Origin of the sequence: Enterobacter sp. RHBSTW-00175 (assembly GCF_013927005.1) — a bacterium.
In the GTDB taxonomy this organism is placed as follows: Bacteria; Pseudomonadota; Gammaproteobacteria; order Enterobacterales; family Enterobacteriaceae; genus Enterobacter.
Map to the genome: position 1 here is coordinate 1,383,568 of NZ_CP055930.1, position 57,671 is coordinate 1,441,238.

Annotated in this window: 53 protein-coding genes and 1 pseudogene (2 of these 54 only partly in view); 30 read left to right on the forward strand and 24 right to left on the reverse strand. The window is 52.4% G+C overall.

Going from position 1 to position 57,671, the window contains the following annotated elements:
• The 3 genes from HV107_RS06470 to HV107_RS06480 all read right to left on the reverse strand — a co-directional run.
• A protein-coding gene (locus tag HV107_RS06470; RefSeq protein ID WP_182062529.1) for a YfjI family protein crosses the window boundary here: on the reverse strand, positions 1 to 1,069 show its 5' portion. It extends 347 nt beyond the left edge of the window; the window shows 1,069 of its 1,416 coding nt (coding positions 1-1,069); the start codon lies at positions 1,067 to 1,069; the stop codon falls past the left edge of the window.
• Positions 1,070 to 1,203: 134 nt separating this feature from the next.
• Positions 1,204 to 1,440 (reverse strand): AlpA family transcriptional regulator, encoded by a 237-nt coding sequence (locus tag HV107_RS06475; protein WP_182062530.1) that lies wholly within the window; start codon positions 1,438 to 1,440, stop codon positions 1,204 to 1,206.
• 191 nt (positions 1,441 to 1,631) lie between these two features.
• Entirely contained in the window at positions 1,632 to 2,495 is an 864-nt protein-coding gene (locus HV107_RS06480; RefSeq protein ID WP_182062531.1) for a hypothetical protein, read from the reverse strand.
• A 139-nt stretch (positions 2,496 to 2,634) separates the two neighbouring features.
• On the opposite strand from HV107_RS06480, the gene HV107_RS06485 reads away from it, so the two are divergent.
• Complete coding sequence (locus HV107_RS06485; protein ID WP_182062532.1) at positions 2,635 to 2,793, forward strand: hypothetical protein; 159 nt, start codon at positions 2,635 to 2,637, stop codon at positions 2,791 to 2,793.
• Here HV107_RS06485 and HV107_RS06490 read toward each other — a convergent pair.
• Positions 2,790 to 3,404, reverse strand: coding sequence for a Fic family protein (locus HV107_RS06490; protein WP_182062533.1), 615 nt, complete (start codon positions 3,402 to 3,404; stop codon positions 2,790 to 2,792). The genes HV107_RS06485 and HV107_RS06490 overlap by 4 nt on opposite strands.
• A 4-nt stretch (positions 3,405 to 3,408) precedes the next feature.
• Positions 3,409 to 4,725 (reverse strand): site-specific integrase, encoded by a 1,317-nt coding sequence (locus HV107_RS06495; RefSeq protein WP_182062534.1) that lies wholly within the window; start codon positions 4,723 to 4,725, stop codon positions 3,409 to 3,411.
• Positions 4,726 to 5,313: 588 nt separating this feature from the next.
• Here HV107_RS06495 and HV107_RS06500 point away from each other — a divergent pair.
• The gene (locus HV107_RS06500; RefSeq protein ID WP_182062535.1) at positions 5,314 to 6,483 is read left to right on the forward strand and encodes a DNA repair protein; all 1,170 of its coding nucleotides are present in this window, start codon (positions 5,314 to 5,316) and stop codon (positions 6,481 to 6,483) included.
• On the opposite strand, the gene HV107_RS06505 is transcribed toward HV107_RS06500, so the two are convergent.
• Complete coding sequence (locus HV107_RS06505; RefSeq protein WP_182062536.1) at positions 6,484 to 7,248, reverse strand: siderophore-interacting protein; 765 nt, start codon at positions 7,246 to 7,248, stop codon at positions 6,484 to 6,486.
• Positions 7,249 to 7,472: 224 nt separating this feature from the next.
• Between HV107_RS06505 and HV107_RS06510 the strand changes: the two genes are divergently transcribed.
• Positions 7,473 to 7,967: a PadR family transcriptional regulator gene (locus HV107_RS06510; RefSeq protein WP_166717986.1), complete on the forward strand. Its 495-nt coding sequence runs from the start codon at positions 7,473 to 7,475 to the stop codon at positions 7,965 to 7,967.
• Here the strand turns inward: HV107_RS06510 and HV107_RS06515 are convergent.
• Complete coding sequence (locus tag HV107_RS06515; RefSeq protein WP_182062537.1) at positions 7,964 to 9,523, reverse strand: methyl-accepting chemotaxis protein; 1,560 nt, start codon at positions 9,521 to 9,523, stop codon at positions 7,964 to 7,966. The genes HV107_RS06510 and HV107_RS06515 overlap by 4 nt on opposite strands.
• A 339-nt stretch (positions 9,524 to 9,862) precedes the next feature.
• Positions 9,863 to 11,383, reverse strand: a complete 1,521-nt coding sequence (locus HV107_RS06520; RefSeq protein ID WP_182062538.1) for a PAS domain-containing methyl-accepting chemotaxis protein — start codon at positions 11,381 to 11,383, stop codon at positions 9,863 to 9,865.
• A 435-nt stretch (positions 11,384 to 11,818) separates the two neighbouring features.
• Here HV107_RS06520 and ygjG point away from each other — a divergent pair, with 435 nt between their 5' ends.
• A complete protein-coding gene (ygjG, locus tag HV107_RS06525) occupies positions 11,819 to 13,198 on the forward strand; it encodes a putrescine aminotransferase (protein WP_182062539.1) in 1,380 nt (459 codons plus the stop codon).
• 78 nt (positions 13,199 to 13,276) lie between these two features.
• Here the strand turns inward: ygjG and lsrG are convergent, their stop codons facing one another.
• Genes lsrG through lsrA form a run of 6 tightly spaced genes read right to left on the reverse strand, consistent with a single transcriptional unit; the run spans position 13,277 to position 18,962 of the window.
• Complete coding sequence (gene lsrG / locus HV107_RS06530) at positions 13,277 to 13,570, reverse strand: (4S)-4-hydroxy-5-phosphonooxypentane-2,3-dione isomerase (RefSeq protein ID WP_166717989.1); 294 nt, start codon at positions 13,568 to 13,570, stop codon at positions 13,277 to 13,279.
• A complete protein-coding gene (lsrF, locus tag HV107_RS06535) occupies positions 13,567 to 14,454 on the reverse strand; it encodes a 3-hydroxy-5-phosphonooxypentane-2,4-dione thiolase (RefSeq protein ID WP_182062540.1) in 888 nt (295 codons plus the stop codon). The genes lsrG and lsrF overlap by 4 nt, the downstream gene beginning before the upstream one ends.
• An 11-nt stretch (positions 14,455 to 14,465) precedes the next feature.
• Positions 14,466 to 15,467, reverse strand: a complete 1,002-nt coding sequence (lsrB, locus tag HV107_RS06540; RefSeq protein ID WP_182062541.1) for an autoinducer 2 ABC transporter substrate-binding protein LsrB — start codon at positions 15,465 to 15,467, stop codon at positions 14,466 to 14,468.
• 1 nt (position 15,468) lies between these two features.
• Complete coding sequence (gene lsrD / locus HV107_RS06545) at positions 15,469 to 16,446, reverse strand: autoinducer 2 ABC transporter permease LsrD (protein ID WP_182062542.1); 978 nt, start codon at positions 16,444 to 16,446, stop codon at positions 15,469 to 15,471.
• A complete protein-coding gene (gene lsrC, locus HV107_RS06550; RefSeq protein WP_182062543.1) occupies positions 16,447 to 17,478 on the reverse strand; it encodes an autoinducer 2 ABC transporter permease LsrC in 1,032 nt (343 codons plus the stop codon).
• Positions 17,475 to 18,962: an autoinducer 2 ABC transporter ATP-binding protein LsrA gene (gene lsrA, locus HV107_RS06555; RefSeq protein WP_182063472.1), complete on the reverse strand. Its 1,488-nt coding sequence runs from the start codon at positions 18,960 to 18,962 to the stop codon at positions 17,475 to 17,477. The genes lsrC and lsrA overlap by 4 nt, the downstream gene beginning before the upstream one ends.
• Before the next feature lie 215 nt (positions 18,963 to 19,177).
• Between lsrA and lsrR the strand changes: the two genes are divergently transcribed.
• The 4 genes from lsrR to HV107_RS06575 all read left to right on the forward strand — a co-directional run bounded on the left by lsrR (position 19,178) and on the right by HV107_RS06575 (position 25,286).
• Positions 19,178 to 20,149, forward strand: a complete 972-nt coding sequence (gene lsrR, locus HV107_RS06560; protein WP_182062544.1) for a transcriptional regulator LsrR — start codon at positions 19,178 to 19,180, stop codon at positions 20,147 to 20,149.
• Between the two features lie 37 nt (positions 20,150 to 20,186).
• Positions 20,187 to 21,809, forward strand: coding sequence for an autoinducer-2 kinase (gene lsrK, locus HV107_RS06565; protein ID WP_182062545.1), 1,623 nt, complete (start codon positions 20,187 to 20,189; stop codon positions 21,807 to 21,809).
• Between the two features lie 111 nt (positions 21,810 to 21,920).
• Positions 21,921 to 23,075: an IS481 family transposase gene (locus HV107_RS06570; RefSeq protein WP_182059485.1), complete on the forward strand. Its 1,155-nt coding sequence runs from the start codon at positions 21,921 to 21,923 to the stop codon at positions 23,073 to 23,075.
• Positions 23,076 to 23,264: 189 nt separating this feature from the next.
• Complete coding sequence (locus HV107_RS06575; RefSeq protein ID WP_182062546.1) at positions 23,265 to 25,286, forward strand: NADPH-dependent 2,4-dienoyl-CoA reductase; 2,022 nt, start codon at positions 23,265 to 23,267, stop codon at positions 25,284 to 25,286.
• Positions 25,287 to 25,406: 120 nt separating this feature from the next.
• Here the strand turns inward: HV107_RS06575 and rlmG are convergent, their stop codons facing one another.
• Entirely contained in the window at positions 25,407 to 26,543 is a 1,137-nt protein-coding gene (gene rlmG / locus HV107_RS06580) for a 23S rRNA (guanine(1835)-N(2))-methyltransferase RlmG (RefSeq protein ID WP_182062547.1), read from the reverse strand.
• 83 nt (positions 26,544 to 26,626) lie between these two features.
• Here rlmG and HV107_RS06585 point away from each other — a divergent pair, with 83 nt between their 5' ends.
• The 4 genes from HV107_RS06585 (at position 26,627) to sstT (ending at position 30,880) form a co-directional block, all read left to right on the forward strand.
• Positions 26,627 to 27,130 (forward strand): YgjP-like metallopeptidase domain-containing protein, encoded by a 504-nt coding sequence (locus HV107_RS06585; protein ID WP_182062548.1) that lies wholly within the window; start codon positions 26,627 to 26,629, stop codon positions 27,128 to 27,130.
• Positions 27,131 to 27,200: 70 nt separating this feature from the next.
• A complete protein-coding gene (locus tag HV107_RS06590) occupies positions 27,201 to 28,199 on the forward strand; it encodes a Gfo/Idh/MocA family protein (RefSeq protein ID WP_182062549.1) in 999 nt (332 codons plus the stop codon).
• A gap of 263 nt (positions 28,200 to 28,462) precedes the next feature.
• The gene (locus HV107_RS06595; RefSeq protein ID WP_182062550.1) at positions 28,463 to 29,428 is read left to right on the forward strand and encodes a TerC family protein; all 966 of its coding nucleotides are present in this window, start codon (positions 28,463 to 28,465) and stop codon (positions 29,426 to 29,428) included.
• A gap of 210 nt (positions 29,429 to 29,638) precedes the next feature.
• Entirely contained in the window at positions 29,639 to 30,880 is a 1,242-nt protein-coding gene (gene sstT, locus HV107_RS06600) for a serine/threonine transporter SstT (protein ID WP_182062551.1), read from the forward strand.
• Positions 30,881 to 30,896: 16 nt separating this feature from the next.
• Here the strand turns inward: sstT and HV107_RS06605 are convergent, their stop codons facing one another.
• From HV107_RS06605 to uxaC, 3 genes are all read right to left on the reverse strand, one after another.
• Positions 30,897 to 31,451: a YgjV family protein gene (locus HV107_RS06605; RefSeq protein ID WP_182062552.1), complete on the reverse strand. Its 555-nt coding sequence runs from the start codon at positions 31,449 to 31,451 to the stop codon at positions 30,897 to 30,899.
• A 78-nt stretch (positions 31,452 to 31,529) separates the two neighbouring features.
• Entirely contained in the window at positions 31,530 to 33,017 is a 1,488-nt protein-coding gene (locus HV107_RS06610) for a UxaA family hydrolase (protein ID WP_182062553.1), read from the reverse strand.
• Between the two features lie 17 nt (positions 33,018 to 33,034).
• A complete protein-coding gene (gene uxaC, locus HV107_RS06615; RefSeq protein ID WP_182062554.1) occupies positions 33,035 to 34,447 on the reverse strand; it encodes a glucuronate isomerase in 1,413 nt (470 codons plus the stop codon).
• Between the two features lie 476 nt (positions 34,448 to 34,923).
• On the opposite strand from uxaC, the gene HV107_RS06620 reads away from it, so the two are divergent.
• From HV107_RS06620 to HV107_RS06675, 12 genes and pseudogenes are all read left to right on the forward strand, one after another.
• Positions 34,924 to 36,222: an MFS transporter gene (locus HV107_RS06620; RefSeq protein WP_182062555.1), complete on the forward strand. Its 1,299-nt coding sequence runs from the start codon at positions 34,924 to 34,926 to the stop codon at positions 36,220 to 36,222.
• Between the two features lie 160 nt (positions 36,223 to 36,382).
• Positions 36,383 to 37,740 (forward strand): annotated as a pseudogene (locus HV107_RS06625) (IS3 family transposase).
• 119 nt (positions 37,741 to 37,859) lie between these two features.
• Positions 37,860 to 38,636: a transcriptional regulator ExuR gene (gene exuR, locus HV107_RS06630; protein WP_182062556.1), complete on the forward strand. Its 777-nt coding sequence runs from the start codon at positions 37,860 to 37,862 to the stop codon at positions 38,634 to 38,636.
• Between the two features lie 343 nt (positions 38,637 to 38,979).
• Positions 38,980 to 39,642 (forward strand): DedA family general envelope maintenance protein YqjA, encoded by a 663-nt coding sequence (gene yqjA / locus HV107_RS06635; protein ID WP_182062557.1) that lies wholly within the window; start codon positions 38,980 to 38,982, stop codon positions 39,640 to 39,642.
• 2 nt (positions 39,643 to 39,644) lie between these two features.
• Positions 39,645 to 40,028 (forward strand): EnvZ/OmpR regulon moderator MzrA, encoded by a 384-nt coding sequence (mzrA, locus tag HV107_RS06640; RefSeq protein ID WP_182062558.1) that lies wholly within the window; start codon positions 39,645 to 39,647, stop codon positions 40,026 to 40,028.
• 153 nt (positions 40,029 to 40,181) lie between these two features.
• Positions 40,182 to 40,550, forward strand: coding sequence for a DUF1090 domain-containing protein (locus HV107_RS06645; RefSeq protein ID WP_182062559.1), 369 nt, complete (start codon positions 40,182 to 40,184; stop codon positions 40,548 to 40,550).
• Between the two features lie 28 nt (positions 40,551 to 40,578).
• A complete protein-coding gene (locus tag HV107_RS06650; RefSeq protein WP_014071847.1) occupies positions 40,579 to 40,884 on the forward strand; it encodes a YqjD family protein in 306 nt (101 codons plus the stop codon).
• 2 nt (positions 40,885 to 40,886) lie between these two features.
• Entirely contained in the window at positions 40,887 to 41,285 is a 399-nt protein-coding gene (locus HV107_RS06655) for a phage holin family protein (protein WP_182062560.1), read from the forward strand.
• Positions 41,282 to 41,578 (forward strand): YqjK-like family protein, encoded by a 297-nt coding sequence (locus tag HV107_RS06660; protein ID WP_166718003.1) that lies wholly within the window; start codon positions 41,282 to 41,284, stop codon positions 41,576 to 41,578. The genes HV107_RS06655 and HV107_RS06660 overlap by 4 nt, the downstream gene beginning before the upstream one ends.
• 200 nt (positions 41,579 to 41,778) lie before the next feature.
• Positions 41,779 to 42,171 carry a DoxX family protein gene (locus tag HV107_RS06665; RefSeq protein ID WP_182062561.1) on the forward strand — a complete coding sequence of 131 codons (393 nt, stop codon included), beginning with the start codon at positions 41,779 to 41,781 and terminating at the stop codon, positions 42,169 to 42,171.
• A gap of 71 nt (positions 42,172 to 42,242) precedes the next feature.
• A complete protein-coding gene (locus HV107_RS06670) occupies positions 42,243 to 43,229 on the forward strand; it encodes a glutathione S-transferase family protein (protein WP_182062562.1) in 987 nt (328 codons plus the stop codon).
• Between the two features lie 108 nt (positions 43,230 to 43,337).
• Positions 43,338 to 43,703 (forward strand): DUF805 domain-containing protein, encoded by a 366-nt coding sequence (locus HV107_RS06675; RefSeq protein ID WP_182062563.1) that lies wholly within the window; start codon positions 43,338 to 43,340, stop codon positions 43,701 to 43,703.
• A gap of 39 nt (positions 43,704 to 43,742) precedes the next feature.
• Here the strand turns inward: HV107_RS06675 and HV107_RS06680 are convergent, their stop codons facing one another.
• Entirely contained in the window at positions 43,743 to 44,645 is a 903-nt protein-coding gene (locus HV107_RS06680) for a LysR family transcriptional regulator (RefSeq protein ID WP_182062564.1), read from the reverse strand.
• Between the two features lie 105 nt (positions 44,646 to 44,750).
• Here HV107_RS06680 and HV107_RS06685 point away from each other — a divergent pair, with 105 nt between their 5' ends.
• Positions 44,751 to 45,452, forward strand: a complete 702-nt coding sequence (locus HV107_RS06685) for a pirin family protein (RefSeq protein ID WP_182062565.1) — start codon at positions 44,751 to 44,753, stop codon at positions 45,450 to 45,452.
• Between the two features lie 38 nt (positions 45,453 to 45,490).
• Here the strand turns inward: HV107_RS06685 and HV107_RS06690 are convergent, their stop codons facing one another.
• From HV107_RS06690 to HV107_RS06700, 3 genes are all read right to left on the reverse strand, one after another.
• Positions 45,491 to 46,792, reverse strand: coding sequence for a serine dehydratase subunit alpha family protein (locus HV107_RS06690; RefSeq protein ID WP_182062566.1), 1,302 nt, complete (start codon positions 46,790 to 46,792; stop codon positions 45,491 to 45,493).
• 21 nt (positions 46,793 to 46,813) lie between these two features.
• Entirely contained in the window at positions 46,814 to 48,145 is a 1,332-nt protein-coding gene (locus HV107_RS06695) for an amino acid permease (RefSeq protein WP_182062567.1), read from the reverse strand.
• A gap of 262 nt (positions 48,146 to 48,407) precedes the next feature.
• Positions 48,408 to 48,818, reverse strand: a complete 411-nt coding sequence (locus tag HV107_RS06700; protein WP_182062568.1) for a Spy/CpxP family protein refolding chaperone — start codon at positions 48,816 to 48,818, stop codon at positions 48,408 to 48,410.
• A 326-nt stretch (positions 48,819 to 49,144) separates the two neighbouring features.
• Here HV107_RS06700 and HV107_RS06705 point away from each other — a divergent pair, with 326 nt between their 5' ends.
• The 5 genes from HV107_RS06705 (at position 49,145) to HV107_RS06725 (ending at position 55,005) form a co-directional block, all read left to right on the forward strand.
• Positions 49,145 to 51,100, forward strand: a complete 1,956-nt coding sequence (locus HV107_RS06705) for a type VI secretion system Vgr family protein (protein ID WP_182062569.1) — start codon at positions 49,145 to 49,147, stop codon at positions 51,098 to 51,100.
• A complete protein-coding gene (locus tag HV107_RS06710) occupies positions 51,100 to 51,951 on the forward strand; it encodes a DUF4123 domain-containing protein (protein ID WP_182062570.1) in 852 nt (283 codons plus the stop codon). Before HV107_RS06705 ends, HV107_RS06710 begins: the two co-directional genes overlap by 1 nt.
• 3 nt (positions 51,952 to 51,954) lie before the next feature.
• A complete protein-coding gene (locus HV107_RS06715; RefSeq protein WP_259349685.1) occupies positions 51,955 to 53,583 on the forward strand; it encodes a hypothetical protein in 1,629 nt (542 codons plus the stop codon).
• 14 nt (positions 53,584 to 53,597) lie between these two features.
• A complete protein-coding gene (locus HV107_RS06720) occupies positions 53,598 to 54,611 on the forward strand; it encodes a hypothetical protein (protein ID WP_409050254.1) in 1,014 nt (337 codons plus the stop codon).
• A 109-nt stretch (positions 54,612 to 54,720) separates the two neighbouring features.
• Positions 54,721 to 55,005 (forward strand): type VI secretion system PAAR protein, encoded by a 285-nt coding sequence (locus tag HV107_RS06725; RefSeq protein ID WP_182062571.1) that lies wholly within the window; start codon positions 54,721 to 54,723, stop codon positions 55,003 to 55,005.
• A gap of 87 nt (positions 55,006 to 55,092) precedes the next feature.
• On the opposite strand, the gene pflB is transcribed toward HV107_RS06725, so the two are convergent.
• Entirely contained in the window at positions 55,093 to 57,387 is a 2,295-nt protein-coding gene (gene pflB / locus HV107_RS06730; protein ID WP_182062572.1) for a formate C-acetyltransferase, read from the reverse strand.
• A 15-nt stretch (positions 57,388 to 57,402) separates the two neighbouring features.
• Positions 57,403 to 57,671: the 3' portion of a propionate kinase gene (gene tdcD, locus HV107_RS06735; protein ID WP_182062573.1), read on the reverse strand. 940 nt of this gene lie beyond the right edge of the window; 269 of the gene's 1,209 nt are visible here — the last part of the coding sequence; its start codon lies off the right edge, out of view — the gene reads right to left on this strand; it ends in the stop codon at positions 57,403 to 57,405.

Sequence of the window (57,671 nt, forward strand, 5' to 3'; positions counted from 1 at the left end):
AATAATGCAGCAGAGAGGCCACTCTGGCCATATTTTCTGCGACCTTAGAGGCATAATCTTTACAATTTGATAAGGAGCCGAAAAATCCCATATCTGACTCGACCTTGTTATAAAATTCTATCCAGCGATTTTCTGCTTCTAGAGAGAATCGTAGGCAAAGACGATCATTTTTATTATCTAAGGTAATATTATCGTTAACTATTTCCATCAGACGTTGATGGAAAACTGGCAAATGTTCGCTTGAAACAACGGGGCTAGAAATTTTTCTGGAACCTTGCGTTGAATCAGGCTGACATATCAAACACCGAGCGAAGAATCCGATCCCTTTAGCTGCTTCACCTTTACGTTGCAGATAACCTTTAAACACATCAGGCTGAACCATCAATGCTAACGTTAGTCTGGCATTTCTGATTAATTTCTCCGGCTCGCTTTTCCTTTCCACGGAAAACGTTGCACCATCCCACATTTTGTTGATGAAGGGTAGTTCGTTAAGCGTATAACCGTTAAAAATAGCACCAGCTTCATCAGACATAATACCGACAGATCGCCAGTACCCACAGAGGTGATCTTTAATAGCTGCAGGCGTAGCATCATTAAATATCAATTTGAATCTCACCGGTGCTTTCGGTGGCGACTGTAGTAGATCTTTAAGCTTTTCATTTGTTGCAAAATAATCTTTGTTGCGTTGAATATCTGATTTAAGTTTTAACATCAGTGCTTTTTTTTCAATATTAAAAATTGCTTCATCATTTTTCCAAATGGTAAGATCATGAGTATATTTTTCAAATAAATTTTCCTCCAGTTGATATAATGGCTTCATTAGCAGTTTATCAACTGTGCTTTTCCGTTCGCCGGATTCTGCCAGTGTCAGCAAGAAAAGTGATACCGGGCTACGTAGATTATTCAATCGGCAAACATCAATACGGTTCTGACAGGCAAGAGAAATTACTCCTAGAACAGAAGCAGCAATCAAACCTTGTGGAGCCTGCGTATGCTGTTCAACTTCATAGATTGCGTTTCTTATAATTTTAGGAAACGCGTCTACAGGGAAAGGACGATCGTTAAACATACAACACCTCTAATAGAATTTATGTTAAAAAATTCCGCACAAGTTGCTATTCCGCTATTAATGGCAGAAATAGCAGAATGAACACGGGTCATTCAGGAAAAAACAAAACAATAAATGTAAAAAAACTCCCAATGCTAACGTTTACTGATCCAGCACAGAAGGTCGCTTAACAGCCAGCCACAGGACTTCAACCCAATAGACTTACGCAACGGAAATTGACCGACTTGCTCCAGTTTCCATGCTGTTGAACGAGATACCGATGTGATGTACTGACGCTCTTTTTCACGTACGAGGCGATCATGGGGTTCGCCATAGTTGCGCAAGACCTGTAAACGTTCTTGTGGTGTTGGATAGTTGAATGTTGTTTTCATGTTGCCTCCTTCGTTTCAGTGAAAGCAGCATGTCTCAGTTTCCGAGGATGTGAAAGGAACAGATACCTTATTAAGACCTTAATAAGGTATCGAGGACAACAGGAAAACAACACTCTCATCCTTTTAACACAGCATGTAGGATGAAGAGTTCGGACAAAGTGGACTGAGCTATATCAATTCAATACATTGAGTTATATTGGAATGTTTTTTAACCAACGGCGAATAGTCTCAGGTTTGAATATATATTCTCCACCATATTTCTCTTCATTCAGACTGGTTAAAACACCTGCCATTGTTGTGAAGTTAACACTACCATCATTATCCAAACAATACTCATTTAGCAAAATATATAAAGCCAAATGCTCTACCTTAGAATAACGATTTTCACTTTCTTTCTTTTTAATTTTCGATGAACCAGTCAATGCAAACTCTAACTTTTCAATGTCATCAACATTCATACACAGGTCATTTTTATTAATTTCAATTGCTTCTTTAAATATCAAAAAGTCCCCTTCATCATGTCCTATGACTTTCAATAAAGCTGAAACATCGTAATCCGACAACAAAGGATTTAAATTAGATATTTTATAATCACCCTTAATGAACCGTGTAGTTGGTCCAGGTTTAATCCGCCAATATCCATATGCGTAACCGTCGTAATAAAACTGATCATCCCCGATGGGAATATAGAAAATACCCGCCCCTTTTTTCATTCGAAACTGTCTTATCTTAGTTAGAGGGGATTTATCTTTTTGATATAAATCAAATTCGTTAATAATTTCAACCTTGCGGTCTTCAATAAGATATTTATGCTGTTCGATATTATCTAGTGAACTATTAGGCGAACCAATCTCAGTGGAAATATCGTTTAACTCCTCCTTTAAGTGAGACTCATCGTCTTTACGAATAGAACATGATAATTGACACGAATTTCCTTCAAGATGTATATAGAGAGGGATATTATTATCACACCAAAGCTCTATTATATTTTCTAACTTAATACTATATTTTATACAGATAGTTTCAATAGTAAGAAATTGAGATTTGTTTTCCATTATATTTGTTCCTCCTCAGAATAAAATCCTCACCGATTTTACGCTTTTGATTGTGCTTTAAAATACTAACCAATGAGATCTATTGTCCAATTGATTCAGTACAACTATAATCCAATTGAATACATCAAGGAACCGCCCCATGCGCAAGCAATCAACATCACCGCAAGTTACTAAAGCCCAGATTTACCGCTCCGTTGCCAGCTCAACAGCGATCGAAACGGGCGTTTCTGTGCAAAAAATTGAGCAACAACTCAAAAAAAATCAGGCACAGGCGAAAGCCGTTGGCCTCGCCCGTTAATCTGGCAATATATCGCTCACCAGTTGCATCATAGGACTGTAGTTCCCTGATACGCCTGCCTGTATTGCCTTGAAGTAAAACGCCTTGTGCTCATCCCACAGGCTGTAGTCCAGTAAGCCCTTCCCCGCCAGAACTGACAACACATCGCAAAGCAATCTCGACAGACGCCCATTACCTTCTCTGAATGGATGGATCAAAATAAACTCCACATGGCATTCAGCCAGATAGCTAACCAGCTCCGGACGAGCCATGGATTTCAGTTCACCAGACCTAGAGAGAAACTGCCTCTCGAAACCATCAAGAAGCAGCGGAATCCTGTCGGCAGCGGCAAACTGAAAACCGTCTTTAGTTAAGTTGGCATTACGCAACCTCCCTGCCCAGTCATACACATTCCCCAGCCATTGGCGATGCCACCCACTGATGTGCTCAAAAGCCAGCACCGCTGGCGGCTGGCCTTCGATAAATAGCTGTTCATAAAGCATCAGCAACAGGCCTGATTCCAGAGCCTCCATTTCCTCTTCATCAGTGATCCCTAACTTATTAGCCAGCACCAAATCCCCAGAACCCGGCTGATAACGCTCTTCTGCTGAATTAAGCTCATATTTTGCCAAGCTCTTACCTCCGCCCAAACAAGTTCACAACGTTGTTTTCTTGCTGCCTTTGATAGCTATTAACCCTATCTTCCCAGATCTCAAGCGCCCTGCGCTTTTCAGTCAGGTAATCATAACGGTCATAGTGTTTCGAGCTTACGTCATTCAAAGCGTGATTCTGAATACGGTCACGGATCTCTTTACTGATCCCGGCTTCCCCCATTAACGTTTTACAAGTTCGACGTAAATCTCGCGCCGTGAAAACTTTAAACTCAGGATTGAAGGCCCGGAAATACATGATGGAACGCGCAAGGCTATCGGTACGTACTGGGCGCTCACCGTTGGTCGATAGAGGAAAAATATAGGGGCTGTTACTTTCCTTAGTCAGCTCTTTCACTGAGGCTAATTCCTGTAATGCCGACTCAGTCATCGGGATCAGGTGCTCACGCTTGTTTTTCGATACATCGGCAATGACCAGTAACGTCTTTTGCTGCCAGTCAATCGCGCTCCACTGGCTGGCAATCATTTCGAACGGGCGCTGCCCACCAGCATAAACGCAGAAGCGGATTAAATGCTGCATCAGCGGCCCAACGTTGGTGGCCTCTGCGAACTGCTCCATGACAAAACGAAGCTCTTCCAGCGTTAACCATGTATCACCCACTTTTTCCGCCGAAGACTGCTTCGGTATGGCCGATACCGGATTAACTTCAAGCCCGAACGTAATGCCCACGCTGGTATTCATCGGATCGTTATCAGCTTTCAAACCGTAGTTGAATGCCGCCATCAGGTAAGAACGAACTCGGTTTGCATGGACAACGGCATCACGCTGGATAATGCCTGAGAGGATGGTTTTGATCTGCAGAGGTGTCACGTCCTTCGCTTTGGTATCACGAGGAATAACGGTATAGCACTCTCGCTCCATGCGCTTCAATACATCAGCCCACGTCCGCTTATTGTCGAGCTTCATCTTGTTAACGTAGCCATGCACCAGCTCTTCAAATGATCCCTGAGAACGATGGATCTGCATAATATGCTGCTCGGCCAGGCGTTGTTGTTCAAGCTCTTGCTGGGGATCTTTTCCTTCAACAAGCCAGGCTCCGTACTTTTTCGCCAGCTCATTGGCCGTCACCAGTTTCATCTCAGGCCAGATGCCCAACTGAATGAATTTCTCTTTCTTCCCTTTCTCAACGTAGTAACGGAAATAAAAAACCTTGCTGCCTGACGGTTGAACCTTAACGCCAAGTCTGCCTGTACCACGTTGAGCGCTGTTGCTCCACACGTAGTACGCCGTGCTTTTTGTCTTCAATCCACGTATAGCAGTCTCAGTAAGATTAGCGGCCATGAGTTTACCTTTCTAAGGATAAGCGTTACCTGACCCGATGCCCATTTCGGGTCAGGTAATGGGTCAGGTAAGGATAGTACAATGGGGAAATAAGAGAACCAATCAGAAACAAAAATAACTTCATAACCGATTGATTATAGACAATTAAAAATACAAATAGAGACAATGGCGAACAATTAAAAACATGCCAATTTTATGACTCATAATCGCTTGGTCGCTGGTTCAAGTCCAGCAGGGGCCACCAGATACAGCAAGGGCTGGAGAGAAATCTCCGGCCCTTTGTTTTTCTGGAGGTATTGCTCACAGGCAGCAACAGTGCTTTCCAAAGCGCCAGATGCGTTACGTTCGGATAAAGCGTTTATCTGCGGTTAGTTTTTGGTTATCAAACGGCTGGACAGCCCTATTGCTGATCCTACAAACAGTGTGCCCCGTACCAGAAAAACAACAAACCTCTCATTCACCATCAAAAACCCTAAAAACTAAAGAAATCCCCCATCGCGCCGATCATCATCCGTGTGTATTATTTCCTGTAGCGTTTACAACAACTAACCTTAACTCAAATACTTAAGCCCCAAAGCGAAAGGCATCATGAGCACACCGATCAAACGGCTAGAAATCATTAAAAATGCCATTGAACTGGAAGATGACGACATCATCTTTAGTCAGCTGGCACGCCTGAAAAATGAAGCGTTTGGCGATGAGCTACAGGCAATCGTCGTGGCGCTTGAGCAAAAGAATTACACCGCCGCCATCGCGGCTATCACCACCTGGTTACAAAACCAGCGGGCGATAACCCAGTGGCGCGATCCGCAAGTGGCGGCCAGCAAGCTGGAGCTAAAAGCACTGGAAGAACGTCTGCGTGATCTTATTGATCGTCGCAACGCGCGTGTGCAGCAACTTGATGAGTTCAACGATCTCTATTTCTCCCGCCTCGGGCCTTTGATGCAGCAGATCCTCGCCCTGCGTAAAACACTTGCCGAGTTGAATCTGCGTCGTCAACAGGCGGAGGCACGTCGCCGCGAAGAGGACTACCGCCGTTGCCAGCAGTATATGGCGCAGGCAGTAGAGGTGTTAGCAACACTGACTCAGCGCTGGCGCGATCTGCCTGCGGATTCCTTGCAGGCTGCGGAAGCACGCAAACATCTTCAGCAGCAAAGCAACCTGATTGCAAATCTGCTGGCCGAAGCACTGGAGCTGGAAAGCGGGTTAACGCGTGAAGAGGAGCCCGCACGTCAGGCGCGGGATAATGCCAATAACGAGTATGAAAAATACCGTGAACAACACCATGATGCCGAGGTACGTCTGCGGAAAGGGACAAACCTCTCCGAAGAAGATCAGAACGAGCTAAAACGGCTCTGGCGTCAGGCAAGCAAGCTGTGCCACCCGGATCTGGTGGCAGACGATCTGAAAGAAGAAGCCAACACCATGATGGTGCAGCTGAATCAGGCCAAACAACGTGGAGACGTGAAAGCCATTCGCTCTCTGGTTGCTCGCCTGCAACAGGGCTTTGAGCCGCTGATGGCAAGCGACCGTCTGAACGATCTGGAGCGTATCCGCAAAAAAATGGCGCAGGTACGCGAGCAAATCGACACCTTAGTGAACGAGTTGGCCGAGCTGGAAAAAGAAGAGTCCTGGCTGCTGGTCTCGTCCCTGAACAATATGGAAGCTTACTTTATCCAGCAGGAGAAAGCCCTGCATGATGTTCGCGCCTCGCTCGAACATCAGGTAAGCGAAGCGCAGCTGGATACCGCCGCGTAATTATTTGGCGTGCCAGTACGCGCTGGCACGCACTAATTGCTGATCAATCTCGTCATTTTCAAACTGGCGACTCAGGCTTTTCACCACCTTCCCTTCCCCGGTTAACCAGATAAAGTAATCCTCTGCGGGCACGTTAATCGCCGCCAGCTGGTCTGCCACCGCCTGCTCGCTATGCCCGACGACCCAGGTGATGTTGAACTCACTCAGATGCGCCAGATAATCCTTGTAAGACGCATCGCCAATGGTCACAACGGCATGAACGTCTGGGCGCACCGGCAGTCTGGCTATCGCTTCTAAACGGCGACGCAACGCAGGCATCCCGGATTCATCGCACACATACAACTGCCAGGCGTAATCCTCCGCGACCACCAGTGAACCGCGAGGGCCGCCAATAGTGAGTTTGTCGCCCACTTTCGCCTGTAGCGCCCAGTTGCTGGCAACCCCGCCATCATGGACAAAGAAATCGTAAACCAGTTCATGACGCGCTTCATCGTACAGCGGTGTGTAGTCACGCGCTTGCGGGCGCACGCCTTCGCCCCAGTCGATCCCTTCTTCGGTCACTACTGGTGGAACAAACGTCGCCCCTGGCTCCGGGAAAAAGACTTTGCTGTGGTCGTCGAAACCTCTGGAGCTAAAGCCCTCCAGGGCGTCTCCGCCTAAGACGATACGCTGGAAGCCAGCCGCGACACGCTCAACGCGGAGCACAGTCAGCTCGCGAAAGCGCAGGTCGTTACAGACGCGTTGTGGGTAGCGGGTAGATGCCATTTTTATGCCTTCCTGATGTGAATACGATATATCTAAATTAAACTGCAAATGATAATGATTGCTAACAATCAGGATTGCAAGATATTTTTTGATATAGTTAACACCAGACAAGAAGTACAATTAAAATTCCAACACAATCAATATATTAACAAACATTACGATGACGACATTGCTATTAAGATATACTTAGATATAAATTAGATATATCAATTTAAGGAGATACGATGCGACACGCACATGAAGGCGGTGGACGCCGCCAGCGATTTTTCGGCCACGGCGAACTGCGGTTGGTGATTCTGGATATTCTGACCCGCAATGCGAGCCACGGTTACGAGCTGATAAAAGAGATTGAGAACATGACTCAGGGGAACTATACCCCAAGTCCCGGCGTCATCTACCCGACCCTCGATTTCTTGCAGGATCAGACCTTTATCACCATTACGGAAGAAGAAACCGGGCGCAAAAAGATTGCCATTACCCTGGCCGGGCAACACTGGCTGGATGAAAATCTGGAACATCTGGAGAACATTCAGCTGCGGATCAAAGCCCGCTGCGTTGGCTTCCAGTTGCGAAAAAACCCGCAGATGAAGCGGGCTCTGGATAACTTCAAGGCCGTGCTGGACCTCAGGGTCAATCAGGGAGAACTCAGCGACGCGCAGCTTAAGCAGATCATCGGCGTTATCGACCGCGCGGCGCTGGAGATCTCCCAGTTGGATTAAGCCGGTGCGTACTCGTTCACGCGGAAGACTTTTACCAACTCTTTCAGTTGCGTCGCTTGCTCGTTAAGCGATGCAGCCGCCGCGACAGACTCCTCCACCAGCGCCGAGTTCTGCTGAGTGGTGGCGTCAATCAGGCCAATCGCGCTGTTAATCTGCGAAATTCCTTCAGTCTGCTCATGGCTTGCCTGACGGATCTCCCGCAGGATGACGTCCATCTCTTCCACGTTGCCGACCATGCCGTTGATAAGCCCACTGGCTTTCTCTACCAGGTTCATCCCGTCCTGCGTCTGGCTGGTTGAGCTTTCAATCAGCTGGCGGATCTCACTGGCAGAAGAGGCACTCTTCTGTGCCAGCTGGCGCACTTCACCGGCGACCACAGCAAAGCCACGACCGTGCTCACCCGCACGCGCTGCTTCCACTGCCGCATTCAGCGCCAGAATATTGGTCTGGAAGGCAATGGCGTCGATCAGGTCGATAATGTCGGACATCCGGTTCGACGTTTCGTTAATCAGGCGCATTTTGCTGGTCACCTGCTTCATCATCTCGCCGTTGTTTTTTACCACCATGGCCGCATCGGCAGAGAGGTTGGTCGCTTCCCCGGTATGTGATGCGGTATTTTTTACCGTTGCCGTGATTTGCTCCATCGATGCCGCAGTCTGTTCTACAGAGCTGGCCTGCTCTTCTGTTCGTGCGGCTAAATCCTGGTTACCGGCGACAATCTGCGCGGCAGCGCTGGAAATGTTTTCTGAGCCGGTCTGCACCTGCTGCACTATCTCCTGCAAGCGGGTTTTCATCTCCATCAGCGCATTGAGCAGATGGCCGGTTTCATCGTTACCGTGAGAGGTGATATTGCGCGTCAGGTCACCTTGTGCAATCGCTTCGGCAAATGCTACCGCGGTACCCAGTGGACGGGTAATCGAGCGGACAATGTACCAGCCAATCAGGCTGCCAGCGCCCACGCTGAACAGCGTGATAATAATCAGCCACAGACGGTTGCTTCTGAAATCACTATTCACCTGCGCGCCGGCGCTTTGCATCTGGCCGTTTTGAACGCTGATAAGCTCCTTCACTTTATCCTTGTAGGCCTTTTGCAGGTTGATGGTGTTGGTCATCATCTCCTGAATGGCACCTGCGCGATCGTTGTTCTGTACGGCCTGCAAAATGCGGTAGCGGGAGTCGAGATACTGCTGGCGCACCCCGCGAATATCGGCCAGAACCTGCTGAGATTTTCGATCGTGCAGTTCGTTATTCAGGTCGCCCAGGATAACAGTGATATGTTCACTGATCTCTTTCAGGCGCTGCTGGGACTGCGCGGTGTACTTGCCCTGCTCATCCAGCAACATGAGCTGCTGAGTGCTAATAAATTCCTGGAAGTTATCGATTAACTCGTTTGCTTTTACCGTGGTCGGATAATCATTGGTGATGATGGTGTGCATCCCGTTGTTGGCCCGGTTCAGGCTCAGCAGAGACAAGGTTGCACTTACCACCATCAACACAATAAAGAATCCAAACGCCAGAAATAATTTCGTGCCGATCTTTACGTCATGTAAGAACATATTTACTCCATCGATGTGATTATTTCTCAGACGTTCTCCGTTATCGGTAACTAATCACCTAACTTTATGACTTTGATCGTTTTTTTATTCAATAACCGACATGATGGATAGGCGTTAACTATTAATATTGGCGCATTGATCGTTATACAACCAACACAAGGACGATTTCTGAAACAGAATCGTGGAAAACTGACTTAGGCAGGGATAAATAGCTGAGATAATTTATTTAGTTATTTAATATATATTTAACATTAATTCGTAATAGTAATTACAAATAACGGAAATAATAAAGCCGTTTATCCCGGACGAAATAAACGGCTTTTCTGGAACATTACTGACTCAATGCAGCACAGTCACCGCGTCTTCCAGGCGCCCGGCACGGTGTTTAACCATGGCGGAGATCTGCGCGCTCTCTTCTACCAGGTCGGCATTTTTCTGGGTAATACTGTCCAGCTCTGCCACTGCGCGGGTCAGCTCCGATAACCCGGTTGCCTGCTCAGAGGTCGAATGGCTAATCTGCGCGATTAGCTGAGTCACGTTCTTCACCTGCTCCACGATGTCGTCCATCGTGCGGCCTGCGGCGTGAACCTGGTCGGAGCCCGACTGTACCTTGCTGGCGCTGGCATCAATAAGCTTACGAATATCGTTGGCCGCATTGGCGCTTCGGCTGGCCAGGTGGCGAACTTCGCCTGCCACCACCGCAAAGCCTTTACCCTGCTCGCCCGCTCTTGCTGCCTCTACCGCCGCGTTCAACGCCAGAATATTAGTCTGGAACGCAATGTCGTTGATAAGCGAGGTAATCGAGCCGATCCGCTGAGTGCTGTCAGCGATATCGTCCATGGTTTTCACCACAGTCTGCATCGCATTTCCGCCTTCGGTTGCCGCACTGCTGGCGGCCATGGAAAGCTTATCCACTTCGGCGGCCGTTTCAGAATTGCTTTGTACCGAGGCCGCCATCTGGTTCATTGTCGCCACGGTCTGCTGCACGTTGGTGACGGTCTGGCGCGTGCGGTCGTTGAGATCCTCATTGCCCTGCGCCAGCCTGTCGCTGCCATTGCGCACGCTGACCACCTGGCTTGATACGTCATTAATCAACCAGCGGCACATCAACCCAAGTTGCCCCACCGCCCGTAAAGTCAGCCCCAGCTCATCGCTGCGATTAAGGTGCTGCACGGTGTTGCGATCCCCGGTTGCGACCTTCAAAGCCTGACGCGCCACGTTTTCTACCGGGCGGACAATTTGCTGCTCAAACAGCAGGGTCCCCAGCAGCATTACGACAGCCGCCGCCACGAAGGATGCCCAGCCTGCGGATGTTGCCCAAAGTGTTGCCGCCATCACCGCAAACAGCGCCGCCATCACACTGCGTACCCGCCAGCGCAGCGGCATTGCAGGCAGTTTGCCAAGCCAGCTTTTGCGTACCACCAGCCCTTTGTGGATCCGCTTGTTGCAGCGCCCGTCATTCAGTGCCTGATATAAAGGCTCCACGGTGGCAATCTCTTCAGCCGTCGCTTTGGTGCGAATCGACATATACCCTGTGACCTGGCCGTGACGCACCATCGGCACCGCGTTTGCGCGCACCCAATAGTGGTCGCCATTTTTACGGCGGTTTTTGACAATCCCGCTCCACGGCTCACCCTTTTGTAGCGTGTACCACATATCGGCAAAGGCCGCTTTTGGCATGTCCGGGTGGCGCACCAGATTATGTGGCTGTGCCAGCAGTTCCTTGAGTGAATACCCACTCACCTGAACAAAGGTGTCGTTGGTATGGGTCATGTAGCTGTGCAGGTCGGTGGTCGACATTAAGGTGGTGTCATCGTCCAGAGGATATTCGTTCTGGGTGACATAGGATGGAGAGGACATTATGAGCATCCCTTGCAGGTTATTTGAATGTTAATTTTGTGGCTTAATCTTTTTTCGGCGGTAAACAGTTTATCTTTAGTTGTTAAATTTGATTGAGATCGCAAATCCCGGTTAAACCGCACTTTCTGTACGTTTTTCTAATTAATTGATTTAAAATACTTTCGTCAGGAAATTACTCCTGAAGCATGACCTGTTAATGCCCACTAAAGAAGCACGCCATGCACCACCCAGGTGCAATTGACAAAATAGGTCGCTAAAACATCGGCCTTCTCTCTGTCGCTTAATCCCGTCTCGCTTATTTCGGCATGATTAAATATTGCGCAACATAAATTTAACCTGGCGTTTATCCCGATTTTCGTTAAGTCAGCTGAAGTGGCGTAATCCCTGCAATACTTAACGCAGTATCATGTGATACGCGATCCCCGGGAGCACATTTTGAACAGGTTACCTTCCAGCGCCTCGGCTCTTGCCTGTACCGCGCACGCATTGAATCTCATTGAGAAGCGAACGCTTGATCATGAGGAGATGAAACAACTTAACCGAGAGGTCATCGATTACTTTAAAGAGCATGTAAATCCTGGTTTTTTGGAGTATCGCAAATCTGTTACCGCCGGCGGGGATTACGGAGCCGTAGAGTGGCAAGCGGGAAGTCTGAACACGCTTGTCGACACCCAGGGACAGGAATTTATAGATTGCCTGGGTGGTTTTGGCATTTTCAACGTGGGGCACCGTAATCCAGTTGTGGTTTCCGCCGTACAGAATCAACTCGCGAAACAACCTCTTCATAGCCAGGAACTGCTCGACCCACTTCGCGCCATGCTGGCGAAAACGCTGGCGGCCTTAACGCCCGGCAAACTGAAATACAGCTTCTTTAGTAATAGCGGCACGGAATCGGTCGAAGCGGCGCTGAAACTCGCCAAAGCGTACCAGTCGCCGCGCGGCAAATTCACCTTTATTGCCACCAGTGGCGCATTCCACGGTAAGTCGTTAGGCTCGCTGTCCGCGACCGCGAAATCTACCTTCCGCAAACCGTTCATGCCGCTGCTGCCTGGCTTCCGCCATGTGCCATTTGGCGACATTAACGCTATGCGCACCATGCTCAGCGAGTGCCGTAAAACCGGCGACGACGTAGCGGCGGTGATCCTGGAGCCAATTCAGGGTGAAGGCGGCGTGATCCTGCCACCGCCGGGCTATCTGCCTGCCGTGCGTCAGCTGTGCGATGAGTTTGGTGCTCTGCTTATTCTTGACGAAGTGCAGACCGGCATGGGCCGCACCGGCAAGATGTTTGCCTGCGAGCATGAAAATGTGCAGCCAGACATCCTGTGCCTTGCGAAAGCGCTCGGCGGCGGTGTGATGCCGATTGGTGCCACAGTTGCTACCGAAGAGGTGTTCTCGGTGTTGTTTGATAACCCATTCCTGCACACCACCACCTTCGGCGGTAACCCGCTCTCCTGTGCGGCAGCACTGGCCACCATCAACGTGCTGCTTGAGCAAAACCTGCCTGCGCAGGCGGAGCAGAAAGGCGACATGCTGCTGGATGGCTTCCGCCAGCTGGGTCGTGAATATCCTGACCTGGTGCAGGAAGCACGCGGCAAAGGGATGCTGATGGCAATTGAGTTTGTCGATAACGAAACCGGCTACAGCTTCGCAAGCGAGATGTTCCGCCAGCGGGTACTGGTGGCTGGTACGCTCAACAACTCAAAAACCATCCGTGTTGAACCACCGCTGACGCTCACCATTGAACAGTGTGAACTGGTGCTGAAAGCGGCGCGTAAAGCGCTGGCCGCGATGCGGGTCAGTGTGGAAGAGGCGTAAACGCAACGCCCTCTCCTGGGAGGGGGCGTTGTTATTTTATTCCTGAGGCGCTTGCGCTTACCCGGTCTACAAAAAGCATTACGCCGGTAACAACCCCACAAAACTGCGTTTCTTACGCGGCTCTGACATCAACGCCTCGAGCTTATCCACGCACGCCAGGTAGTGCGGCGTTTTCTTATGGGCCAACACCGCCTCTTCGTCCTTGTAGGCCTCGTAGATAAAGAACCGGGTTTTCACGCGTGGGTCCTGCAGTACATCAAAACGCAGGTTCCCCGGCTCCTGAATCGCGCCTTCGTGGTTGGCGCGAAACACCTCCAGAAATTCGTCCACCCGTTCAGGCTTGATGTTGATCTCCACTAACGTCACGTTCATTTTGCTTCTCCCTGTTTCTCTTCCTGCCAGAACTGGAACGCTTCCCGCGCGTTCATGTTCTCGTGAACCACTTTCTTCACCGCTTTCAGCATTGCCAGCGGCGCGCTGGACTGGAATATATTGCGCCCCATATCCACGCCAGATGCGCCCTGGTCGATTGCCCGCCAGCACATCTCCAGCGCCTCGTGCTCCGGCAGCTTTTTGCCCCCGGCGATGACGATCGGCACAGGGCAGCTGGCGGTCACTTTTTCAAAGCCTTCATCCACATAATAGGTTTTGACGAACTGCGCCCCCATTTCGGCGGCGATACGGCTGGCGAGCGAGAAATAACGCGCGTCGCGCGCCATCTCTTTGCCGACTCCCGTCACCGCCAGCGTAGGCACGCCGTAGCGCGCACCCGCGTCCACCAGCCTGATGATGTTGTTGATCGACTGATGCTCAAACTCACTGCCGATGTATACCTGCGCCGCCACCGCGCAGACGTTCAGGCGCAGGGCATCTTCCATCGCCACTGCCACACACTCGTTGGACAACTCACCCAGAATCGAGTTACCGCCAGAAGCGCGCAGCACAACAGGCTTGTTAGTGGCAGCAGGCACCTGACTGCGCAGAATGCCGCGGGTACACATCAGCACGTCAGTTTCGCCAAACAACGGCGCAATAGAGAGATCGATACGCTCAAGGCCGGTGGTCGGCCCCTGGAAATAGCCGTGGTCAAAGGCAAGCATCACCGTGCGGTTGCTTTTCGGGTTAAAGATCCGCGCCAGCCTCGACTGCATTCCCCAGTCCAGCGAGCCGCAACCCTTCAGGGTGAATGGCACGTTCTGCTGCGGTGTGCCGATGCCAAAATCCTTGCCGTCTTTGATGTCGTCTAAATCAGCCATGTGCTCCCCCGTCAGAAATCGTATTTGTTGATGTTCTCTTTGGTGAATACCACGCGCTCCGGCAGCAGCACGATACCGTTGCCTTTCGCCTCATACTGATAACCCTGCACGCTGTTGGGCTCGACCTTCAGCGCCCCGATGTCTTTTACATCCACGCTGTCGCCAACGTTAAGATCGCCTTTTTTCAGCAAATGATCGGCGACATTGACCGCAATTTTGCCCTGCTGAACCACATCCCACAGACCGAAGGCTTTCACCGTGCCACGCTCCACGTACGGACGCATCACGTTCGGGGTGCTGAACCCGACAATCGCCACCCCTTCACGCTTGAGGTTTTCCGCCGCCTGTGCCGCCGCTGGCAGCGCGTTGGCGTCCGGGGCGATGATCGCATCCAGATCCGGGTAGGCTTTTAAGATCCCTTCAGCGGTTTGCAGGGACTTAGTGGCATCGTTATAGCCAAACTGTGTGGTCACAATTTGCCACTGAGGGTGCTCTTTCTCGATTTTGGCTTTGGCCTCTTTCACCCACTGGTTCTGGTCGGTGACGGTCGGGCTTGAGTAGAAGAACGCCACTTTGGCATTCGGTTTGGTCACTTGCTTGCCAGCCATTTCTACCAGCAGGCCGCCGAGCTGTTCCGGGGTTCCCTGGTTGATGTAGATACTGCGGCACTCAGGTTTGGTGTCGGAATCCCAGGTCAGTACCTTAACGCCGCGCTGCATTGCGCGCTTGAGCGCCGGGCAAAGCCCGTCTGGCGACACGGCGGAGACGATAATGGCGTTATAGCCCTGGTTGACGAAGTTATTGATAAGCTGCACCTGGCCGGAGACGCTTGGCTCAGTCGGGCCGTCGTATGTGACCTCTGCACCGAGGTCTTTGCCCGCCTCTTTTGCACCGTTACCCCCGCTGGTAAAGAAGCCAACGCCCACCAGCTTAGGAATAAAGGCAATGCGGTCTGCCGCCTGCGCAGACGCCACGCTAAGCGCCATCGCCAGGACTATCAGTTTTGTTTTCATCTTACGCTCCGGGTAGTTTTGTGAAGAGAGATCGCACCCATTCACGGTGCAGACTCAGCGAACGTCCCATCACCACCACAACCAACAGCGCCCCTGACAGCGCGCTCGACACCTGGTTGGGGATGCCGACCATCTGTAAACCCTGTTGCAGATACCCCACCAGCAGCGCCGCCAGTGCTGTACCCAAAACCGAACCTGACCCCCCGTAGATGTTGGCTCCGCCGAGCACCGCGGCAGTGAGAGCAGGCATTAACAAATCACGCCCCAGATCCGAGCGCGCCGAGCCAAAGTAAGAAACCATCACCAGGGCGGCGATTGCCGAGGCCACACCCACCAGGCCATAAAGCGCGTATGGCATCCCGTTGACTGACAGCGCCGCATAACGCGCCGCACGTGGGTTCTGCCCAATCAGAAACAGGTGGCGGCCAAAGCGCCCCCGGTGAGTAATCAGCCAGAAAAAGACCGTAATCAGCGCGAACAGCACCAGCGGAACCGGTAACCCTAACAACGTAAGGTTGGCGAAGGCGGTAAAGCTGTCCGGGAAACCGCCAATCCCTTCATAACCCGTTGCCCCCGCCATACCGGAAAGCAGCAGCGCCCCGCCGCCGTAGAGGTACAGCGTGCCAAGGGTGATCACCAGCGGGCTGATGCCGGTGTAGTGGATTAATGCGGCGTTAACCAGGCCGCACAGCAGACCCAGCAGCAGAGTCAGCGGAATAGCCACCGGCATTGGCCAGCCGGCCTGCATCATCACCCCCAGCGCAATGGCGCACAGACCAATGATCGAGCCGAGCGAAATATCGATCCCGCCGCTGATAATCACCAGCGTCAGCGGCAGGGCCACAATGCCGATGCAGATAAAATCGCTGGTGCTGAACAGCAGCATGTTGATATCCAGCATCCGTGGGTTGATGGCACCGAAAAGCAGGATTTCGAGCACCAGCAGGATCAGCAGCGCGCTTTCCCAGTTAAGCTTCATCTACGCCACCTCTTTTTTGCGTTTTGGGAACGGAGCGACGTGCTTTCCCCCCCGGTTACCCGGCTGGAAGCGACTGTATTTCAGCGCCCGCTGATGACGTGCCAGGGCCTGACGCAGACGCCCGTCGAGCACAAGCACCCCCAGCAGCACCAGCCCGGCGATAAAGTCATTCCACCAGGCGGGCAGTTTAAACAGCACCAGCACGGTGTCGATTTGGGTCAGGAAGAAGGCACCGAGGAATGCGCCAAGGAGCGTGCCAGTGCCGCCCAACAGCGAAATCCCGCCAAGCACGCAGGCGGCAATGGCTTTCATCTCCAGCCCACTGCCGGTCTGGTTCGGTACAAAGCCAATCTGCGAGGCAAAGACGATCCCCGCGCAGGCCGCCAGTACGCCGTTCAGCGTGAAGGCAATCATCCTGGTGCGGTTCACCGCCACGCCAAGCTGGCGCGCAGCAGCAAGGTTATCGCCCACGGCGTAAAAATCCCGGCCAAACAGGGTGCGCGAGAAAATCCATACCCCAACGCCTGCCAGAATCAGCACGCCAAACCCTATCGGTGAGATCCCGATAACCACAGGCTCGGAGAGTGATTTCAGGCTCGACGGCAACCCTTCTATCCACTTACCGCCGGTCCACAGCAGCATTCCGCCGCGATATAACCCCAGCGTACCGAGCGTGGCGACAATCGCCGGGATGCGTAGCCCGACAACCAGAAAACCGTTAAATGCCCCTGCCAGTGCGCCAATGATCAGCGCAAACAGCATCGCTACCGGCAGGCTGTAACCGCTGTTGAGCGCGACCCCCACGGCAATGGCGCACAAGCCCACTGTAGATCCCACAGAGACATCAATATTGCGGGTCAGCATCACCATCGCCGCGCCCAGCGCCAGCAGGATCAGAATTTGCGAGCTGGCGAAGATCATTCCCAGGGTCTGAAAACTGAAATAGGCCGGGTTAAGGGCCACCAGCACGGCAAACAGCGCCAGGATAGCCAGCAGCGCGCTAAGCTCACGGTTTCTCAGTAACATCTTCATGATTGTCCTCCGAAGGCCAGCGACATCATTTTGTCGAGGCTGACGGCGTGACGTGGCAGCTCCCCGCTGAGCATCCCTTGATGCATAACCAGCACCCGGTCAGCAAGCCCGGGGAATTCGTCGAGATCGCTTGAGATCATCAGCACCGCGACGTTTTGCGCCGCCACGCTTTTTATCAGCTGATAGATGTCTGCCCGCGCCGACACATCCACGCCGCGCGTGGGTTCATCCACAATCAGCAGCAACGGGTTGGCCTCCAGACAGCGCGCCAGCAAAACCTTTTGCTGATTGCCACCGGAGAGCGTCCGCACAGTCTGATCCGCATCGTTGAGTTTGATCCCCAGCGCCCGGTGATAACGCTCCACCACCGCCGCTTCGCGCTTGCGCTGCTGCCAGATTGACGGCTCATTCAGGGCGACCGTGTTCCAGCGAACGGGTGCATCCAGGAACAACCCGGATACCTGTCGGTCTTCCGGCAGATACACCAGCCCCTTATCCAGCCGCGAAAATACTGAATCGCTGCTGATATCCTGGTTTTCCAGCCAGACGCGCCCCGCGCGTACCGGGCGAAGGCCATAGAGGGTTTCGGCGAACTCGGTGCGCCCGGAGCCCACCAGCCCGGCCAGGCCGACAATTTCGCCAGCGAAAATCTCAAGACTGAGGTCGATAAACCCTTCCCCGGTCAGCGTTTCAACCCGCAAAACCGGAAAATCCTGCGCCTGGGTGCGCCGGTTCCCCGGCAGCGCCAGCCACAGCTTTTGGGTGTCACTTAATTCTTTATCGCGGCTAACCGGCGTCATCGCGCCAATGAGAGCGTTATCGTCGTAGTGCGACGTTTCACCGCTGAGCACAATGGCGCCGTCGCGCATCACTGAAACATGGCTCGCCAGCTGGCGGATCTCTGGCAATTTATGCGAGATAAATACAATGCCAACCCCCAGATCCTGCAACGCACGGATCTGGCGAAACAGCCGGTCGGTTTCCCCTGGGGTTAACGAAGCCGTTGGCTCATCAAGGATCAGGATCGTCGCATTGCGCATTAACCCGCGCAGGATCTCCACCATCTGTTGATCCGCCACTTCCAGCGTGCTGGCGGTGGTATCTAGGTTGATCTGGCACTGCAGCTGCCGGAGTTTATCCGTAAGCTTTTTATCCAGATCGTTTTCGCGGGGCAGACGGAAAAGGATGTTTTCCCGTACCGTCAGATTCGGAAACAGCATCGGCTCCTGGGGGACAAGATAGATACCGAGCTTGTGCGCCTGCCCAGGCTTCAGGCGCGCAAATGACTGCCCGGCGACTGAAAGTTCACCGCTGTCCGGTGTCTCTACCCCGGCGATAATTTTCATCAGCGTCGATTTTCCCGCGCCGTTCCCCCCCATCAGCGCATGAACCTGGCCCGCAAGTAGCGTGAAATCAATGCCTTTTAGCACCGGCACGCCAGAAAACTGTTTGCAGATATCACGTGCTTCGATAAGTGGGGTCATCATCGCTCCGCTATTGAACAAATGATTTTTAGAATTAATAATGTTCAAAAGCGTAGACGGTGAACTATATTTACAACCGTGCAGGGATCACAGTTTTATCGATTAAGATCCAGATAAACCAGAAACAATCTAAAAGATCCGTTTTGCCGCGTGGCTCACACTTTCCGCCCGCGCCATCACGAACATATGATCTAAATTTTTATAAGAGTTCAAATATGGGCGATAAACGCATTGCTGAAGAAGGCCGGTTTGCAGGGCTTGCACTGGCGGAAGAAGAACTGGTGGCACGCGTCGCCTGGTGCTATTACCACGACGGCCTGACCCAGAACGATATTGGCGAGCGACTTGGCCTGCCCCGTCTGAAGATATCGCGCCTGCTGGAAAAAGGGCGTCAGTCGGGAGTCATCCGCGTCCAGATAAATTCCCGCTATGAAGGATGTCTGGCACTGGAAACCGAGCTACAACGGCGCTTTGGCCTGAAGCTGGTGCGGGTGTTACCTGCCCTGAATACCCCTCCGATGAACGTGCGGTTAGGCATTGGCGCGGCGCAGTCGTTAATGGGTGTACTGGAGCCTGGGCAGCTGCTGGCGGTTGGGTTTGGTGAAACCACCATGAGCTGCCTGCAACACTTAAGCGGTTTTATTAGCTCGCAGCAGATCCGCCTGGTCACGCTTTCGGGCGGCGTGGGTCCATATATGACCGGCATCGGTCAGCTGGATGCAGCCTGTAGCGTCAGTATGATCCCGGCGCCGCTTCGCGTTTCGTCCGCCGAAGTGGCCGAAATTTTAAAACGCGAAACCAGCGTACGGGATGTGATCCTCGCCGCTACCGCAGCCGATGTTGCCGTGGTGGGAATTGGCGCGGTGAACCAGCGCCGCGATGCCACTATTTTACGTTCCGGCTATATCAGTGAAGGCGAACAGTTGATGTATGCCCGCAAGGGTGCCGTGGGCGATATCCTGGGTTACTTCCTCAATGCCGAAGGGGAATGCGTAGACGAACTGGAGATCCACCGTGAATTACTGGGCGTAACGCTCGATGAGCTGGCGCAGTTACCCACCATCGTTGGCGTGGCCGGAGGTGAAGAGAAAGCCGATGCGATTTATGCCGCACTCAAAGGTCGCCGTATCAATGGCCTGGTGACGGAAGAGACGACAGCCCGCGCGGTGCTGGCTCTGGCGAACTGAGAGCCTGCCTTTCCCGCGCTAACAACGAGGCAAACTCATGAGTTACCTTTTAGCGTTAGATGCAGGGACAGGCAGCGTTCGCGCCGTTATTTTCGATTTGCAGGGCAACCAGATTGCCGTCGGCCAGGCCGAGTGGAAACACCTGAGCGTGGAGAACGTGCCGGGATCGATGGAGTTTGACCTCGACACCAACTGGCGGCTGGCCTGCCAGTGTATCCATCAGGCGCTGGAGCGCGCGCACCTGAGCGCCGCCGATATCCAGTCGGTCGCCTGCTGCTCAATGCGTGAAGGCATTGTGTTGTATGACCGCAACGGCGAAGCTATCTGGGCCTGCGCCAACGTCGACGCCCGCGCCAGCCGCGAGGTGGCCGAACTCAAAGAGATCCACGACTACCGCTTTGAATCCGAAGTGTACGATGTTTCCGGGCAGACGCTGGCGCTCAGCGCCATGCCGCGCCTGCTGTGGCTGGCCCACCATCGTCCGGATATTTACCGTAAGGCCGCCACCATTACCATGATCAGCGACTGGCTGGCGGCGAAGTTATCCGGCGAACTGGCGGTAGATCCCTCCAATGCGGGCACCACCGGAATGCTCGATCTCTTCAGCCGCGACTGGCGTCCGACACTGCTGGATATGGCCGGGCTGCGCGCCGATATCCTCTCCCCGGTGAAAGAGACAGGCACGCTGCTGGGCGCAGTTACCGGGGCAGCAGCTCAGCAAAGTGGCCTGCGCGAAGGCACCCCGGTGGTGATGGGCGGTGGCGATGTGCAGCTGGGGTGTCTGGGTTTGGGTGTGGTGCGCGCCGGGCAAACGGCGGTGCTGGGCGGTACCTTCTGGCAGCAAGTGGTGAATTTGCCGCAGGTACGTACCGATCCCGATATGAATATCCGGGTTAACCCCCACGTAATCCCCGGTATGGCGCAGGCGGAATCCATCAGTTTCTTCACCGGATTAACCATGCGCTGGTTCCGTGATGCCTTCTGCGCAGAAGAAAAACTGATTGCCGGGCGAATGGGCATAGATACTTACTCTTTGCTGGAAGAGATGGCGGCTCGCGTTCCGGCAGGTTCGCACGGCGTGATGCCAATTTTCTCCGATGCGATGCATTTTAAGCAGTGGTATCACGCTGCGCCGTCGTTTATTAACCTCTCCATCGATCCGGAAAAGTGCAACAAAGCCACGCTGTTCCGTGCCCTGGAAGAGAACGCCGCGATTGTCTCGGCCTGCAACCTGGCGCAGATTTCGCAGTTTTCCGGCGTGAAATTTGAAAGCCTGGTCTTTGCAGGCGGTGGTGCAAAAGGTGCGTTGTGGAGCCAGATCTTAAGCGATGTTACCGGGTTGCCGGTGCGTGTGCCTGAGGTCAAAGAGGCCACGGCGCTGGGCTGCGCAATAGCCGCCGGAACGGGCGCGGGCCTGTTTGCGGATATGGCATCCACCGGAGAACGGCTGGTGAAATGGAGCCGGGAATTTACGCCAAACCCGGAACACCGCGAGCTGTACGACGGCATGATGCAAAAATGGCAGGCGGTCTACGCCGACCAGCTTGGGCTGGTCGACAGCGGGCTGACCACATCCATGTGGCAGGCTCCGGGGCTGGTGCGGACATCCCCCTCACCCCAGAGGGGCGAGGGAGAAAACCAGATCGAGCCAATACTTTAAGACAGCACCGACCAGTCCCCTCTCCCCTTTGGGGTGTACGGTCCGGGGACATAGTGAACACTTGTTCGGGGACATGGTAGACACTTACAACTAAGGCATAAGAACCCGTTTATGGAGTCGCTTATGTCCTGGGATGCGAGAGATACCATGTCATTACGTACCGAGTTTGTTTTGTTCGCCTCGCAGGACGGGGCGAACATCCGTTCCCTCTGCCGTCGCTTCGGCATTTCACCTGCCACCGGCTATAAGTGGCTTCGCCGCTGGGCGGAGGAAGGGGCCTCCGGCCTTCAGGACCGCCCGCGCATACCGCACCATTCCCCGAACCGCTCATCTGACGACATCACTGCCCTGCTGCGTATGGCGCATGACCGCCATGAACGCTGGGGCGCACGCAAGATAAAGCGCTGGCTGGAAGACCAGGGGCACACCATGCCCGCCTTCAGCACCGTCCATAACCTCATGGCCCGTCACGGTCTGCTGCCGGGCACTTCACCGGGCATTCCCGCCACGGGACGGTTCGAACATGACGCGCCGAACCGCCTCTGGCAGATGGATTTTAAGGGCCACTTTCCCTTTGGAGGCGGCCGCTGCCATCCGCTCACCCTGCTGGACGACCACTCCCGATTTTCCCTGTGCCTGGCGCACTGTACCGATGAACGGCGCGAGACCGTGCAGCAGCAGCTGGTCAGCGTGTTTGAGCGCTACGGCCTGCCGGACCGGATGACGATGGACAACGGTTCTCCGTGGGGAGACACCACCGGCACCTGGACGGCGCTGGAGCTGTGGCTGATGCGTCTGGGTATCCGGGTGGGGCACTCCCGGCCGTATCATCCGCAGACGCAGGGTAAGCTGGAGCGTTTTCACCGGAGCCTGAAGGCAGAAGTGCTGCAGGGGAAGTGGTTCGCGAGCGGGGGCGAACTGCAGCGCGCCTTCGACCACTGGCGGACAGTCTATAACCTTGAACGCCCGCATGAGGCGCTGGATATGGCGGTACCGGGGTCGCGGTATAAGCCGTCAGAGCGGCAGTACAGCGGCAACACCACGCCCCCGGAATACGACGAGGGCGTGATGGTCAGGAAAGTGGATATCAGCGGAAAGCTGAGCGTGAAAGGGGTAAGTCTGAGCGCAGGCAAGGCGTTCAGGGGAGAACGGGTCGGGCTGAAGGAGATGCAGGAAGACGGCAGCTACGAGGTGTGGTGGTACAGCACGAAAGTGGGGGTGATCGACCTGAAGAAAAAGTCGATCACCATGGGTAAAGGATGTTAAAAAGTGTTCACCATGTCCCCGAACACCTGTCTACCATGTCCCCGGAACGTACAGGGGAGAGGGGACTGGTGAGGGGCATTATTTGATTCCCATCACAATCACTGCATTCCCCTTTTCCCTTTTACTCTCCGCTGGCTAAATTAGTAACTCATCCGACCACATAACAATAATTTTACACTGGAAGAGAGTATGAGCCGCTACCCGTCGTTATTCGCCCCCCTCGATCTGGGGTTCACAACGCTCAAAAACCGCGTGTTGATGGGCTCGATGCATACCGGTCTGGAAGAACATCCCGACGGCGCTGAGCGTCTGGCTGTGTTCTATGCCGAACGTGCGCGTCATGGTGTGGCGTTGATTGTCACCGGTGGCGTAGCACCCGCCCCATCAGGTGTGGGTATGGAAGGCGGGGCCGTGCTGAACGATGACAGCCAGCTGCCGCATCACCGCATTGTGACCGATGCGGTGCACAAAGAGGGTGGGAAAATCGCCCTGCAAATTCTGCATACGGGCCGTTACAGCTACCAGCCGAAACTGGTGGCACCCTCGGCCATTCAGGCCCCCATCAACCGTTTCAAACCGCACGCCCTTAGCCACGACGAGATCCTGACACTGATTGACGACTTCGCCCGCTGTTCCGCACTGGCGCGGGAAGCGGGCTACGACGGCGTAGAAGTGATGGGCTCTGAAGGGTATCTGATTAACGAATTCCTGGCGGCCCGCACTAACCAGCGCGACGACGAATGGGGTGGCGATTACGCATGCCGGATGCGTTTTGCCATCGAAGTGGTACGCGCCGTGCGCGAACGTGCAGGCGCTGATTTTATCATCGTCTTCCGCCTGTCGATGCTCGACCTGGTGGAAGGTGGCGGCACCTTTGAAGAAACCGTACAGCTGGCCCAGGCCATTGAAGCGGCTGGCGCAACCATCATCAACACAGGGATCGGCTGGCACGAGGCGCGTATTCCCACCATCGCCACACCGGTGCCCCGCGCGGCATTCAGTTGGGTGACGCGCAAGCTGAAAGGCAAAGTGTCGATCCCACTGGTGACCACCAACCGCATTAACGATCCTCAGGTGGCGGACGACCTTCTGAACCGGGGTGATGCCGATATCGTATCGATGGCACGTCCGTTTCTGGCCGACGCCGAACTGCTGTCCAAAGCGCAAAGTGGCCGCGCAGATGAGATCAATACCTGCATCGGCTGCAACCAGGCCTGCCTGGATCAGATCTTCGTCGGCAAAGTGACCTCTTGCCTGGTCAACCCGCGCGCCTGCCACGAAACCAAAATGCCGGTGATCCCGGCGAGCAATACAAAGCGTCTGGCGGTGGTTGGCGCGGGCCCTGCGGGGCTGGCATTTGCCGTCAATGCCGCTTCACGCGGGCACAGCGTAACGCTATTTGATGCAGCAAGTGAGATAGGCGGGCAGTTTAATATCGCCAAACAGATCCCCGGCAAAGAGGAGTTCTACGAAACCCTGCGTTACTACCGCCGGATGCTCGAACTAACGGGTGTGGATCTGCGGTTAAATCAGTTTGTAAATGCAGCGGATCTGACTGATTTCGACGAGATCATCCTGGCAAGCGGGATCGCCCCGCGCACGCCGGCTATCGAGGGTATTGATCACCCTAAAGTGCTGAACTACCTCGACGTATTGCGCGATAAAACCCCGGTTGGGGAGAACGTTGCCATTATCGGCTGCGGTGGGATCGGCTTTGATACGGCGATGTATTTAAGCCAGCCGGGTGAAGCTACCAGCCAGAATATTGCTGAGTTTTGTGTGGAATGGGGTATCGACACCAGCCTGAGTCAGGCTGGCGGTTTACGGCCTGAAGGCCCACAGCTGCCAAAAAGCCCGCGCCAGATTGTGATGTTGCAGCGTAAAGCCAGTAAGCCGGGCGAAGGACTGGGCAAAACGACGGGCTGGATCCACCGTGCCACGCTGTTGTCGCGCGGCGTGAAGATGATCCCTGCGGTCAGTTACCAGAAGATCGACGACGAGGGGCTGCACGTGCTGATCGGCGGTGAGCCGCAACTGCTGCGCGTGGACAACATCATTTTATGTGCCGGGCAGGAGCCGAAACGCGATCTGGCCGATCCGCTGCGTGAAGCAGGTAAAACGGTGCACCTGATTGGCGGGTGTGATGTGGCGATGGAGCTGGATGCACGGCGTGCGATTGCACAGGGGACGAAGTTGGCATTAGAGATTTGATTTCTTGCCCGGTGCCCAAGGTAAAAGCAAAACGGCAACCCCGTTGCCGTTTTTAGTGTTTGCTCCCTCTCCCTGTGGGAGAGGGTTGGGGTGAGGGCATCAGGCCGCACATACCCAATCTTAACGACGACGACCCAGCTTAACCGCTTTCAGCACCACGAACTTGTTGTTGGTGGCAATCGTGGTGCAGTTACCGAAAATCTTCTTCAGCTTGTGGAAGTAGTCCAGGTGACGGTTAGCCACAATATACAGCTCGCCGTTAATTTTCAGGCAACGACGCGCGTGGTGGAACATCTCCCAGGCGACGTTATCCGTCAGGGCGTGTTTCTGGTGGAACGGTGGGTTACACAGTACCGCGTTGAAACGGAAAGGCTCCACGCCCGACAGTGCGTTGTTGATCATAAACTCGCAGCGATCCAGCGCCTCTGGCATGTTGGTTTCCACGTTCAGACGACTGGAAGCCACCGCCATTGGCGATTCATCGCTAAACACCACGCTGGCTTCCGGGTTCTTCGCCAGCAGCGTCAGGCCAATCACCCCGTTACCACAACCCAGGTCAACAATCTCACCTTCCAGGTTTTCCGGCAGATTTTCAATAAAGAAACGTGCGCCGATATCCAGACCGGTGCGGGAGAAAACGTTCGCGTGGTTGTGGATGGTCCAGTCGGTTCCTTCCAGTTTCCAGCTCAGCGTTTCTGGTGCGTCAGCCAGTTCCGGCGCACTGAAGGTACAGTTGATCAGGCGCGCTTTTTTCCACGCCAGCGTGGTGGTGGTAGGGCCGAGCACTTTCTCGAACAATTCCAGCGTCGAGGTGTGAATATCACGCGCTTTAGCACCCGCGATAATACGGGTTTCTGGGGTGACAACTGTACGCAACGCGCGCAGCTGTTGTTCCAGCAACGCCATGGTTTTTGGCACTTTGATCAGCACCACACCCGGCGCCTGCGGGTAATCCGCGGTGCTGTCGAGAAACTTCACGCTGGATTCTTCGAGGTCGTTGTGGCGCAGGTTTTCACGCGTCGCCAGCTCGCTTAAGTAGGAATCACCGATGCTGTAAGGAGTGTGTTCCGCCAGAGCACAGCTCAGCGCGCCAAACGCATCATTCAGGATCAGAACCGGGCCGCTGATTTCAGTATCATCCAACTGTTGCAGCAGATATTCATCCGCCGCTTCCCACGCCATAAGCGGGTTGACGTCGTCCGTTTCCGGGAAACGTTTAAGGTTGAGTGAACGGAAACCGTTGTCTAAGTGGCTCATCGGCCCTCCTGAATGGTAAAATTTCGGCGTATCCCTAAAAAGGGTGCGTGAGTATACCGTTTTATTATCGATTTGGGGCGTTGATGAACCAACTTACTTATCTCCAGGGCTACCCGGAGCATTTACTTTCTCAGGTTCGCAGCCTGATTGCCGAGCAAAAGCTGGGCACGGTGCTGGAAAAACGCTACCCGGGCACCCATGATTTCGCGACCGATAAAGCGCTCTGGCAGTATACGCAGGATCTTAAAAGCCGGTACCTGAAGAGTGCGCCGCCGATCAATAAGGTGATGTACGACAACAAGATCCACGTGCTGAAAAACGCGCTCGGTCTGCATACTGCCATCTCCCGCGTACAGGGGGGCAAGCTAAAGGCGAAAGCCGAGATCCGTGTGGCGACCGTGTTCCGTAACGCGCCAGAAGCATTTCTGCGGATGATCGTAGTGCATGAACTGGCGCACCTGAAGGAGAAAGAGCACGACAAGGCGTTCTATTCCCTGTGCTGCCACATGGAGCCGCAGTACCACCAGCTCGAGTTTGATACCCGCCTGTGGCTTACGCATTTATCGTTAAATGGTAATGCGCAATAGCGCACTGGTTTTGCAATAATCCCGTGCTACAGTGGCTAAAGGTTCCCAGCTACGGAGTACGTAAACGTTTATGATACGTTTCGCAGTCATTGGTACGAACTGGATCACACGCCAGTTCGTCGACGCCGCCCACGAAACCGGCAAATATAAGCTCACCGCAGTCTATTCCCGCAGCCTTGAGCAGGCGCAGATCTTCGCGAATGATTATCTGGTCGAACACCTGTTCACTTCGCTTGATGAGATGGCCCAAAGTGATGCCATTGATGCGGTCTATATCGCCAGCCCTAACTCCCTGCACTTTCCGCAAACGAAGCTGTTCCTCAGCCATAAAAAACATGTGATTTGCGAGAAGCCGCTGGCCTCCAATATTCAGGAAGTAGAAGCCGCTATCGCCCTGGCGCGTGAAAATCAGGTGGTGCTGTTCGAAGCGTTCAAAACCGCCAGCCTGCCGAACTTCCTGCTGTTGCAGCAGTCCCTGCCGAAGCTTGGCAACGTGCGTAAGGCTTTCATCAACTACTGCCAGTACTCGTCGCGCTACCAGCGCTACCTGGACGGCGAAAACCCGAATACCTTTAATCCGGCCTTCTCGAACGGGTCGATTATGGATATTGGCTTTTACTGTCTGGCCTCGGCAGTGGCGCTGTGGGGTGAGCCGCACAGCGTAACCGCCACGGCCAGCCTGCTGGAAAGCGGCGTAGATGCACACGGTGTCGTGGTGCTGGACTACGGTGATTTCAGCGTCACGCTGCAACACTCTAAAGTGAGTGATTCGGTGCTGCCGAGCGAAATTCAGGGTGAAGCCGGATCGCTGGTGATTGAGAAGATCTCTGAATGTCAGAAAGTGAGCTTCGTGCCGCGCGGCGGGAAAGCGCAAGAGCTGACGCAACCACAGCATATTAACACTATGCTCTATGAGGCAGAGGTCTTTGCACGGCTGGTAGAAAATAATGAAGTGAATCACCCTGGGCTTTCGGTAAGCCGCACCACGGCGAAGCTGCAAACAGAGATCCGCCGTCAGACTGGCGTGGTGTTCCCGGCAGACGACGTGAGCGCAAAAGCGATCGCGTAAAGCTGTGTAATGAAATCATGCACACCATTGACGAAACCGATGGTCTGACATACTTTGTTACCCACAAAGGGGAGTAACTTCTTCGCCGGTGGATCGTCATTACGATGCGTGCAAAATCGCATCCGGTCGCCGGGCAACTGAAAAGCATGGCTTTTTAGTTGTAAGTGAGACCTTGCCGGAAGGCGAGGTCTATGCATAAAAAGCTAACGGCTATCGTCTTCTGACCATGGCCGTTTTTGTTTTTTATGTGTAAGGAAAATAGTATGCATTCTGTCGGCACTCCAATGTTGTGGGGCGGATTCGCGATCGTCGTGCTTATCATGCTGGCGATAGACCTCTTTTTGCAGGGACGTCGCGGCGCACATGGCATGACCATGAAACAGGCTGCCGTTTGGTCGCTGGTATGGGTTACCCTCTCTCTTCTCTTTTGTGCCGCCTTTTGGTGGTATCTGGCCTCAACCGAAGGCCGCGCGGTTGCCGATCCTCAGGCGCTGGCGTTCCTCACGGGTTATTTGATTGAAAAAGCGCTGGCCGTGGATAACGTCTTCGTCTGGCTGATGCTGTTCAGTTACTTCGCCGTTCCTGCCGCACTGCAACGCCGCGTACTGGTATACGGCGTGCTGGGGGCGATCGTTCTGCGTACCATCATGATCTTTGCCGGCAGCTGGCTGATAACCCAGTTCGAATGGCTGCTGTATGTCTTCGGCGCCTTCCTGCTGTTCACCGGGATCAAAATGGCGCTGGCGAAAGAAGACGGCTCCGCCATTGGCGATCGCCCGCTGGTGAAGTGGATCCGTGGACATCTGCGCATGACGGACAAGATCGAGAGCGAACACTTCTTCGTGCGAAAAAACGGTCTGATGTTTGCCACACCGTTGCTGCTGGTACTGATTCTGGTTGAGCTGAGCGACGTTATTTTCGCGGTAGACAGTATTCCGGCTATCTTCGCGGTGACCACTGACCCGTTCATTGTGCTGACCTCTAACCTGTTCGCGATCCTTGGCCTGCGTGCGATGTACTTCCTGCTGGCGGGCGCGGCAGAGCGCTTCTCGATGCTGAAATACGGCCTGTCGGTGATCCTGGTGTTTATCGGTATCAAGATGCTGATTGTCGATTTCTACCATATCCCGATCGCCATTTCGCTCGGAGTGGTGTTTGGCATTCTGTTCGTGACGCTGATTATCAATACCTGGGTTAATCGCCAGCACGATAAGAAGCAGCAGGTGTAGTGCGTTTTGCCCGGTGGCGCTGTGCTTACCGGGCACTCCCGTTAATCAATAGTTAAAAAACATGACGCAACACGTAAAATCCAGCATTTTACGCTTCCCTCCTCGCCCACTTTCCCTATACTCGACCAGGCAAACATTTACTTACATCCGGACATAAATGTGACTTAGAGCACATCTGGGATGGAACGCAATTTCACTTAAGGAACAACGATGACTACACAATCATCTGGCCTGCTTCAACGTCTGATGCAAGGCAGCCTCGTCAAGCAAATTCTGGTTGGTCTGGTTTTGGGGATCCTGCTGGCAATGGTATCCAAACCCGCCGCTGAAGCCACCGGGCTGCTCGGTACCCTCTTCGTGGGCGCACTCAAAGCCGTTGCCCCGGTACTGGTTCTGATGCTGGTCATGGCCTCTATCGCGAATCACCAGCACGGACAAAAAACCAACATTCGCCCTATTCTGTTCCTGTATCTTCTGGGAACCTTCTCTGCTGCATTAACTGCCGTTGTGTTCAGCTTCCTGTTCCCGTCCACGCTGCATCTGACCAGCGCCGCCGGTGATATCACACCGCCATCCGGGATTGTGGAAGTGCTTCGCGGTCTGCTGATGAGCATGGTTTCTAACCCTGTCACGGCGCTGATGGGCGGAAACTACATTGGCATCCTGGTCTGGGCGATTGGTCTGGGCTTTGCGCTGCGTCACGGTAACGACACCACGAAAAACCTGGTCAACGATATGTCCAATGCCGTGACCTTTATGGTGAAACTGGTGATTCGTTTTGCGCCTATCGGGATTTTCGGCCTGGTCTCCTCCACGCTGGCTACCACCGGTTTTGACGCGTTGTGGGGCTACGCGCAGCTGCTGGTCGTCCTGGTAGGCTGTATGCTGCTGGTGGCGCTGGTGATTAACCCGCTGCTGGTATTCTGGCAGATCCGTCGTAACCCATACCCGCTGGTGCTGACCTGCCTGCGCGAGAGCGGCGTGTACGCCTTCTTCACCCGCAGCTCTGCGGCAAATATTCCGGTTAACATGGCGCTGGCTGAGAAGCTGAACCTGGACCGCGATACCTATTCCGTGTCGATTCCGCTGGGCGCTACCGTGAATATGGCGGGCGCAGCGATTACGATTACCGTACTGTCACTGGCAGCAGTGCATACACTGGGTATTCCGGTGGATCTGCCAACGGCGCTGCTGTTGAGCGTGGTGGCATCACTTTGCGCATGTGGCGCATCAGGTGTGGCTGGCGGTTCACTCCTGCTGATCCCACTGGCCTGCAATATGTTCGGTATCCCGAATGAAATTGCAATGCAGGTCGTCGCCGTAGGCTTCATTATCGGCGTGTTGCAGGACTCCTGCGAGACCGCACTGAACTCATCAACCGATGTCCTGTTCACCGCAGCTGCCTGTCAGGCGGAAGACGCGCGCTTAGCGAAAAACGCCCTGCGCAGCTAATCTGTCAGCCCTTCCGTCAGCGGACGGAAGGGTTCTCTTCCTGCACCTGGTTTTCCACTTTAAACGGATCGATACCGCGCTGCTGCATTCGCCAGAATCGAATGATGTTCAGCCCGTTCATAATAAGAAAACTGCCTTCGATTAACGTCCCGCCAATCGACCCAAGCCAGAAGTTGTGGATCACCCAGCAACAGGTTGAACACCAGATAACGCAGCGCATCGTCAGGCCCTTACTGCGAAACAGCGCCCAGGTACTGACAATGGTACCAATTACCGGTAGCAGCTCGATCGGATGATGAAACTTCGCCAGCCCAATTCCCCCCGTCAGCACAATAAACACCGCCATCACCCACAGGCTGCGGGTACGCAGAGTAATGAGCGTACGTACAGTGTTGAGCATGGCGCTTGAGCCTGCCGGAAATGCGCCCATCAGGAAGAAGTGCACGCCAATAACGGCGCTGTAAACCGAAAGCTGGATTTTGAATTTCCGCTCGTCACGATTGATAAAAGTGGTGATACCAATCAGAAAGGCGATGACGCCAACGCCCTGGGCCAGCCAATACGCGCTCATGAAGGAGTCCTGTGTTCAGACAAAAAGAAACGGCGCTTCATTATATGAAACGCCGTTTCGGATTTAAAGCATGATGACTTACAGCGTGACGCCGCTTTTGAAGATAGCCAGCTCGCGGAAGTCGTTTTTCTCGTTACAGGTCTGCTTGCCGTTAGCGAAATCCACGATGGTATCAACGAATTCATTCAGCAGCTGCGGCATCGCTTTGCCGTGGATCAGCTGGCCGGCATCAAAGTCGATCCAGTGTTTTTTCTTCGCCGCCAGCTCGCTGTTGGTGGCAATTTTCACCGTTGGCACAAAACCGCCGTACGGTGTACCACGGCCAGTACTGAACAGCACCATGTGGCAGCCTGATCCGGCCAGCGCGCTGGTTGCCACCGCATCGTTACCCGGTGCGCTAAGCAGGTTCAGACCGTGGGTTTTCAGGCGTTCGCCATAGCGCAGCACGTCGACCACCTGACTTGCCCCTGCTTTCTGGGTACAGCCGAGCGATTTTTCTTCAAGTGTCGTGATCCCGCCCGCTTTGTTGCCCGGCGATGGGTTCTCGTAAATCGGCTGGTTGTGCGCGATGAAGTACTGTTTGAAGTCGTTCACCATGGTGACGGTTTTCTCAAACGTCTCTTCGTCGCGGCAGTGGCTCATCAGAATGCGTTCAGCACCAAACATTTCTGGCACTTCGGTCAGCACGGTGGTACCGCCGTTAACGATCATGTAATCCGAGAAACGGCCCAGCATTGGGTTCGCAGTGATGCCGGACAGGCCATCAGATCCGCCGCACTCAAGCCCGAATTTCAGCTCGCTCAGTTTGCCTGGCTCACGTTTGTCATGGCGCATCACTTCATACAGCTGATGCAGCTGCTCAAGCCCAGCTTCCACTTCATCGTCCTGGTGCTGGCACACCATAAAGTGCACGCGCTCAGGATCAAACTCACCCAGCGTTTCGCGGAAGGCATCCACCTGGTTATTTTCACAACCCAGGCCAATCACCAGTACCGCGCCCGCATTCGGGTGGCGCACCATGTTTTGCAGCATGGTGCGGGTATTAATATGGTCATCCCCTAACTGTGAACAACCGTAGGTATGGCTAAACAGGTGCACACCGTCGGTGCCTTCGGCATCGTTGGTTTCTTTCAGGAAACGCGTCTGGATTTGACGCGCGATCCCGTTAACACAGCCCACCGTCGGGAGGATCCACAGTTCGTTGCGGATCCCCACGTCACCGTTGGTACGGCGGTAAATCTGTACGTCGCGATCTGCCGCCTGCCCGATGTCCGCCGGGGATTCAGGTTGATAGCTATACTCGTCCAGATCGCTCAGATTGGTGCGGGTATTGTGGGAATGAATATGTTCACCCGCCGCAATATCCGCCAGCGCATGACCAATAGGCAAACCGTACTTCACGACGTTTTCCCCTTCGGTGATGGGGCGTATGGCAAATTTATGCCCACGTGAAATCGCCTGTCGCAACGTGACTGTCTCATTTTCGACAGTCACGTCGGTACCTTCGGTCAGATCCGCCAGTGCTACGACAACGTTATCCAGCGAATGGATTTTGATGTATTGCATATCAACCTCAAACGGCCTTAGTTCAGTTCAATGGCGAAGTAGTCACGCGCATTGTTAAAGCAGATGTTTTTCACCATTTCGCCCAGCAGCTGAATATCCGCTGGCGCTTCGCCCGCAGCCACCCAACGGCCAATCATCTGGCACAGAATGCGGCGGAAATATTCGTGACGGGTATAGGACAGGAAGCTGCGGCTGTCGGTCAGCATCCCGACAAAGCGGCTTAACAGGCCCAGTTGTGCCAGTTGCGTCATCTGACGCTCCATGCCGTCTTTCTGGTCGTTAAACCACCAGCCGGAACCGAACTGCATCTTGCCTGGCATCCCTTCGCCCTGGAAGTTACCGATCATGGTGCCCAGCACTTCGTTATCACGCGGGTTCAGGCAGTACAGGATGGTTTTAGGCAGCAGATTCTGTTCGTTCTGTTTGCTCAGCAGTTTTGACAGCTCTTCCGCCAACGGACGGTCGTTAATAGAGTCAAAGCCCACATCCGCGCCCAGCAGTTTGAACTGACGCTGGTTGTTATTACGCAGCGCACCAATGTGATACTGCTGTACCCAACCGCGACGGGCATATTCTGCACCAAGGAACACCAGTACCGCGGTTTTGAACTGGGCAACTTCATGCTCGCTTAACTGCTCACCGGACAGACGACGCGCCAGGATGCTGTCCAGCTCGGCTTCGTTTGACTCCGCGAACAGCACCACATCAAGCGCGTGGTCAGACACCTTACAGCCGTGTGCAGCAAAGTGATCCAGACGTTTGGTCAGGGCGGTTTGCAGGTCAGTGAAACGACGAATGTCGGTATCAGACACTTCCGCCAGCTTCGCCATATAGTCATTAAAGGTTGCCAGCTCAATGTTGAACGCTTTATCCGGACGCCAGCTTGGCAGCACTTTGATATCGAAAGAGGTGTCTTTCGCCACAACCGCGTGATGCTCCAGCGAGTCGATTGGATCGTCGGTAGTACCCACCATCTTCACGTTCATCTGCTTCATGATACCGCGCGCGGAAAACTTATCCTGTGCCAGCAATTCGTTGCACTGGTTCCAGATTTCATCAGCCGTGGTTGGGGAGAGCAGTTTGCCGGTAATACCAAACGGACGACGCAGCTCCAGGTGCGTCCAGTGGTATAACGGGTTGCCAATGGTGTGCGGCACGGTCGCTGCCCAGGCGTCGAACTTCTCGCGGTCAGTCGCGTCACCGGTACACAGGCGCTCAGCCACACCGTTGGTGCGCATTGCGCGCCATTTGTAGTGGTCACCTTTCAGCCAGATGTCATACAGGTTTTTGAAGCGATAATTTTCGGCAACCTGCTGCGGAGGTAAATGGCAGTGATAGTCGAAAATTGGCTGGTCTTTTGCGTAGTCGTGGTACAGCCGGCGAGCAAATTCAGTGTCTAGCAGAAAATCTTCAGTCATAAACGGAGTCATTTATCGTCTTCCTCTTAACGAGTGCGTCAAAAAGCTTATGTTCAGATGCTGCAAAGTTATCACACCAATTTCCAGAGGCCGAAGTTTTTTTCGTGAGTTAGATCAATAAACGTCAACAAATAAATTACCCTCAACGGAGTAAACCCTCTCGCAGCCCGCACCAGAACTGGCTTTGCGTGCAGAACATAATATCCCCACAAAGAATCACACTTTTGTGATGTCACTCACCTTTTAAAGTTGTATGACAAGTTATCTTTTCGCCGTCGCAACAATTAGCCGACGGAATGCATTACTGGTGTGAAAAACATCGGATTTAACGGTACGGATACCGACTTATGCACGATTACTTATGGCAAGGTTCGGGCCGTTCCGGGAAATTATCCCGGTTACGCCCCTCCCGTTACACAACAGCTCCCGGAAACGGTTGAGAGGTTGCCGTGCCCCGGCACGGAAATAACATAACGATGAGGTTTTACATGCGTAAAATTAAAGGGTTACGTTGGTACATGATTGCACTGGTGACGTTGGGCACCGTGCTGGGCTACCTGACACGTAACACCGTGGCAGCAGCGGCTCCTACGTTGATGGAAGAATTGCATATCTCCACACAGCAATACTCTTACATCATTGCTGCTTACTCCGCGGCTTACACCGTAATGCAGCCTGTAGCAGGTTATGTTCTTGATATTCTTGGTACTAAAATCGGGTATGCGTTCTTCGCGGTCGCATGGGCCATTTTCTGCGGTGCAACAGCACTGGCAGGCAGTTGGGGCGGTCTGGCACTGGCGCGCGGTGCGGTAGGTGCAGCTGAAGCCGCCATGATCCCGGCAGGCCTGAAAGCCAGCTCCGAGTGGTTCCCGGCGAAAGAACGTTCTATTGCGGTCGGTTACTTTAACGTGGGTTCTTCCATTGGTGCGATGATTGCTCCGCCACTGGTGGTCTGGGCTATCGTGATGCACAGCTGGCAGATGGCATTCATCATCTCTGGTGTCCTGAGCTTTGCATGGGCAATGGCGTGGTTGATTTTCTATAAACACCCGCGTGACCAGAAAAAACTGTCTACTGAAGAACGTGATTACATCATTGGCGGTCAGGAATCTCAGCACCAGACCAACAACGGCAAAAAAATGACTGTCTGGCAGATTCTGGGCACCCGTCAGTTCTGGGGTATCGCACTGCCACGCTTCCTGGCAGAACCAGCCTGGGGTACGTTTAACGCCTGGATCCCACTGTTCATGTTTAAAGTGTATGGCTTTAACCTGAAAGAGATCGCGATGTTCGCCTGGATGCCAATGCTGTTCGCTGACCTGGGTTGTATCGTGGGGGGTTACCTGCCACCGCTGTTCCAGCGCTGGTTTGGTGTGAACCTGATTGTCTCTCGTAAAATGGTTGTTACCATGGGTGCACTGCTGATGATTGGCCCAGGTATGATTGGTCTGTTCACCAGCCCATACGTAGCAATTGGCCTGCTGTGTATTGGTGGCTTTGCTCACCAGTCCCTGTCTGGCGCACTGATTACGCTCTCATCAGACGTCTTTGGTCGTAACGAAGTGGCAACGGCAAACGGCCTGACCGGTATGGCTGCCTGGACCGCGAGTACCATGTTTGCTCTGGTGGTTGGTGCTCTGGCAGATACCATCGGCTTTAGCCCACTGTTCGCCGTACTGGCTGTCTTCGACCTGCTGGGTGCGATAGTTATCTGGACAGTGCTGAAAAGCAAATCGGCAGAAGAGTTGCAGAAAGAGTCCGTTGGGGGACCCGCAACGCAGAGTTAGCGTTGATGATGTTATGCCGGGTGACGGCTTCGCCTTACCCGGCCTACAAAATCCAATAAAACCGCAGGCCGGGTCAACCCGGCGAGTACAACAAGAAAGCCGCCTTAGTGAAGTGAACCCCGAAAGTTGGACATCCAACGATTAGGGGTTTTGCGTTTCAATGGGCAGAAAAAAATACTCACCTGAATTCAAGCAGCAAGTCGTACTCCACTATCTGTTCAGCAGTGATGGTGCAAAGAAAACAGCGCGGTTGTTCGGCGTTGATCACGGAGCGGTCAGACGCTGGACTGAGCACTGGAAAGTGAATGGGATGGACAGTTTTACCATTCCTACCAGGGCTTACTCTGCCGAGTTTAAAGAGTCTGTCGTGCTCTGGATGCAGCAACACAACAAATCATCCCGGAAAGCTGCGGCGGAGTTTCGTATTGCAGCCGCTTGTACTGTCAGCAAATGGGAGCGTCTTTACCGTACTGGCGGTATCATTGCCCTACAGGATAAACCCAGAGGACGCCAGATGAAGTCAGGGAAGAACGAAACTTCAGATAAAGAACTTAATAATCCCCGTCCAGCGTTCCAGAACGCTGAGGAAGAACTTGAATACCTGCGTGTTGAGAATGCCTACCTAAAAAAGCTTCAGGCCTTGATTCGGGAAAAGCAGAAGACAAAGCAAAAATAATTACCGAATTGAGGCGAAACCATAACCTGAGAATGCTGCTTCATATAGCAGGATTACCTCGCAGCACGTACTACTGGCATGTCAAAGCAGATAGCCGTGGAGAGCGCTATGAGGGCGAACAGCAAAGAATAGCCCGCACTGTTCCACTATCATAAAGGACGATATGGTTACCGGCGCATTACCCTGGCGTTGCGTAATGAAGGCTATGGCATTAATCATAAAACAGTACGGAAACTGATGCGCAAGATGGGGCTGGCCTCATGCCTGAGAAGCAAAAAGTATCAGTCATACAAAGGCACCTACGGTAAAGTAGCGCCAAATACCCTTGCACGTGATTTTAAGGCCAGCAGTCCAAACCAGAATGGGTCACGGATGTGACAGAGTTCAACGTAAAAGGGACAAAGCTGTATCTGTCACCAGTGCTTGATCTGTATAACAGCGAGATAATAGCCTGGAATATGACGACGCATCCGGGAATGAATCTGGTCGAAAACATGCTCAGCAAAGCCGTCAAGAGGCTGAAACCGGGTGACAGACCGGTACTGCACTCTGATCAGGGTTGGCAGTATCAGATGGCACGGTATCAGGAGAAACTTAAAGCTAAAGGCATAGAACAAAGCATGTCGCGCAAAGGGAACTGTCTGGACAATGCAGTGATAGAAAATTTTTTTGGTCTGCTGAAAACAGAATGTTGGTACCACGAAGAGTTTGAAAATACAGACCATCTACGAAAAACGGTGGAAGAGTATATCCACTACTACAACAACGAACGAATCAAGCTAAAACTAAACGGCCTGAGTCCGGTACAATACCGAACCCAGGCCATGTCAGCCGCCAGTTAAGAACGTGTCCAATATATGGGGTTCACTTCATTAGGGCGGCTTTTTTCATGGCGAAATCTGGAGACTGGCTCGCAAAAGTGGTATAACAAATAATCCGTCGTACCCTGCCTGGAGCGCATATGGAAATCACCGAATCACGTCGTTTATATCAGCAACTTGCTGCCGAGCTGAAAGATCGCATCGAGCAAGGTGTCTATCTTGTCGGTGATAAACTGCCTGCTGAACGCTTTATTGCTGATGAGAAAAGCGTGAGCCGCACGGTGGTGCGTGAAGCCATCATTATGCTGGAAGTCGAAGGCTATGTTGAAGTACGCAAAGGCTCCGGTATTCATGTGATTTCCAACCAGGCAAAACACTCCCCGGTGCCGGACGAAAGTCTGGAGTTCGCCAGCTACGGGCCGTTTGAGTTACTTCAGGCGCGTCAGCTGATCGAGAGCAATATTGCCGAATTTGCCGCCACGCAGGTGACCAAGCAGGACATCATGAAGCTGATGGAAATCCAGGAGAATGCGCGTAAGGAAAAATGCTTCCGCGATTCAGAATGGGACTTGCAGTTCCATGTTCAGGTTGCGCTGGCAACGCAAAATACCGCCCTGGCAGCAATTGTTGAAAAAATGTGGACTCAGCGCGTTCATAACCCGTACTGGAAGAAATTGCACGATCACATCGATTTGCGCACCGTGGATAACTGGTGCGACGATCACGACCAAATTCTTAAAGCGCTGATTCGTAAAGACCCACACGCGGCAAAACTGGCCATGTGGCAGCACCTGGAAAATACCAAGCAGATGCTGTTTAACGAAACCAGTGATGACTTCGAATTTAACGCCGATCGCTATCTTTTTGCTGATAATCCTGTCGTTCACCTCGATACGGCGGCCAATCTCGCAAAATAGTTCCCCTTTCCGCTGACAGGCGCTTCGCTGCGCCTTTCGGCGCAGGTGGGTAAGCAAAACATATATAGTGTCAGCCTTTGTAAATCCCCTCGCTCACCTTCATTGCTTAAGCCAAAATCATTCCGCCCGTACAAAATCTGTGACGCAGAACGTTGGGCTTTGTTACAATTGGATTCAATTTGCTCTCTTGTAAGTTAGTGCTTGCATACCAGCCATTTAACAGGGAACAGTTCTGGCCACCACCAATGTGTCCGCGAGCGACCATAATGAAATCATAAAAATGTCGCCGTACTGTTTTTCCCGGATAACAGGCGTGACGTTAACCGATTTCCAGGAACACTGAATGGAACTTTTGACCCAACTACTACATGCCTTATGGGCTCAGGACTTCGAAACGCTGGCCAATCCGTCTATGATTGGGATGCTCTATTTCGTTTTGTTTATGATCCTGTTTCTTGAGAATGGATTGCTTCCTGCCGCCTTCCTGCCTGGCGACAGTTTGTTAGTGCTGGTCGGCGTGCTTTGTGCCAAAGGTGCAATGGCATTCCCCCAGACCATCCTGCTATTAACTATTGCTGCAAGCCTCGGCTGCTGGGTGAGCTATATCCAGGGACGATGGCTGGGTAATACGCGCATCGTGCAAAACTGGCTTTCGCATCTCCCGGCGCACTACCACCAGCGGGCGCACCACCTGTTCCACAAACATGGGCTTTCAGCGCTGCTGATTGGCCGTTTCATCGCGTTTGTACGCACCTTATTGCCCACCATTGCAGGGCTTTCTGGCCTGAGCAGCACACGCTTCCAGTTCTTTAACTGGATGAGTGGCCTGCTGTGGGTGCTGATCCTGACGACGTTAGGCTACGCACTTGGCAAAACGCCTGTGTTTATGAAATATGAAGACCAGTTAATGTCATGCCTGATGCTGCTGCCAGTTGTGCTTCTGGTCTTTGGTCTGGTCGGTTCGCTGGTTGTCCTGTGGAAGAAAAAATACGGAGCCAAGGGATAACAATGGTCATTTCACCGTTATCCCTGCGCCGCTTGTCTTACGCATTGATTGTGCTGGTATTCATCAGCGCAATGCTGCTGGTATGGACGGCGCTCCAGCACCAGGAATCCACACTGGCAATCCGACCGGTGAATCAAGGAGCCAGCGTGCCAGACGGTTTTTCCATCTGGCATCACCTGGATGCAAACGGGATCCGCTTCAAGAGCATCACGCCGCAAGATGATGTTTTACTGATTAAATTTGACTCCAGTGCGCAAAGCGCGGCAGCCAAAGCCGTGCTCGACAGAACGTTGCCGCATGGATACATCATTGCTCAGCAGGAAGATGACAGCCAGCCAGCGGCCTGGTTGTCACTACTGCGCGACACATCACACCGGTTTGGATAATCTCCAGGATTCTGAATCTTTTCACTCACTTTGGTGATTACCCCGTTTACTTACTATGCTTAAGTACGCGGAGCATCATATCTATGTTCTTCGCATGACTTTGGACATCGGCGCACTCCCCGGACGTGCTGCAAACAATGGAAGGTTCCAATAATGAAATACCGCATCACCCTGGCTCTGGCCCTTTTTTCATTAAGCACAGCCTCTTTCGCCACCTCCCTGTGTCTGGAGAAGGAGAAAGATATTCAGCGAGAAATCAGTTATGCCGAAAAGCATAACAATCAGAACCGAATCAATGGCTTGAAAAAAGCGCTTAGCGAAGTGAAAGCTAACTGTTCCGACAAAGAGCTTCGCGCCAGCCACCAGAAGAAAATCGCGGCGCAAAAGGAAGAAGTTGCCGAGCGCCGTCGCGATCTTCAGGAAGCGAAAGAGAAAGGGGATGCGGATAAAATTGCCAAACGCGAGAAGAAACTGAAAGAAGCGCAAGACGAACTGAACGCGCTGGAATCCCGCGATTATTGAGTTAACGGAAGTCTCACAGGAGAAAATCATGTCAAAAGATACTACGTCAGAAAACCTGCGCGCTGAGTTGAAATCCCTGGCGGATACCCTTGAAGAAGTGCTGAACTCCTCTACCGATAAATCAAAGGAAGAAGTCAGTAAACTGCGCAGTAAAGCCGAGCAAGCATTGAAAGAGAGCCGTACCCGCCTGGGTGAAACCGGTGATGCCCTGGCTAAGCAGACCCGTGAAGCGGCTGCACGCGCTGACGAATACGTTCGCGATAACCCATGGACTGGTGTAGGCATTGGTGCCGCTGTTGGTGTGGTTCTGGGTGTCCTGCTCACGCGTCGTTGATTATGGAAGATAATCGTCATACTGAAGGTCCGGCAAAGAACATTATTGGCATCGGACAGCGGATATTAACCACGCTCGTCGGTATTGCTGAAACGCGTATTCGTCTGGCCGTGGTTGAACTGGAAGAAGAGAAAGCCAATATCTTCCAGATCCTGCTGATGCTCGGTCTTACACTCCTCTTTGCCGCATTTGGCCTGATGAGCCTGCTGGTACTGGTTATCTGGGTTGTCGATCCGCAGTATCGTCTGAATGCCATGATTGCGACCACCGTAGTGTTGCTGTTAGGTGCTGTGATAGGCGGTATCTGGACGCTGCAAAAAGCGCGCAAATCTACGCTACTGCGTCATACCCGTCAGGAGCTTGCAGCCGACCGCACGCTACTGGAGGACGACAAGCCATGAGCAGCAAAACCGAGCTCAGGCAGCGAAAAGCGTTTCTGTTAAGCCAGATCCAGCAGCAACGACTGGATCTGGCCGCCAGCCGTCGCGACTGGGTGGATGCGACACGCCCTCTGGATCGTAGCTGGAATACCTTCCTGAACCTGCGTTCATGGGTACTGGTCGGCAGCAGCGTGATGGCAATCTGGGGTGTGCGTCATCCCAGCAAGCTGATTCGCTGGACGCGTCGCGGCTTTGGTGTCTGGAGCGCCTGGCGTCTGGTAAAGGCAACCCTTCGTCAGCAGCAACTGCGATAGTCTTCTCGCCGGGTGGCGCTGCGCCTCCCCGGCAAAATCCCCCTTACTCAATATCTTTGATAAAGATTGACAGTTTTCCTTGCTAACAATTGTCACTCGTCACGTTTATGATTCTCTCCATCGACAGCAAAGACGCGGTATCTACCCGAATTTGCACACAAATAAAGATCAGCCGCTCATGTGGTTTCCTGGAGAGTAAAATGAAAAAATTAGAAGATGTTGGTGTACTGGTAGCACGCATTCTGATGCCAATTCTGTTCATCGTTGCAGGTTGGGGCAAAATCACCGGTTATGCGGGTACACAACAGTATATGGAAGCAATGGGCGTGCCGGGGTTCCTGCTGCCACTGACCATTCTGCTTGAGTTCGGCGGCGGCCTGGCAGTACTGTTCGGCTTCCTGACCCGTACCACTGCACTGTTTACCGCGGGCTTCACACTGCTGACAGCATTTATCTTCCACAGCAACTTTGCGGAAGGTGTGAACTCCCTGATGTTCATGAAAAACCTGACTATCGCTGGCGGCTTCCTGCTGTTGGCTGTGACCGGTCCTGGCGCATTCAGCATCGACCGTGTTCTGAATAAGAAGTGGTAAGCACGCTATAATGATTTAAAAAAAGCGAGGAGATATCTCCTCGCTTTTGCTATCTGACGGAGGAGGAAAAAATGGGACAACTCGTAGACGGCGTCTGGCAGGATGTCTGGTATGACACTAAATCCACCGGAGGACGCTTCAAGCGCTCTGTTTCGGCCTTCCGTAACTGGCTTACCGCCGATGGCGCGCCAGGCCCCAGCGGTGAAGGTGGTTTTGCAGCCGAAAAAGACCGTTATCATCTCTACGTTTCACTCGCCTGCCCGTGGGCACACCGCACGCTGATGGTGCGTAAACTCAAAGGTCTGGAATCATTACTGCCTGTCTCAGTTGTTAATCCGCTGATGCTGGAAAACGGCTGGACATTCGACAGTGATTTTCCTGCCGCAACGGGTGACGACCTTTACCATCACGATTTTCTGTACCAGCTCTATCTGCGCGCAGATCCGCACTATACCGGCCGCGTCACCGTACCGGTGCTCTGGGACAAGAAAAACCAGACGATCGTCAGTAATGAATCGGCTGAAATCATCCGCATGTTCAACACCGCATTTGATGCGCACGGCGCCCGCGCCGGTGATTACTATCCGGTTGAGCTGCGCGATAAAATTGATGAGCTGAACAGCTGGATCTACGACAACGTGAACAACGGTGTCTACAAAGCCGGTTTTGCCACCAGCCAGGAAGCCTATGACGAAGCGGTCGCGAACGTCTTCACATCGCTGGAGCGCCTGGAGCAGATCCTCGGTCAGCATCGCTACCTGACGGGCGATCGCCTGACGGAAGCAGACATCCGTCTGTGGACTACGCTGGTACGTTTTGATCCGGTCTACGTCACCCACTTTAAGTGCGATAAACATCGTATCAGCGACTACCTGAACCTGTACGGGTTCCTGCGTGACATCTACCAGATACCGGGCATTGCTGAAACGGTCGATTTTGGCCATATCCGCACCCACTACTACCGCAGCCATAAAACCATTAACCCAACGGGCATTATTTCTATTGGGCCATGGCAGGATCTGGATGAGCCGCACGGGCGCGACGTTCGATTTGGATAAATATTTAGGGCATCAATAGATACCCTTTTTTAATTCACAATATCCATCTATCCTTACTTTGATTGCTTAGAAAACAAGTGATTGACCGATCATTGAGGCAAGGAAAAAATGGACTGGTATTTAAAAGTACTGCGCAACTACATTGGATTTGGTGGCCGTGCCCGCCGCAAAGAGTACTGGATGTTCGTTCTGGTGAACTTCGTCCTGATCATGGTGCTGGGCATCGTCGATAAAATACTCGGCTGGGAACGGGCTGGCGGTGAAGGTGTTCTCACTACAATTTATGGCCTGTTGGTTCTGCTGCCATCATGGGCCGTGCTGTTCCGCCGGCTGCATGACACCGACCGTTCGGCCTGGTGGCTACTGCTGCTGTTGATCCCGATTATCGGCTGGCTGGTGATTCTGGTCTTTAACTGTCAGAGCGGCACGCCGGGTGAAAACCGCTTTGGTGCCGATCCTAAACTCAACGCCTGATTCGTTGCCCGGTAGCTTTCGCTTACCGGGCCTACGAACCTATTTATTGTAGTGGGCAAACAGCTTCGGTATTTCTCGCAAACACCACGACTTCGCTTCTCCCATGCTGTCACGGCGCCACGCCATAATAATATCGACCTCACTGGTGTACTCCGGGCTCACCACGCGCAGCCGTCCTTCGGCGATATCTTTTTCGACGAAGGGATAAGGCATGGTCGCCATCCCGAGGCCAGCCAGCAGCGCCTGGCGCTTATCTTCCAGCGATGTCACCGTCAGACGCGGCTGCTTATCCAGCAGCTGTACCGTTAATACCGGGCGCTCACGCGCGGTATCTGCTACCGCCACACCGCGATATTTCACGCGTGTCACTTCAGACAGCGGCTCAGGCTCCTGGTGGATCGGATGATTCGGTGCGGCGACGTAGACGTTCATCACACTGTAAAGCTTACGGGAGTTGATTTCAGACGATGAACGGAAGTGCATATCCGGTGCAATCACGATGTCCGCCCTGCCCGTTTCCAGACGCTCCCATGCCCCCGCCAGCACTTCGGTAATGATCGACAGCTGGGTGTTGGCTTTATCCGCCAGGCGGTCCACCAACGGGAACAGCGCCTCAGTAGGCACGAGTGCTTCAGTTACCAGCGTCAGATGCGTTTCCCAGCCACGCGCCAGCGCTTCGGCGTCGGTGGTTAGTTTATCGGCCGCTTCCAGCAGCACACGGCCACGCTCCAGCAGCATCCGGCCAACGTTGGTGAATTTTGTTCTATGACCGGAACGATCGAATAACACCACATCCAGCTCTTCTTCCAGCTTCTGCATGGTGTAGCTCAGCGCAGACGGAACGCGCCCCAGTTCATCTGCCGCAGCGGCAAAGCTGCCACGCCTGTCAATCGCGTCCATGACGCGAAGCGCCTCAAGCGTCAATGCTCTTTCTTTTGCCATTTCGTTCTCATTCAGGAAATTTGAACATACCAGGCAGAATATCTGGCTAACAATGAAGCGTCCATACCTTTACCATTGTTTTAGTGTAAAGAGAGGTCAAGTTTTATGATTACGACAAGAACAGCTAAACAATGCGGACAAGCTGATTTCGGTTGGCTCCAGGCCCGCTACACCTTTTCCTTTGGACACTACTTTGACCCAAAACTCCTCGGTTACGCATCACTGCGCGTATTGAACCAGGAAGTGCTCGCCCCAGGCGCGTCCTTCCAGCCGCGCACGTATCCGAAAGTCGATATCCTGAACCTGATCCTGGAAGGCGAAGCAGAATACCGCGACAGCGAGGGCAATCATGTCCAGGCGAAGGCTGGCGAAGCGTTGCTGATTTCAACGCAACCCGGCATTAGCTACAGCGAGCATAATCTCAGCAAAGAAAAGACGCTGACCCGAATGCAGCTGTGGCTGGATGCCTGCCCTGAGCGGGAAAATCCGCTACTACAGAAGATAGATCTGAAGGGCGATAAACAGCAGCTGCTTGCGTCGCCTGATGGCAGCAACGGCAGCCTGCAACTGCGCCAGCAAGTGTGGCTGCACCATATCGAACTGAAAAAAGGTGAGCAGGTGAGTTTCCAGCTCCACGGCCCGCGCGCCTATTTACAGTCGATTCATGGCACGGTACATGCAGTGACGCACACGGAAGAAAAAGAAGCGCTCACCTGCGGTGACGGGGCGTTTATTCGTGATGAAGCGAATATTACGCTGGTGGCCGATACGCCGCTGCGCGCGCTGTTGATTGATTTGCCGGTGTAACGTAAAAACCCTCTCCTCCTGGAGGAGAGGGGAAACACCTACACCTTACTCGCCATTATCTCAATGATCTGCCGGTCTGTTGCCTGCATCGAGCGGCACGCCAGTGAGCACAGATTAGCGATAGACTGCTCAACATCGTGCGCGACAATCCCTTCATTGCCTGTCACAGCTGAATCATCCAGCGCCATCATCACCGCCTTCCAGGCGCTCCCGACGCTGGTTGATACCTTCATCGCGCAGCTGTTAGACGCTCCGTCACAGATAATCCCGCTGACATCACCGATCATGCTGCTGATGGCCATCGCAATCGTCTGGTAACGCCCGTCCATCAGCCACGCCATTCCTGCCGCCGCGCCCATGGCCGCCGTTGTTGCTGCGCACAGCGCCGACAAGCGCGGAAGCTGGTAATGGATATAGATGGCCGCCAGATGCGACAACATCAATGCCCGGGCAAGACGTTCATCATCAGCCTGAACATACTCAGCCACCACCACAACCGGCATAGTCGCGGTGATCCCCTGATTGCCCGAGCCGGAGTTGCTCATAGCTGGTAACGTTGCGCCACCCATTCTGGCATCAGAGGCCGCACTGGTGCGGATAATAATGTCTGAACCTATATCCTGCGCCATCCATCCACGCGCGCGCTGTTTATGCAGAGTGGCACCGATGTGCAGCCCCCACTTTCTGCTTAGCCCTTCGCGAGAGAGCGCATCGTTCAGACGTGCCGCTTCCAGGATAAAGCGGATCGCATCGAACGGTACCTGCTTCACAAATTCGACGATCTGCGACAGCGTGGTGTGTGAAAACACCGCCAGCGGATCGCCGCCCATCTCATCGGGCTGCTCGTTAAGGACAAAGCGCGTTTCACCCTGACAAACGATCTCCACGACGCGGGTATGCCCACCGGCAATGGTGACCATTGCGGATGTGTTGCCAGCATGAACGCAGGCGCGGGAATAAAGGATCTCATCGCAAGGTTCTTGCAGCTTCACCTGTACCCGTCCGGCTTGCAGAAGTGCTTTTGCCTTTGCCAACGCGTCGCCTGAGGCATCTTTCAACACCTCCAGCCCGGCCTGCGCGTTACCGCCAATAGCGCCCAGTGCTGCGGCAATGGGTAGCCCGACCATGCCTGTTCCCGGTACCGTAACGCCAAGCCCGTTTTTCATCAGGTTTGGCGACACCCACGCATCTATCTGCGTGACCTCACCAGGAAGTTGTTCCGCGGCAATGGCACAGGCCAGCGCCAGTGAGACAGGCTCTGTACACCCCAGCGCAGGTTTAACTTCTTCCTGCACGGCACGAATAAAATGGTTCCATAAAGGATTGATTTGCTCAGACATCGTTACGACCTTTATTGCTCCTCAGGAGAACGCGAGGAAAGGAGAAACACAAAGCAGCAGCCCGGTGATGACAATAATCACCAGAGATACGCCTTTATATTTATGTAGCGCGGGGACTTTGTAGACCAGCCACGCTGGGATCAGGCAGCCAACCATTCCAAAGATAGGGCTACAAATAGAAGTGAAGCTCAGGACCGGTGCGTTTAAGACAATGGCGCTCCAGGCGAGCAGGATGGCGAACAGCATGATCCCACGCTGAACGGTACGTTCATTGATATTCTCTGCCGGCATTCTGCGGCGCAGGATATTCATCACAATGCCCTGCGTGGCTTCGCGAAAGCCGAGATACACGCCGAAGAAGGCAGTCATGACGGCGAAAATATTCAGGATCACGCTGACGATTTTGACCCAGCCCGCACCGTCACCGCTAATAAACTGCGCGGCGATCGCCAGAGCCGAAATATTTTGCTCATAGGCTTTTACCGCCTCATCGTGACCCATCGCCAGTGTGAAGGAGACGGCATAGAAGAAAACCGTCACAAACAGCACACCAAAGGCAATATTCATCGCACGTAGCGCTTTGTGTCGCGCCACTTCAACCGATTTTTCCCGGGAACGATAAGAGATAACCATCGGGCTTAAGGTCTGGATAAACAGAATCGACGTTAAGGTGAAAGGCAGCGTAATAATGGCGTTTTTGATCAGCAACCCCATCGGTGGCAGCATACCGACGTTGGCTAAATGCCAGAGGCCAATCATCGACAGCCCCAGAGCGGCAACCACAAATAGCTTGGTGAGCACCATCAGGCTGGAAACTTTGAACAACAACTTTTCACCACGAGATGAAATAGCCACCAAAATACAAATCAAAAATAAACCGTAGAACGGGTTTTCTGAAAGCAAACCGTCGGTGATGCCGAAGGTGTGCAGATACGAGGCGCTATCGTTAGTGATGGCGGTGGAATAGACAAACATCCAAATCACCAGCATCACAAAATAAAGTGCCCCTAATAAAATCCCCCAGTTTTTCCCCAGATAACCGCTAATCACGCTCGGGTAATCTTTGCACTCGGGGGATTCCGCCAGCGTATTAATAAACAGGCGCTGGAACAGATACATGGCCGGATAACCAATAATCGACGAGAGCAAAAAGACCCACAGCCCCATTAACCCCACCTGCACCGGGAGAAAAACGATCCCCGCGCCGATGGCCATCCCGATACTCATAATGACCCAGCCCGTGTCGGTGCTGTCGAATTTAATGGCCTCGCACCATTCGCTTTCACTCATCCCTGCCCGCCTTGCCGCGGGAGAGTCGTTCACAATCACACTGCTATTTGTTGCCGTATCCATAAGGCACTCGCTTATTTTGTAGGGTAAACAGTTATTTTTATAAGGTTCTGCCCACCAGCGATAATGAGCCAGACGTTTGCAGGTGCTTGTTATTAGAGTGAAAAGATCATACCTGGAGAGAGGGAGAAAAAAGTCACAAGTTTTATGTGGCTTTTACGTAATGGGAGGAAAAATTACTTCGATATATGAAAATTAAGTGTGATTTTTCTAAAGGTGATGGGGATCAAGAAATAAAAAACCCGCGCCAGGCGCGGGTCAGAAATCATTCAGCCAATGCATTCGCCATATCGGTTCGAATCTGCTTACGCTGTTCAGGCGTCAGGACCTGGCTTACGTCGAAGTAGTATTTCACGCGGTAGTAGCGGGTCTGTTCTTCAATTTTGCTGAAAGCCGCCAGCTGGCTTTTCACCGTGCTTTCATTCCATTTTCCGGCCTGGAACATGTCGATTAACGCGCCATCTTTCACGCCCGTCATTGGGATTTTAGCGACGTTTTGTTCCAGCGCCTGATGCAGCGATTCAATCTTCTTCACCTGCTCGTTACTGAGCTTCAGGTGCTGTACCAGCGGATCCTGCGAAGGCGACGGTGCGGCTTCAACATTGGCCGCCTGTGCCGTAAAACTGCACACTGCCAGCGATGCAGCAACCAAAGCAATACGGGTCATTTTCATCATCTTACTGTCCTTAAATACTGTTTACGTGGAAAACAGGTGCATTGTTTTTCAAGAGCGGATGAATATGTGTGAATAATTATATAAACAATTTTGTATGTACCGTGCCAGACATCAGAGTTTTCATTACTTTTCTTTTTTATTTTCTCAAACGCAAGATTAGATTGACCAATTTATAATACAAAACAGATAGATACAAAAAAACCAATACATATCGCGAATATAATGGTAATCCTTTTCTGAAATTTCCCCTCATTTAAACACTAACTATTTATCCATAAAAAAAGAGAGGATATCGTTGTGTGCGCCAACACAATGGAGATGTGTTTATGTCATTAAAAGGCTTACGTTTTACGCTGGACGTGGAGGGGCTGCCGGAAACCGCAACCGCCGTCGTCAGCTTCACCCTCTGCCAGAATCTCTCCATCCCCTTTTTACTCCGTGTCGATATCGCCGGGGACCAGACCGGCCTCTCCGGACCGGATTTCCTCGAAAAGAACGCCACACTCACCCTCTGGCAGGGCTCCGTTCCACAGCGCTACCTCCACGGCATCATCACCGGAGTGGAAACACGGGAAAACAACCACTGGCAGATGAACTATCATCTGACGCTTTCTTCCCCGCTCTGGCGCTGCGGCCTGCGTCAGAATTTCCGTATCTTTCAGCAGCAGGATATCCAGGCCATCTCCTCCACCCTGCTCACTGAAAACGGTGTCACTGACTGGGTGCCGTCCTTTTATGAAGCCCATCCGGCACGGGAGTTCTGTGTACAGTACGGGGAGACCGACCTCAGCTTTCTCAGTCGCCTCTGGGCCGAAGAGGGCATTTTCTTCTTCGACTGGCTCCACCCGACCGGTCCCGGACAGAAACTCGTTCTCTGTGATGATGTCGCCGGTCTCTCCTCCCTGGGCTCCCTGCCCTTTAACCCCAATATCCGCGAACCCTCCACGGAATGCATCAGTGAGTTCCGCTACCGGGCGCAGATACGCCCTTCATCAGTGGAAAACCAGGATTACACCTTTAAAACCCCCGGCTGGCCCGGTTACTTCAGCCACCACGCCGAAAACCTGAACGGCCAGCGCAGCCAGTATGAAATCTTCGATTACCCGGGACGCTTCAAGGATGTGCAGCACGGTCAGGACTTTGCCCGCTACCGGGCCGGAGGTTACCGCCGTGATGCTGAGGCAGCGACCTGCGTCACGAACTCCCCGAAACTGTGGCCCGGAAAACGTTTCACCCTGACCGGCCACCCTTCCCCGGCCCTCAACCGGGAATGGCAGGTCACGGGCTGTGTCCTGAAGGGCGAACAGCCTCAGGCCCTGCACGGCAGCCAGGGGGAAGGCACCACGCTCAGAAACACGGTTAACGTCATCCCGGCAGACCGGACCTGGCGTCCCTTCCCGCCACCCAAACCCGCTGTCGATGGTCCGCAGAGCGCCATCGTCACCGGTCCGAAAGGTGAGGAAATCTTCTGTGACGAGCACGGCCGGGTCCGGGTGCGTTTTCACTGGGACCGCTACTGCCCGGGAAACGAGGACAGCTCCTGCTGGATACGGGTATCCCAGGCATGGGCCGGAACCGGCTTCGGCAACCTCGCCATCCCGCGCGTGGGTCAGGAGGTGATAGTCAACTTCCTCAACGGTGACCCGGACCAGCCCATTATCATGGGCCGCACTTATCATCAGGACAACCGCTCGCCGGGCAGTCTCCCGGGAACCAAAACGCAGATGACCATCCGCTCGAAAACCTACAGGGGCAGCGGATTTAACGAACTGCGCTTCGAAGATGCGACTGATAATGAAGAAATTTTCCTGCACGCACAGAAAAATATGCAGGTGAAGGTACTCAACAGTAAAGACGTCCGAATTAATTACGACCGTTCTGTCAGTATTGGTCATGACGAATCACTGGTAGTAGCCAATGACAGGAAAGTGACTGTTGACGGGAAGCAGGATCACAAAACAACAAAAGACCACCTCAGTCTGGTTGAGGGTAATCATGGCCTGGAAGTAAAAGGCGATCTGGCGCAGAAGGTTGCAGGTGCCCTCGGGATCAGTGTTCAGGGTGATATTGTTTTGCAGAGCGACAGTAAAATCAGCTTGCGGGTGGGTGGCTCGTTTGTGGCGATACATGCAGGTGGTGTGGATATCAGAGGTCCCCTTATTAACCTCAACGGTGGGGGGAACCCCGGTGACGTTATTTTACCCATGCGCCCGGTGATACTCAAAGCAGCCGCTGGAAGCGGGTCAATGTTCGTGTCACATTGTCCGAAGGAGGAGCCGTAATGGAAGCAATACGGTATGCCATTATTGATGGCGCTATTGAGGAAGGGCTTCTGGAGTTTCTGAAAAAAATAAACTCTCCGCATTGCTGCCTGTATGCCGCCCCCATACAACCAGACCTGGTTGCATTAGCTCCCTATCTCGTAGAAGTTACCCCTGAAGTTGATACATGGCTACAAGCAAAAGATTCTCCGTGGGGAATCTATTTGACATCTGAATTAGGTTTGCGGGAACTACAACAACACTTCCGGCATTATCTCTGGAGTATAATTCCAGAGCAGAAAAAACCTGTATTAATGCGGTATTACGATCCACGCAATATATGGGCAATAACCAGTATTTTGACAGATCGTCAGCTTTTATCATTCATAGAACCTGTCGATAAGCTCAGTACTTATTATGGTGGTGAATACCTTGAGGAAAATTTTTCTTCAATGCGAAAATCTGAACCTGACAGGCTCCAGAAAGAGCACCCGACACTGCTGAGCTTTACTTATAGACAGTATAAAAAGCTAGAACAGCAGGCTCAGAAAAATTATATTGCCCAATTGTCTTGTTTTATCAATGAGAACGCTGAGAAGACGGACTTAATGATTTCATCAAAAAATGCGTTCTCAAAGAGTCTGGCGGTGGAATACTTCTCATTTTGTCAGTCGTTAAATATAACAGACGACCTTTCAATCAGAAACATGGTCCTTATATTACTTAAGAGAAGCATAATTGACACTCGAAACATACCCGAAGAATGGGATAGCATATTGAATGACCTGACATACCCAGGGCATAGCCGAGTTCAGAAACTGGCCTTACAGGAATTTGGTTCAAACCTACAACAAACAGGTTATGGGATATAGTTTATGACATCACCTTCATCAACTGCCGGGAAGGCTTGCGTAGATTGCGGCATACCTGATCCATGTATTCTTGATGTTATTACAGACTTTCCTGAGAATAAGGAAAAACATACATATTTAAAAGAATGGGTAGCTCGTTTTAAACTGTTGGATAAAGGGTATGGTTGTAAAGGCATAATTAATATTATATGTCAATGTGGCAAGACTGGAGAACATGATGCATGGTTAGAGGAAGCATCAGAAAACCATACTCAAAAATTGAAACTCGACGGAAGCCCTAATAATGTTACATTACATTATAATGGACAAAAAAGTGAGACAAATATCATTGATGCATTCCGTTCTCCGTGGGAATATCTGAGCTCTATTACCACTCCGTTTGGTGTATTTGATGAACCGGCACATTATACTGTAATGATAGATGGTTGTTATCAGGGTGGCCGTTATGTTGAAATAGACGTACATCCGATAATTGAAATTAGATTTACCACTGGATTCAGCTATGATATCACCTCATCAAAACGAGAACGCACAATTAAAGAACGTCGTGATGAACGAGTAAAAGCGCGCGAGGTGATGAATGATACCAAGCCTAAGAATAAGAACAAACTACGTGACGGATGGACAAACACTACAACTGAGTTTGAGTGGAGTAATAAAACTGCACTCACTGTAGAACTTGGTGTAAAAATAGGCAACGTTGAATATACACATAAGTATGAAGAGGAAATAAAAAAACTACGCCAAATGAAAACACTGGAACAGTTAAGAAGAGTAGATGCTCTTGTTGAGAACATTAGCAAATACTTCGCACCAGACCCTGAAAACAAAGAAAACACTCGTGAGTATTCATTATTTAGTGCTAAAATAGAGCCAACTAAAATCGGTATTTCATATGCTTATCAGTATATAGATATAGAGGATGGCCCCTGTCATTTTTATGGTTTAATGGGCAAGCCCTTTTTAGAAGCAAAGTTTAAATTCGATATAATTTCATTTATATGCGCATATTGTAAAGTTGAAACCCTGGTAAATCGGTGCCGTGAATACCTCAGTAAACATGGAACAAGCGTTGAATGTTATATAGAAATCTCGACAGGTATCAATCTTAATCTTGGTGCAGTCTATGCTGAAAAAGACAGTGCCTGGGATTTTAATATCCCCAAAAAAAATCAGATTTACCTGGGATTAAAAGGAGTAGTGAGTGCAACATTTGAGGCGGAAGTGTTTGTTGTTAAACTAGCCGCAAATACTAAAGCTACTATTGGAGCGGCAGCCGGATTTGATCTTGACCCTCATAATGATGGATTGGATCTGGCGTTATATCATGATGGTATTAAAGGGACATTTGAGTTTATTATTGACGTGTATTATAAACCAGGTAGCGATAATAAAAAACAACGACCAAAAAAAGAAAACAAGGTAAAGGAAGAATGGCTATTGTGCACTCCATTAAAGGCATCAAATTCACCATTACGCATTAATTTATATGGGAAAATGCGGCCATTAAGTAAACCAGTGGTTACCTCACCCGCACCGATAAAACCGTGGGCAATGGGGACAAACCCTGACTGGAATAACAATGAAGGGAATTACACAGGATATAATGACATTCCCCATCCTTATCAATAGAAGGCATGGTCTTTATGAAGATTAAATATCTGGTATCGGTTGTTTTACTGTCGGGAGGTATTATGGGAGCAGTACTTTATACAGGCGGTGAACCACAAAAAATTCGCAGTCGGTTCAGTATTCAGGAATCATACTGTGCCATCAAAACCAATGGTGTCACGGGGTATAGTAACCGGCGGTCTGCATGGGCAGAAAATGGTGATTCTACAGGTACCGCCACATCCAGTACGAATGCCATGATGCTCATGGAAAATGGTGAAAATGAAATCAGTCTGGAGATTGGCGCGCTGGGGTGGTTTTCTGATAAACCAGCCAGCGCAGAAGAGCGGGCGTGGTTTACACCACAGGCAGAATGCAGTCTGGATCTGGTTCGTTTTGTGAAACAGGATGAGACCACACTGTCATCAATAAAAGTGTCGATTAATCAGCAGGGAATACCTGAAGCACAGCCGGACAATGTCCATCCCGTGGTCCGAAAAGAAATGCTGGCGGAACAGGCAGAGCCCGGATTTATTGACCCGGATTATTTTGATGAAACCTATTTCCCGAAAGAAATGAAAGTATATCAGTTTACACAAAAAGTTACGGTGGAAGGGCTTCCTGAATGGGGCTGGACCAGAGCAACCCCGTTTATCGGCAGTGAGGAGCAACTACAAAAACTAAAAGCTGTATATACCGAAATGGCTGAAATTATTAACAGTCGGGATCGGGGCCGGCTTAAGGCTTTTGATAGTGAGGCGCTGAAAGCATGGTCAGTCACAACTGGCGACAGTGAAGATGCCATCCTGCTTTCACTGTATACAAAAGAAGAACTGGAGGGAGGAAAAGCCAGAATACTTCCTATAAAATGGGGAGATTACGCAATTAGAGTAATGAATAAGGGTCGTATGGTACAGTTATACAATAAATCTAAACCCGTATACTCCCCCCTGACCTACAGATTTATAGATGAAGATGGGGAGGAGGCCATGAGTTCTTATGCTCCGATTTTTTCTCTGATTAACGGCAAATTTATCCCTGTTACGTAATTACTCAAATTATACATTCGTGTATCCGGTAAAATGGTTATTGTTGAACTGAACATTTTACTGGTTATCTAATATTTCCCATCATTGTTATTTCGTAAAGGAGAAGTAAATGTCGTTAGCCGCTAAACTCGCCGACAAAGGCACCCAACATGACGGATATAATGAAACCGTCATTACTGCCGGTTCACCAACCGTGTTTATTGATGGATTACCTGCGGCTCGCCTTGGGGATCCATTGACTCCCCATGCAAAACCACTTCACCCGCCCCACCCACGTAAAATAGCAACAGGTTCAGCCACTGTGTTTATTGACGGTCTGCCTGCTGCAAGAACAGGAGACGCCATAGACTGCGGAGGAGTAATCATAGGCAGTGGAACAGTCAATATCGGCTAATGTGACAGAGATAATGTTCCCGAATAATATAAATTACACAAATAAAAAGCCCTCTTTACCAAAAGAGGGCTTGAGCATAATTCGTTATCAGATCGCTTGCGTAAACGTCCTTGAAATCACATCCTGCTGCTGCTCACGCGTCAGCGCATTAAAACGCACCGCATAGCCTGAAACGCGGATCGTCAGGTTCGGATAATTCTCTGGATGTTCGATAGCATCCATCAGCATTTCCCGGTTCATGACGTTGACGTTCAGATGCTGCCCGCCTTCGATGGCCGCTTCGTGATGGAAATACCCGTCCAGTAACCCGGCCAGGTTGGTTTTGCGCACCATCTCATCTTTACCCAGTGCCTGCGGCACAATCGAGAAAGTATAGGAGATGCCATCTTTCGCGTAAGTAAACGGCAGCTTCGCCACAGAGGTCAATGACGCCACAGCCCCTTTCCGGTCGCGCCCGTGCATCGGGTTTGCCCCCGGGGCGAACGGCGTGCCGCCGCGGCGTCCGTCCGGTGTGTTACCGGTCTTCTGGCCGTAAACCACGTTAGAGGTAATGGTCAGAATAGACTGGGTCGGCACCGCGTTGCGGTAGGTTGGCAACGCCTGAATTTTCTTCATAAAACGTTCAACCAGGTCGCAGGCAATGCTGTCCACACGGTCATCATTGTTGCCGTACTGCGGGTAATCGCCTTCTATTACGAAGTCGACCGCCAGGCCGGTATGGTCACGCACCGGTTTCACCGTGGCGTATTTAATGGCCGACAAGGAATCAGCCGCGACCGACAACCCCGCGATCCCACATGCCATCGTGCGATGTACATCCCGGTCATGCAGCGCCATCAGCGAGGCTTCATAGCTGTACTTATCATGCATGTAGTGAATAAGATTCAGTGCGCTGATGTACTGCACCGCCAGCCAGTCCATAAAGTGATCCAGACTCGCCATAACAGTGTCGTATTCCAGCACATCATCCAGCAGTGGTTCGGTTTTCGGTCCGACCTGGATTTTCAGCTTCTCATCCACCCCGCCGTTGATTGCGTACAGCAGCGTTTTAGCAAGGTTGGCGCGCGCGCCAAAGAACTGCATCTGCTTGCCGATCACCATCGGGCTAACGCAGCAGGCAATGGCGTAGTCATCGCTGTTGAAATCGGCACGCATCAGGTCGTCATTCTCATACTGAAGTGATGAGGTAACAATCGACACCTGCGCGGCGTATTTTTTGAAAGCAATCGGAAGTTGTTCCGACCAGAGAATGGTCAGGTTTGGCTCTGGTGCAGGCCCCATGGTGTGCAGCGTGTGCAAATAACGGAAGCTGTTTTTGGTTACCAGCGTGCGGCCATCCAGCCCCATGCCACCGATCACTTCTGTAGCCCAGATAGGATCGCCTGAGAAGAGAGTGTCGAATTCCGGGGTGCGCAGGAAGCGTACCATGCGGATCTTCATGATGAAGTGGTCAATCAACTCCTGCGCCTGTACCTCATTTATCCTTCCGGCGTGCATATCGCGTTCAATATAGATATCAAGGAAGCTGGCCGTACGCCCGAGCGACATCGCCCCGCCGTTCTGTGATTTCACCGCCGCCAGATAGGCAAAATAGACCCACTGCACCGCTTCCTGCGCATTCATCGCCGGACGAGAAATATCAAAGCCATAGTTCGACGCCATCTGCTGAATTTGCAGCAATGCGCGCTTATGCTCAGCCAACTCTTCACGCAGGCGGATCGTGGCTTCCAGATCTTCACCGCGCTCCAGTTTTGACTGAAGATCCGCGAACTGGAGTTCACGCTCACGCACCAGATAGCTAATGCCATACAATGCCACGCGACGATAGTCCCCAATGATGCGCCCACGTCCGTAACCGTCCGGTAGGCCCGTCAGCACCCCCGATTTACGACAGCGCATCATCTCCGGTGAGTAGACATCAAATACGCCCTGATTATGGGTTTTACGCAGGTCGGTAAACAGATATTCAAACTGCGGATCCATCTCGCGCCCGTAGGCTTCAAAAGAGCTGCGGATCATGTTGATCCCGCCATACGGATGCAGCGCGCGCTTGAGCGGTTTATCGGTTTGCAGGCCGACGATCGTCTCCAGATCTTCGTCGATGTAGCCCGGCCCGTGGGCGGTAATGGTGGTAGCGATATTGGTGTCGAAATCCACCGGGGCATGGGTGGTATTCTCCTGGCGAATACCGACCATCACCTTCTGCCACAGCGCCGTCGTTGCAGGCGTCGCCTGCGCGAGGAAAGCTTCATCGCCTTCATAAGGGGTGTAGTTATGCTGAATAAAATCGCGCACGTTAACGGCGTCTTTCCATTCTTCACCGCGAAACCCGGCCCATGCATCACTGTAGGGTGCAACGCTCGTATCGATTGTTACTTTCATGACATTCTCGCTTTATCAGGCGTAAGCCGCAGCCGGGGTCACCTTTCCAAGACGGAGGGCGTCCAGCGCGATCATTTTTTCTTCATTAGTTGGGATCACCGCGCAGGCCACGCGGGATAAATCAGTGGAAATAACGCGCTCACCCGCACTGCCCGGTAGCGCGTTTTTGGCTTCATCCAGGATGATGCCAAAAACCTTCAGGTGCTCTGCCACCAGGGCGCGAATGAGGATTGAGTTCTCGCCAATGCCTCCGGTAAAGACCACGCCATCCAGACGATGCAGTG

What these genes read in the sequence shown, in the direction of transcription:
- lsrG (WP_166717989.1), bottom strand. Translation starts at nt 13,570, where the DNA reads ATGAACGTGACGTTAGTGGAGATCAACATCAAGCCTGAACGGGTGGAC.
- HV107_RS06660 (WP_166718003.1), top strand. Translation starts at nt 41,282, where the DNA reads ATGAGCAGCAAAACCGAGCTCAGGCAGCGAAAAGCGTTTCTGTTAAGC.
- lsrF (WP_182062540.1), bottom strand. Translation starts at nt 14,454, where the DNA reads ATGGCTGATTTAGACGACATCAAAGACGGCAAGGATTTTGGCATCGGC.
- lsrK (WP_182062545.1), top strand. Translation starts at nt 20,187, where the DNA reads ATGAGTTACCTTTTAGCGTTAGATGCAGGGACAGGCAGCGTTCGCGCC.
- HV107_RS06695 (WP_182062567.1), bottom strand. Translation starts at nt 48,145, where the DNA reads ATGGATACGGCAACAAATAGCAGTGTGATTGTGAACGACTCTCCCGCG.
- HV107_RS06520 (WP_182062538.1), bottom strand. Translation starts at nt 11,383, where the DNA reads ATGTCCTCTCCATCCTATGTCACCCAGAACGAATATCCTCTGGACGAT.
- HV107_RS06650 (WP_014071847.1), top strand. Translation starts at nt 40,579, where the DNA reads ATGTCAAAAGATACTACGTCAGAAAACCTGCGCGCTGAGTTGAAATCC.
- HV107_RS06655 (WP_182062560.1), top strand. Translation starts at nt 40,887, where the DNA reads ATGGAAGATAATCGTCATACTGAAGGTCCGGCAAAGAACATTATTGGC.
- mzrA (WP_182062558.1), top strand. Translation starts at nt 39,645, where the DNA reads ATGGTCATTTCACCGTTATCCCTGCGCCGCTTGTCTTACGCATTGATT.
- yqjA (WP_182062557.1), top strand. Translation starts at nt 38,980, where the DNA reads ATGGAACTTTTGACCCAACTACTACATGCCTTATGGGCTCAGGACTTC.
- HV107_RS06620 (WP_182062555.1), top strand. Translation starts at nt 34,924, where the DNA reads ATGCGTAAAATTAAAGGGTTACGTTGGTACATGATTGCACTGGTGACG.
- HV107_RS06475 (WP_182062530.1), bottom strand. Translation starts at nt 1,440, where the DNA reads ATGAAAACAACATTCAACTATCCAACACCACAAGAACGTTTACAGGTC.
- HV107_RS06485 (WP_182062532.1), top strand. Translation starts at nt 2,635, where the DNA reads ATGCGCAAGCAATCAACATCACCGCAAGTTACTAAAGCCCAGATTTAC.
- HV107_RS06515 (WP_182062537.1), bottom strand. Translation starts at nt 9,523, where the DNA reads ATGTTCTTACATGACGTAAAGATCGGCACGAAATTATTTCTGGCGTTT.
- HV107_RS06480 (WP_182062531.1), bottom strand. Translation starts at nt 2,495, where the DNA reads ATGGAAAACAAATCTCAATTTCTTACTATTGAAACTATCTGTATAAAA.
- lsrD (WP_182062542.1), bottom strand. Translation starts at nt 16,446, where the DNA reads ATGAAGCTTAACTGGGAAAGCGCGCTGCTGATCCTGCTGGTGCTCGAA.
- HV107_RS06690 (WP_182062566.1), bottom strand. Translation starts at nt 46,792, where the DNA reads ATGTCTGAGCAAATCAATCCTTTATGGAACCATTTTATTCGTGCCGTG.
- HV107_RS06725 (WP_182062571.1), top strand. Translation starts at nt 54,721, where the DNA reads ATGTCGTTAGCCGCTAAACTCGCCGACAAAGGCACCCAACATGACGGA.
- HV107_RS06675 (WP_182062563.1), top strand. Translation starts at nt 43,338, where the DNA reads ATGGACTGGTATTTAAAAGTACTGCGCAACTACATTGGATTTGGTGGC.
- HV107_RS06585 (WP_182062548.1), top strand. Translation starts at nt 26,627, where the DNA reads ATGAACCAACTTACTTATCTCCAGGGCTACCCGGAGCATTTACTTTCT.
- HV107_RS06685 (WP_182062565.1), top strand. Translation starts at nt 44,751, where the DNA reads ATGATTACGACAAGAACAGCTAAACAATGCGGACAAGCTGATTTCGGT.
- HV107_RS06595 (WP_182062550.1), top strand. Translation starts at nt 28,463, where the DNA reads ATGCATTCTGTCGGCACTCCAATGTTGTGGGGCGGATTCGCGATCGTC.
- HV107_RS06645 (WP_182062559.1), top strand. Translation starts at nt 40,182, where the DNA reads ATGAAATACCGCATCACCCTGGCTCTGGCCCTTTTTTCATTAAGCACA.
- HV107_RS06710 (WP_182062570.1), top strand. Translation starts at nt 51,100, where the DNA reads ATGGAAGCAATACGGTATGCCATTATTGATGGCGCTATTGAGGAAGGG.
- exuR (WP_182062556.1), top strand. Translation starts at nt 37,860, where the DNA reads ATGGAAATCACCGAATCACGTCGTTTATATCAGCAACTTGCTGCCGAG.
- HV107_RS06665 (WP_182062561.1), top strand. Translation starts at nt 41,779, where the DNA reads ATGAAAAAATTAGAAGATGTTGGTGTACTGGTAGCACGCATTCTGATG.
- pflB (WP_182062572.1), bottom strand. Translation starts at nt 57,387, where the DNA reads ATGAAAGTAACAATCGATACGAGCGTTGCACCCTACAGTGATGCATGG.
- HV107_RS06700 (WP_182062568.1), bottom strand. Translation starts at nt 48,818, where the DNA reads ATGATGAAAATGACCCGTATTGCTTTGGTTGCTGCATCGCTGGCAGTG.
- rlmG (WP_182062547.1), bottom strand. Translation starts at nt 26,543, where the DNA reads ATGAGCCACTTAGACAACGGTTTCCGTTCACTCAACCTTAAACGTTTC.
- sstT (WP_182062551.1), top strand. Translation starts at nt 29,639, where the DNA reads ATGACTACACAATCATCTGGCCTGCTTCAACGTCTGATGCAAGGCAGC.
- HV107_RS06500 (WP_182062535.1), top strand. Translation starts at nt 5,314, where the DNA reads ATGAGCACACCGATCAAACGGCTAGAAATCATTAAAAATGCCATTGAA.
- HV107_RS06505 (WP_182062536.1), bottom strand. Translation starts at nt 7,248, where the DNA reads ATGGCATCTACCCGCTACCCACAACGCGTCTGTAACGACCTGCGCTTT.
- HV107_RS06670 (WP_182062562.1), top strand. Translation starts at nt 42,243, where the DNA reads ATGGGACAACTCGTAGACGGCGTCTGGCAGGATGTCTGGTATGACACT.
- HV107_RS06705 (WP_182062569.1), top strand. Translation starts at nt 49,145, where the DNA reads ATGTCATTAAAAGGCTTACGTTTTACGCTGGACGTGGAGGGGCTGCCG.
- HV107_RS06605 (WP_182062552.1), bottom strand. Translation starts at nt 31,451, where the DNA reads ATGAGCGCGTATTGGCTGGCCCAGGGCGTTGGCGTCATCGCCTTTCTG.
- uxaC (WP_182062554.1), bottom strand. Translation starts at nt 34,447, where the DNA reads ATGACTCCGTTTATGACTGAAGATTTTCTGCTAGACACTGAATTTGCT.
- HV107_RS06715 (WP_259349685.1), top strand. Translation starts at nt 51,955, where the DNA reads ATGACATCACCTTCATCAACTGCCGGGAAGGCTTGCGTAGATTGCGGC.
- HV107_RS06680 (WP_182062564.1), bottom strand. Translation starts at nt 44,645, where the DNA reads ATGGCAAAAGAAAGAGCATTGACGCTTGAGGCGCTTCGCGTCATGGAC.
- HV107_RS06575 (WP_182062546.1), top strand. Translation starts at nt 23,265, where the DNA reads ATGAGCCGCTACCCGTCGTTATTCGCCCCCCTCGATCTGGGGTTCACA.
- HV107_RS06510 (WP_166717986.1), top strand. Translation starts at nt 7,473, where the DNA reads ATGCGACACGCACATGAAGGCGGTGGACGCCGCCAGCGATTTTTCGGC.
- HV107_RS06610 (WP_182062553.1), bottom strand. Translation starts at nt 33,017, where the DNA reads ATGCAATACATCAAAATCCATTCGCTGGATAACGTTGTCGTAGCACTG.
- HV107_RS06720 (WP_409050254.1), top strand. Translation starts at nt 53,598, where the DNA reads ATGAAGATTAAATATCTGGTATCGGTTGTTTTACTGTCGGGAGGTATT.
- lsrC (WP_182062543.1), bottom strand. Translation starts at nt 17,478, where the DNA reads ATGAAGATGTTACTGAGAAACCGTGAGCTTAGCGCGCTGCTGGCTATC.
- lsrB (WP_182062541.1), bottom strand. Translation starts at nt 15,467, where the DNA reads ATGAAAACAAAACTGATAGTCCTGGCGATGGCGCTTAGCGTGGCGTCT.
- lsrA (WP_182063472.1), bottom strand. Translation starts at nt 18,962, where the DNA reads ATGACCCCACTTATCGAAGCACGTGATATCTGCAAACAGTTTTCTGGC.
- HV107_RS06590 (WP_182062549.1), top strand. Translation starts at nt 27,201, where the DNA reads ATGATACGTTTCGCAGTCATTGGTACGAACTGGATCACACGCCAGTTC.
- HV107_RS06570 (WP_182059485.1), top strand. Translation starts at nt 21,921, where the DNA reads ATGGAGTCGCTTATGTCCTGGGATGCGAGAGATACCATGTCATTACGT.
- lsrR (WP_182062544.1), top strand. Translation starts at nt 19,178, where the DNA reads ATGGGCGATAAACGCATTGCTGAAGAAGGCCGGTTTGCAGGGCTTGCA.
- HV107_RS06495 (WP_182062534.1), bottom strand. Translation starts at nt 4,725, where the DNA reads ATGGCCGCTAATCTTACTGAGACTGCTATACGTGGATTGAAGACAAAA.